The organism is Methylobacterium sp. W2 (assembly GCF_020662345.1).
In the GTDB taxonomy this organism is placed as follows: Bacteria; Pseudomonadota; Alphaproteobacteria; order Rhizobiales; family Beijerinckiaceae; genus Methylobacterium.
In genome coordinates this window covers 113280-168946 of the sequence record NZ_VMOA01000003.1, presented here as the reverse complement: position 1 = coordinate 168946, position 55667 = coordinate 113280, and the positions used below count along the sequence as shown (strand labels likewise).

The following is a 55667-nucleotide window of genomic DNA, read 5'->3' as shown; positions in this document are numbered from 1 at the left end:
GAATGATTTCATCGCGTCGTATTCCTTCGGTCTGGATTCAGCGGATCGGGGCCGGGACCGGCATAAAGAGCAAAAATCGTTACCGAAACCCTAATATGTGCCCGTGGCCCTTAGACCAGATAGAGCGTCGCCGACGCGCGGAATACCTTTGGGCAATGGGCCTCGTTCACGATCCGGAGAGCCTCATCGACCGTAATCTGGCGGTTAAGGGCGAGCTCCTCAAGGGTCATCCATGTCGATGTCATATGTCTTATCCCTTGCTGTCGCTCTCCCAACATGCAGAGGGGCGCATTGGTTCATCGACAAAGCCCACGGCGGCCATTGGACGAGCAGTTTTGCCTGAAGATGACGTGTCATGCTTGTCCGTTGGAAGACGCGATGCGCAGCGCAAAAACGACGAAGGCCACCCGAAGGTGGCCTGTCGCTAAGCATTAGTTTGGTTGGATAAATTGGAGCGGGCGAAGGGATTCGAACCCTCGACCCCAACCTTGGCAAGGTTGTGCTCTACCCCTGAGCTACACCCGCTCACTATGCCGTGCCGCTGGAGAAGAAGACCCGCCGGCGGCCCCGGACGGCGTCTCTAAACAACATTCCTGCGGGCGTGGCAAGGGCTGTTTTGCGGTTCTTTTGCCGGCGGGCAACTTTCTCGCGTCCTCACCACGTGGCCGCCGGGGGGCGCCCATGGACGATCTCGTTGAGCCGCTCGCGGGTGGCCCGCGTAGTCTCCTCAGGTAGGGCATCAAGCGCGAAGAAGTCGCTCTCCGCGATCTCCCGGTCGGGTGCCTTCGGTCCGAGAAGCGTGAAAGCGGGGGCGGCGTAGACGGCGATGTGGTCGCGGCCTGCGGCAGCAGTGCTGCGGAAAAAGCCATGCAGGCGCAGCGTGTCCGCTGCCTCGACCACGACCTCGGCCTCTTCCCGGAACTCGCGAACCATGGCATCGACGGCGTTCTCGCCGATCTCGACGCCACCGCCGGGCAAGTGCCATCCCCGCACATAGGTGTGGCGCACGAGACAGACGCGTCCCCGTGCATCGAGGGCGACCCCACGCACGCCGAGGGTCATCCCGCGGGTGGCGAGGGCGCCGAGCTGAAACAGCCGCTGGATCAGCGGCCGGTCGAAGAGGCTTCCGATCATACGACGTTGAGCCGGATGGCGCCGAAGCCCTCGATGGCCGCCTCCATCACCTGTCCCCGCTCGACCGCGCCGACGCCCGAAGGGGTGCCGGTGAAGATGAGGTCGCCGGGATGGAGCTCGAAATAGGTAGACAGGAGGGCGATCTGGTCGGAGATCGACCAGATCATCTCCGACAGGTCGCCGGTCTGGCGGGGACTATCGTCTACCGAGAGTGCAATGGCGCCGCGCATCGGATGGCCCCAACCTTCGACCCGGCGGAGTGGTCCGATGGGGGCCGAAGCATCCGCCGACTTGGCGAGGTCCCACGGGCGAGCGAGGCGCTTGGCTTCGTCCTGAACATCGCGCCGGGTCATGTCGAGACCAACGGCATAGCCGTAGACGTGATTGAGCGCCTCGGCTGCAAGGATGTCCCGCCCGCCACGCCCGAGGGCCGCGACGAGTTCCACCTCGAAATGGTAATTGGCGGTGCGCGGCGGATAGGGATGATCCACTACCTCCGCGCCCGGGACGATCTGGAGCGCGTCCGCCGGTTTCATGAAGAAGAACGGCGGCTCGTGGTCGGGATCCTTCCCCATTTCACGGGCATGAGCTGCATAGTTGCGTCCCACGCAATAGACGCGGCGCACGGGGAAGAAGTCCTCGCTGCCCACGATGGGTAGGACGATGCGGGGCGGGTTCGGGATCACGGACTGCATCGGTCGGGCAACTCCTCTCGGTTTGAGCAGATCGGTTGCGGGGTAGCTCCGCTCCCTGCAAAGACGGGTCGCGATCTTTATCATAGGAAGCGGGCCAGCCGCCGCCATCGTGTCGGTCCGGCCACAACCACTCCGCCGTTAACCCTTTCATCTCGCGCTTCGAGCTACCCGTGACCGCTTCCACCGATCTCCTCTCTCGTCTCGCCGGACGCTTGGGGGAGAAGCATGTCCTCACGGCGCCCGCGGACATTGCGCCTCATCTCGTGGAATGGCGCGGCCTCTTCCAGGGCCGCGCGCTCGCCGTCGTCCGTCCGGCCGATACCTCCGAGGTCGCTTTCGTCGTTACAGTCTGCGCCGAAGCTGGAATCGCCATCGTCGCCCAGGGCGGTAATACCGGATTGGTGGGGGGCGGAGTGCCACACGGCGGGATCGTCCTGTCCCTCGGCCGCCTCTCGCGCATCCGCGCCATCGATCCCCTAAGCGCCAGCATCACCGTCGAGGCTGGCGCCCTGCTTGCCGAGGTTCAGGCGGCGGCCGATGAGCAGGGGATGCTGTTCCCCCTGTCGCTGCCCTCTGAGGGCTCGTGCACGATCGGCGGCAATCTCGCGACCAATGCCGGCGGGACCGGCGTCCTCGCCTATGGCAACATGCGTGACCTCGTGCTCGGGCTCGAAGTGGTGCTGGCCGACGGCCGGGTCTGGAACGGGCTAAGCGCGCTGCGCAAGGACAATGCGGGCTACGACCTGAAACATCTGTTCGTCGGATCGGAAGGGACGCTCGGAATCATTACGGCAGCGGTGCTGAAGCTCTATCCCAAGCCCTCGTCGCGGGCGGTCGGCTTTGCCGGCCTGTCGTCCCCGCAGGCCGCTCTGGCCTTGTTCGACGCGTTGAAGCGGACGGCTGGACAGGACCTCACGGCATTCGAGTACATTCCGCGCTTCGGCCTCGACATCGTGTTGAAACACAGACCCGCATGTCAGCGCCCCCTCCCCGGCGACCACGCGGCCTACGCGCTCGTCGAGATGTCCACGACGCGCACCGGGGCAGAGGCCCTGGACGGTCTTGAGGCGGCGCTTGCCGCTGCCATCGAGGATGGCCTCGTGGAGGATGCCGTCATCGGATTGAGCGAGACGCAGAACGCGAGCTTGTGGGCGCTCCGCGAAAACCTGTCCGACGTTCAGTCGCTCGAAGGCGCCTCGATCAAGCACGACGTCTCAGTGCCGCTCTCGCGCCTTGCAGATTTCCTGGATACGGCGATCGCGGCATGCGAGGCCGAGATGCCGGGCCTGCGCGTTTGCGCGTTCGGGCATTTCGGCGACGGCAACATCCACTTCAACCTCAGCCAGCCTCTCGGCATGGACAAGCCCGCCTTCCTCGGGGATTGGGCGCGATTCAACAGGATCGTTCACGATATCGTGCATCGCATGGGCGGGTCCATCGCCGCTGAGCACGGAATCGGCCTGATCAAGCGAGACGAACTCGGTCGTTACGGCGATCCGGTCGGCCTGGACCTTATGCGCAGGCTCAAGCTCGCGCTCGATCCCCTCGATCTGCTGAACCCCGGGAAGGTCATTGCTCTGTCGGCAAACCCACCTCCGGCGCTTCCACCTGCTTAAAAGCAGAAACCGTCTGACTTCGCCCCAAGGACGCCGTGGGCGCTTACCGCGTTGTTCACATGCCCCATTGTGCGTCGCACAAGAAAGGGTCACAATCCGTCTCGCGATGCGCCATAAATCGGCTTCGAATCCCGGTCTAAAGCGCTATTACGATGAGATTGCTCCATGGGTGCGCTGCAGCGTCTTACGGGGGCGTTAACGGTCCTGCCCTCTTCATGAGAGGCGGATCGCACCCTCGATGACGGACTGCCCAGCCGGGTGACACCAAGCACCGGCTGCGCCCATGGATTACAGGGACCGAAGGAGACCAGACGATGCCGACGTCGCAGGCGAGAGTTCCCACTGCCGAGGCAAGCCGCTACCTGAAGCAGCTCTGCCGCCATTGGAGCCACAAATTCCCCGTGGAAGCCACGGAAGCGGCTGGTACGGTGCCGTTCGGCGAGGACCGGGTCTGCACGTTCCAGGCAGAGGCCGATGCTTTGCTGATGCGTGTCGCGACTCCCGATCCGGCCGGTCTGACCCGCCTCGAAAACGTGGTGGCCGACCATCTCATGCGTTTCGCCTTCCGCGAAAATCTCGGCGAAATCACCTGGTCGCGCGCGGCCTGACCGCCTCCTGCGAGCCCCGCGCTTGAATCGCCGGAACGAATGCCGATCTTGCTGAGCGCCGTCTGTGCAGTTTATGCGGGGTGGAGCTGAGGAGACAGGGCGATGACGACGAGCACTGGGACTGACACGATCGCCCTCTCCTTTGACGAGCGGATCAGCCGCCTTGCCGAGGTGGCGGTCCGCATTGGGCTCGGGCTCAAGCACGGCCAGGAATTGGTGATGACGGCGCCGCTCGAAGCTGCGCCCCTCGCCCGTGCGATCACCACCGAGGCCTACAAGGCCGGTGCGTCCCTGGTGACGACCTTCTATTCTGACGATGCCGCGACCCTGGCGCGCTTCGCCCATGCGCCCGACGACGCGTTCGATACGGCTACGGGTTGGCTCTATAGCGGCATGGCCGAGGCGTTCCGCAATGGAGCTGCAAGGCTCGCGATCGCCGGAGACGATCCGTCCTTGCTGGCTGGGCAGGATACGCAAAAGGTCGCTCGCGCCAATCGCTCACGCTCGAAGGCCTATGTGCCGGCCCTCGAACTCATCGCGAACTTTGCCACCAACTGGACGATCGTCTCGGCGGCGACCCGCCCGTGGGCAAGGACCGTCTTCCCAGATTGCCCCGAGGACGAAGCCCTGGCACGCCTGTGGGACGCGATTTTCGCCGCGTCGCGCGTCGACGGGGCCGATCCGGTGAGCCAGTGGAAGGCGCATAACGATGCTCTCCACGCCCGCACCAAAATCCTCAATGAGCATCGCTTCGCGGCCCTGCGGTTTCAGGGGCCGGATACCGACCTCACCGTCGGCCTCGCCGACGATCACGAATGGTGCGGTGGTGCCTCCGTCTCGCGCAGCGGCATCCTGTGCAACGCCAACATCCCCACCGAGGAAGTGTTTACCACGCCGCACAAGTCGCGGGTGGACGGCTACGTGGCCAGCACCAAGCCCCTGTCCTACCAAGGCACGCTGATCGATGGCATTCGGGTCCGGTTCGAGGAAGGGCGCATCGTCGAGGCGACGGCTCGCACAGGGAGTGACGTCCTCGCGCGCGTGCTTGATACGGACGAGGGCTCGCGCTGCCTCGGCGAGGTGGCCCTGGTGCCGGCCTCGTCCGCCATCTCGGCTTCCGGGCTCCTGTTCTACAACACTCTCTACGACGAGAACGCCGCGAGCCACATTGCCCTGGGCCAAGCCTACAGCAAATGCTTCCGCAACGGTGGTGAAGGCTTCAGCGAGGACGACCTCGCAGCACGTGGCGCAAACCGCAGCCTGATCCACATAGACTGGATGATCGGCTCGGCCGAGATCGATGTCGATGGCCTCACCGCCGAGGGTCGCGCTGTGCCGGTGATGCGTGCGGGGGAATGGGTCGGCTGAGGCATCTAAAAGGGGTCGAGCGGTCTCAGCTTAGAAGCCCGGCCCCTTCGTAGCGCCGAGAATGCGGGCGGGATGGGCCAGCGTCCCGCTCTGGAGAACGACCACGTAGCCATCGGCATTACCCGAGCGAGCGAGATTGCGCGGGAGTTCGAAATGTGCGGCCTGGCCCATCCAGGCTCCGACCTTGTGCATCCCGCGCACCACGTTGACGTAATCCACCACCTGCCCCTTGTTTTCGCCGTGCGCAACCGCAGTCCTGTGCCTGCGCAGGATTGGCAGCAGCCAGACCTCGCCGGTCCCGCGTCCGGTGCCGATATCGATGGCGATACGGTCCCCCTGGTCCGTTACCTTCACCGGCACAGTGAGAACTCCCGCCTGCCGTGCCGCGCGAAGGCTGCGGTCGAGGAATGCCTTATCCGACCGGACCGGGGACGGCTCGCCGTTAATGATGGCCTGGGGCGTGAAAAGCTGGCGCTCGCCATGGCTGAGAGCATAGGCGCGCTGTCGCTCGGTGAAGGCGGGAATCGCGAACTCGTCCTTCCAGCCGAGATAGTCCCAGTAGGTCACAGGCAGTGTCAGGGCGATGACATCGGGCTGCTGAGCGTAGTCCCCCATCATCCGCGAGGCCTGCTGGCAGGCGCTGCAACCTTGGCTGGTGAAGAGCTCGATCACCGCGCGGGGCGGCTCGGCGCGTGCCGAACCTGCCATATGCGAGAGCAAAGGTGTCAGCGCGAGAAGGTTCAGCGCGGAACGGCGCAGGCGTGCAACGGATCGGCCCATATGCCTATGTGACAGCGCCTTCGCCCGTAACGGAAGTCACGTTGCCTCGATGGTCCCTGGATGGATCTGGCTGTTTCGCCAGGGCCCCCTTGGGTTTTGGCAGCATGTTCGGCCGCCAGCGCCTGTGCATCCACAGCCATTGGCCGGGATTGTCCCGGACCCACTCCTCCACCACGCGGGTCATCGCCTGCATCGCGCCCTGCACGTCGATCTCGCCTTTGGCATCGCGGGGCAGGTCGAGGGGTGGGGTGAGCTCGAGATGGAAGTGGGCATTGTCCTTGCGCACCACGCGGACTCCGTGGACGGGGCATTCGTAATGCTTGGCGAGCTTGGCGAGCAGTGGGTTCACGAGAACGGGCCGGCCGAAGAACTCGACCACCACGCCGCGGGTGAAATGCTGATCGATGAGCTGGCCGAGATGGCCGCCGCGCTCCACGACGCCCTGCATGGAGAACACGGCGCCCTGCCCCGCCGCCGCCAGACCGCCCATGGTCTCGCGGCGCACCTCGGCGACGAGGCGGGCCGAGGCGATATCGTTGGGCGGCCGGAAGATTGCCGTAGCCACGAGCCCGTAGCGAGCAGCGCAGATCGCCGGCAATTCCCAATTGGCGAGGTGGGCGGCGAAGATCAGCCCCGGCTTGCCGTCATCGCGCAAGGCCTCGAAATGCTCTGCGCCGGCAACGGACATGCGCTGGCTCGCCGGATCGGCGGGGTCGACATCGAACAGAGTGGCGAGATGGGCGTATTCCGCCCCCGTCCGGCCGAGATTGTCCCAGGCCTCCCTAGCCAGCGCCTTGATCTTGGCCTCATCCTTCTCGGGGTAGGCAGCGCGCAGGTTCGCTAACGCGATGCGGTTTGCCGGCAGGAAAGGTCCTACCCTCCGCGCGATCGCCCCGCCGGTGCGGCTCGCCCGCTCGGTCCCTAGCACGCGCGCCAGCCAGAACAGGCAGCGGACCAACGGAATCATGGCGATTCCCGCCATCCGAGGCAGGTGGCGGTTCAGGACGAGGGCAAGACGCAGCACGAGACTATCCGGAAGTGGCTATCGTGCTCGTGTAGAACATTTTCCGGGTGAGGGGCAGCCTGAGGTGGAGGCGAGCCCTGCTTGCCGCAACGATAGGTCAGTCGATCGCCACCAGGATCTTCCCGAACACCTTGCGCGATTCCAGGCGTTCCAGCCCCCGTGAAAAATCCTCCAATGGGAGAACCGTATCCACCACCGGCGTGATCCCCTCCGCCATCTTCGCGAGGGACTGTCGGATATTGGCCATGGAGCAGCCGAATGAGCCGGTGATGCGGTATTGCTGCTGGAACAACTGCATGAGGTTCATGGTGGTGGAGACGCCGGAGGTGGATCCGCATGTGACGAGGCGACCGCCTCGCTTGAGGCACAAAAGCGAGCCGTTCCAAGTGTCGGGACCGACATGCTCGAAGACCACATCGACGCCCTTCCGCTTGGTCAGCCGGCGGACCTCGCCCTCGAAGCGCTCGTCACGGTAGTTGATGACGTGATCGGCGCCGAGGGCTTTCGCCATCTCGCCCTTCCTGTCGTCGCCCACTGTCGTGAACACAGTGCAGCCGATAGCCTTGGCCATCTTGATCGCGGCCGTGCCGATGCCCGAGCCGCCAGCATGGACGAGAATGCTCTCGCCGGGTTCCAGCCTGGCATTGTCGAACAGCATGTGCTGAACGGTGCCGAAGGCGATCGGCGCACAGGCCGCGTCGGTGAAGCTTACCCCATCGGGCACCTTCACCACGAGACGGGCCTGTATGGTGACGCGCTCGCGCGCGAACCCGTCGATATGGAAGCCCATGACGCCGGAGACGTCCTCGCACAGGTTGTCGCGACCTTCCCGGCATGCCTTACAGCGGCCGCAAGTCTGTGCGCCGTACATCACCACGCGGTCATTCTCGCGCAGGTCCGTCACGCCCTCGCCGACGCCGACGATCTCGCCCGAGGCTTCGGCTCCCACCGTTAGCGGCATCTTGCGCTTGGCGAAGGCCATGCCGCGAAAGCCCCAGACATCGATGAAGTTCAAGCCCACCGCGCGCACGCGGATCTGAACCTCGCCTGGGCCGGGAGCGGCAGGCGGATCGATCTCGCCGAGGCGCAGGTCGCGGTCGCCGAAGAGTTGGAGGGCTTGCATCGGTCTCGTCTCCGGTCGGGCGTATCGGGCTCGGGATGTCCTTCCCGCGACCTCGTCCTCAGGCCCCCGCGACAGCGGGCTTCGAAGGGGGGCTACGGCCCGTGCACCATCTGGAGCCCTCTCGTCGAGGTCTCCGCGTTGCTCCGGCACCTCGGGTTGAGGGGATCGGAATGGATAGGGGCGCCTTATCGACTGAAAGTCGCTTCGGCTCAATCCGGTGCGAGGTAGCGTCGCCGCGCCCAGCCGAGGATCGGGCCGGCTTTGACCCGGCACCATGTGAGGCCGCTCGGCGTCTCGTTGGTGCAGCCGAAGCCGCGCAGGCGCGCGCCTTCCGGCGCCTGGCCGAGCACGGGGGCCGAGGCGTCCGGGGTCTCGCGGATGCTCAGCGCGTCACCGCGCGGCAGGCCGTCGACGCGAAAGGCGCCGGTTTCGGCAAGCGCAGGAGCCACTGTCAGAAGCAGCGCGGGGATGAGACGGAAGCACAATGGATCGTCCGCCTCAGGTCCGGTGAACGCCCATCATCGCCGTCAGCCCGCCATCGACGGGCAGGACCGCGCCGGTGATGTAGGCCGCGCCGTCTCCCATGAGGAAGGCCACCAGCGCCGCCACTTCCTCGGGCTTGGCGAAGCGTCCGGAGGGAATCTGCTTCTCCATGCCGGCACGGTGCGCGGCGTAGGGGGCCATCATCTCGGTGTCGATGAACCCCGGCGCGATGACGTTGACCGTCACCCCACGCTTGGCCGATTCGATCGCCAGCGTCCGGCAATAGGAGATCAGCGCACCCTTCGTTGCCGCATAGGCGGCATTGCCCGGATTGGCCTGAAGGGCCGCCACCGACCCGATGGCGACGATGCGTCCGGAACGTCCGCGGATCATGCTGCGCACAAGCGCCTTCGCGATGCGGGTCAGCGACCAGAAGTTCACCTGCATCGCCGCCTCGGCCTTGTCCTGTGCCATCATCGCCGCCAGCACGTCGTAGGATTGGCCGGCATTGTGGACGAGGCCGTAGTACGCCTCCCCCTCGTGGGCCTCGCAGAAAGCCTCCAGGGCATCGCAGTCGGCGAGGTCGAGGGGATAGGCCGTGATCGCCTGTTTGGGGTGGGCCTGAGTGAGTTCGGCGACGAGGCGTTCCGCCGCTTCGCCCGATGAGCGATAGGTGAAGGCAACGTCGTAGCCGGCAGATACCAGCGCTCGTACGATGGCCGATCCGAGGCCGGAGGCGCCGCCCGTGACAAGGACGCGGCGGGACACTTCACTGGTCATGAGGGCTCGTCCCCGAGGACGAGGCAGGTGTTCTGCCCGCCGAAACCGAAGGAATTCGACAGGATGCGGCTGACGCGGGCATCGCGGGCCGTGGTTACCACGTCGAGGGAAAGGGCCGGGTCCGGCATCACGTAGTTGATGGTCGGCGGGATGCGGCCATGGGCGATAGTGAGAAGCGAGATTACTGCCTCGATGGCCCCCGCGGCAGTCAGCGTGTGGCCGATCATCGACTTGTTCGACGAGATCGGCAGGGTACGGATGCGGTCACCGAATACGGCGGCGCAGCCCAACGCCTCCATCTTGTCGTTTTCCGGCGTCGACGTGCCGTGGGCATTGATCGTGTCGATGGAATCCGGCTCGGTGCCGGCATCGACCAGGGCCGCGCGGATGGCGGCGATGCCGGGCGCACCGTCCGGGCTGGACCGGGTGCGATGGAAGCCGTCGCCCTTCTCGCCGCAGCCCAAGACGTAGCCGAGGATCGTCGCGCCCCGCGCCCGTGCGGATTCGGCATTCTCCAGGACCAGGGCGGCGGCCCCCTCCCCCATGACGAAACCGTCGCGATTCTTGGAGAAGGGCTTCGAGGCCCCCTCCGGTGGATCGTTCTGGGTCGAGAGAGCGGAGAGCAGCGAGAAACGTATCAGCGATTCCGGGTTCACCGAACCGTCGGTGCCGATGCACAGGGCTGCCTGCATCTCGCCCCGCCGGATCGCCTCGACGCCGAGCTGGATCGCGGTGGCGCCGGAGGAGCAGGCGGTAGACAGCGAGATCGGCGATCCCTTGGTGCCGAACCGGTCGGCGATGTTGTCGGCCACGGTCGCGAAGATGAAGAGGTCGTGCCAGGCGTCGAACGCCCGGCTCGACGCGGCGCGCTGGAGATCAGAATAGGTGATGTCGCCGTTCTGGCCGGAAGCCTGAGCCATGGCTTGGCGCTGTGGCCATTCCATCTCCACCGGCGGTACGGCGATGAACAGCGCACCGGGAAAATCCCCCTTCGTACCGATGCCAGATTGGGTGATCGCCTCCTCGGCCGCCTCCTCGGCGAAGCGCTGCGACAGTGCGGGCGCCACGAGCGGGTCGGTGTCGAGAAAATCCACCGTGCCGGCGATGCACGTGCGCAGACCCTCCGTGTGGAAGCGCGCGATGGTGTGGATGCCGGACCGGCCGGCGGTGAGCGCGGCCCAATTGTCGGCCTGCCCCTGTCCGAGGGACGTGACGATGCCGAGGCCCGTCACGGCGACCAGCGGTCGGCCATGGCTGTCCCGGCATCTTTGTGAATCGCGGGGAGAGGAATTCGTCATCGCGCCGTCTTGCTATCGTTTCGATCGAACGGCCTTGAAGGTGCCCCGCCCCGGACATCAGAGCCGATCGATTACGGTTGCGCCCGTCTTAGATGATTTTCGTTTGACTGACAGCCGCGTCGCGGCCGGTCACGACAGCGCGCTCAGCCGGACAACGCCCTCGCCGCGGCGATGTCCGACCGTGGTAACCGCGATCTCCCGCGCCCTACCCTCCGAAATGAGGGCGGCGCCGAGCGCGGCCCCGAACGGGGCGGTGACTTCGAGGGAATGGCCGCTCAGGTCGCCCAACACCGTGATGGGCACGCCGGGTGCGAGTTCGGCCAGGGCTGCGCCCTCCTCCGCGGTGATGGAGCGGACACCGGTGGCGCCCGAGATCACGGCGTCCGGTTTGGCGCCAGCCGTGTCCCACAAGGTGGACAGGCTGCGCCCCACGCTGCCGGGCTCGCGCCGGGGACGGTCGCTCTGCACCGGAAGCAGACGGGCGAAGATCTTCGCACCACGCGCAGCTGCGCTCTCGGCCGCTTCCAGCATGAGGAAGGCGGCGGCACTTCCCAGGATGAAGCCGGCCTCGCCTTCGTCCCCGCGCTCGAACACTGGGCGGAAATCGCCCTTGCGCAGGTATCCGCCCATCTCGTGGACGACCAGAACGTCTGGGCGTTCTGCGCTGTAGGAGCCGCCCACCAGCATCGTGTCGATCTGGCCCGAAGCGATGCGGCTCTGAGCGTTACGCAAGGCGTCGACGCCCGAGGCCTCCTCGCCCATGAACGTGCGCGAGGCGCCTGTAACGCCGTGGACGATGGCGATATTCCCGGCGAGCAGGTTGGAGAGTTGGGCTAGAAATAGGGTCGGGCGCAGGTCGTTCTGCAGGTGCTCGTTGAGATAGGCGCCCGGATCGGCCGTGTCCCGCAGGCCGGTGAGGATCGCGCCGTCGACGGCCGTATCGCGCTCGCCACCGCCGCAGGCGACGACGAGGTGCATCGCCGACTTGAAGGCCGCGTCCTGTTTCACCCCGGCCGAATCGAGGGCGAGGCCGGCGGCGTAGACGCCGAGACGCTGCCACGCCTCCATCTGCCGCTGGTCGGACTTTTTGGGGATCTGTCCATCGAGAACCAGCGCCGGGGCGGGATGGACCGGATAGGGCGCGAATCGCTCTGTATCCACGGTCTTCGGGCTACCCGCCGCCAAGGCTTCGAGGTGGGCGGCAATCCCCTCGCCGGCACAGGAGACGAGGCCGATGCCGGTGACGACGACGTCGCGCTGGCTCATGCTGGTCTTACTCATGCCGGAACCGCCCCGCCGGGGGGCGCCCCCGATGCTATGGCACGATCCATCAGGCCTATCCGTTGGGCGCGCTCGCGCATGGGCGCGTCGAGCCCTTCCGGGAAGGGCATCGTCCGGAACCGCAACTCCGCGTCGGCCAGCGGCTTGCCCTCGTGGCGGATGGAAGCTTTGGTCACCGCGTAACCGGAACCGTCATGCTCCAGGCTCGCCTGCACGACGAGCGTCGCGCCAGGCCCCACGAAGGAGCGGAACCGTGCCTTGTCCACCGCCATCAGGAACGGCATCTGCACGAAATCGAGATGGGCGAGGAGCAAGTAACCGGACGCCTGCGCCATGGTCTCGGTGAGGAGCACCCCGGGCACCAGGGGATGGCCGGGAAAGTGTCCCTCGAAGACCGGGCTTTCCATCGGCACATGGGCCAGGGCCTCGATCCGGCCGGCGGCCTTGTCGAGACTCGTCACCGTGTCGATCATCTCGAAATATTCGAGGCGCATGGCGTCAAAGGCTCCGCTGGGGACTAGAGGCTCCGCTGGACTCTCAAGGGCTCGGCTCCGCCGGGCTCGCCCTTCAGGCCTTGGCGGCCTTCTCGGCCACCAGCGCGTCGATCCGGGCGCAGAGGTTCTTCAGCACGAAATACTCCTCGGCCGGCACCTTGCCCTCGTTGACCTCCTGGGTCCAACGCTCAAGCGGCAGCTTGATGCCGAAGGCCTTATCCACCGCGAAGGCGATGTCGAGGAAGGCCAGCGAATCGATGCCAAGATCCTCGATGGCGTGGCTCTCGGGCGAGATGGTGTCGCGCGGGATGTCAGCGGTGTCGGCGATGATGTCCGCGACGCGGTCGAACGTAGCGGTGGTCGGCTGGTCAGACATGCGTTCTCGCCGTTTTCTTCTCTATGGCGCGCCCTGGCGGGTCCGATGTCGGATCCTGTTACGGGCGCGGCCGGTCCGAGGCTGGCGCGTGAACCCGGCGCCCCCCGGGTCGCGCAGCATGCCCCCGAAGCGGCGTCGCGCCGCTTCCGATCGAAGGCGGTCCCTTACACGAGGGGGTGATGCCGGGCAACCTTGGCAGAAGCTCCGCTCGGGCTCGCGCCTTCGTGCGGTCACGGGCCGCACCGGACCATACCGCCCGTCGCTGCCTTGACCTACATGCGGACGCGCGCCCGTTCGGCGAAGGGCTGTCCTCGCTCCCGGCCCGAATTCATCGAGCGTGAGCGTGCCACAGGGCGGCAGAGGTGACGAGAATGGAACGACCTACTTCTGTCGATGCGGTGGAGCCGCCGACGGATCATCGCAGCCGTGCCCAAGGAGGCGCGCGCATCGCCCTGGTCCTGGCGCTGTCCGCCCTCGGCCTGTGGGTGCTCCACCCGTTCCTGCCGGCGCTGGCCTGGGCCGTGATCCTCGCCATCGCGCTCTGGCCGCTCTACGCGAAGGCCGAGCGGCGCTGGCCGCCCGGGGGGCATAACATCCTGCTGCCGAGCCTGTTCACCCTGGCGGTGGCGCTGGTCTTCCTGGCGCCCCTGGTGGTCCTTGGGGTGCAGGCGGCGCGGGAGGCGCATGACGCCATGGACTGGGTGAAGGCGGTGGAGCAAAGCGGGATTCCGGCCCCGGAATTCCTGTCCCACCTGCCCTACGGGGCGGCCAGGGCCGGTGCCTGGTGGAACGAGAACCTCAGTCATCCGTCCGCCGGTTCCGAGATTTTGCACAAGCTCGACAACTCGACGACGATCGGCCTGACCAAGAGTCTCGGGGCGCAGGTGGTCCGGCGGGTGGTGCTGTTCGGCTTCACCCTGCTGACGCTGTTCTTCCTGTTTCGCGACGGGCGAATTGTCATCGCTCAGTCGCTGACGGCGAGCGCCCGCCTGTTCGGCCCGCGCGGCGAACGGGTGGCGCGCCAGATGGTCGCCTCCGTCCACGGCACCGTCGACGGGCTCGTCCTGGTCGGTCTCGGCGAAGGCGTACTCCTTGGAATCGTTTACTATTTTGCGGGCGTGCCGCATCCGGTCCTGCTCGGCGCGCTGACGGCGGTGGCGGCGATGATCCCGTTCGGGGCGCCGCTGGTCTTCGGCATCGCCGCGCTGATCCTGCTCGCCGGCGGTGCGGTGGTCCCGGCGGCGGTGGTCGTGGTGGCAGGCTTCGTCGTCACCTTCGTCGCCGACCATTTCGTCCGGCCGGTGCTGATCGGCGGAACCACGCGGCTGCCCTTCCTCTGGGTGCTGCTGGGCATCCTCGGCGGGGTCGAGACGTTCGGCCTGCTCGGCCTTTTTCTCGGTCCGGCGGTGATGGCGGCCCTGGTGCTGCTGTGGCGGGAATTCACCGAAGGGGACGTGCCGCAGGCCGCATCCCGAGGCCTTCGCGAACCGTAATTCGACCCGCCTGCAACCGCCATCGGACGGCCGAAGCAAGCGCCATCGGACGGTGTTTCCGGAATTTACGAAGCCGGCTCGGATTCCGGTGGGATTGCCGGGTCGAAAGGCCCTCCCCTGACCGGGAAGGGCCTTCCTCGCATCGTGGCCTCAGGCTGCCAGCGAGCGCAGGACGTAGGGAAGAATCCCGCCGTTGCGGAAATATTCCAGCTCGTCGAGCGTATCGATCCGGCAGGTGAGCGGCACCTCCGTCTTGGTGCCGTCGGCGGAGGTGATCTCGGCGATCATGGTCTGGCGCGGCTTGATGTCGCCCGAGAGGCCGAGAAGGCTGACGGTCTCGTCGCCCTTGAGGCCGAGCGACGCCCAGGAGGTGTCGCCCTGGAACACCAGCGGCACGATGCCCATGCCCACGAGGTTCGAGCGGTGGATGCGCTCGAAGCTCTCGGCCACCACGGCGCGGACGCCGAGGAGCTTGGTGCCCTTGGCCGCCCAATCGCGCGACGAGCCGGTGCCGTATTCCTTGCCGGCGAAGACCACGAGGGGTGTGCCGGATTCGGCATATTTCTGGGCGGCATCGTAGATGTACATCCGCTCGCCGGAGGGCTGGAACAGGGTCCAGCCGCCCTCGACCACGGTCCCGTTCTCGTCCCGGACCATCTGGTTCTTGATGCGGATGTTGGCGAAGGTGCCGCGCATCATGACCTGATGGTTGCCGCGGCGGGTGCCGTACTGGTTGAAGTCCTGCACCCGAACCTGATGCTCCTGCAGGTAGGCACCGGCCGGCGAGGCCGCCCGGATGTTGCCCGCCGGAGAGATGTGATCGGTGGTGATCGAATCCTGGAACAGGCCGAGGATGCGGGCATCGACGATGTCGGTGATCGGCGTCGGCGTCTTGGTCATGCCCTCGAAATAGGGCGGGTTCTGCACGTAGGTGGAGGTCGAATCCCACTTGAAGGTCTCGGCCTCGTTGACCTCCACGGCCTTCCAGTAATGGTCGCCGCTGAACACGTCGGCGTAGCGCGACTTGAACAGGGTCGAGGTGATGTTGGCCTCGATGAACTCCGCGACTTCCGCCGTCGAGGGCCAGATGTCGGCGAGATAGACCGGCTGGCCGTCGGAGCCGATGCCGAGCGGCTCGGTGGTGATGTCGATCTGCATCGAGCCGGCGAGCGCGTAGGCCACGACCAGCGGCGGCGAGGCGAGGTAGTTGGCGCGCACGTCGGGATTCACGCGGCCCTCGAAGTTGCGGTTGCCCGAGAGCACGGCCGCCGCGACCACGTCGTTGTCGTTGATCGCCTTCGAGATCGGCGCCGGCAGCGGGCCGGAATTGCCGATGCAGGTGGTGCAGCCGAAGCCGACGAGGTTGAAGCCCAGCGCATCGAGGGGAGCCTGCAGCCCGGCACTCTCGAGATATTCGGCGACGACCTGGGAGCCGGGCGCCAGGGAGGTCTTCACCCAGGGCTTGGAACGCAGGCCCTTGGCGACGGCGTTGCGGGCCAGCAGCCCGGCGCCGATCATCACGCTCGGGTTCGAGGTGTTGGTGCAGCTGGTGATCGCCGCGATCACCACGTCACCGTGGCCGATATCGTAATTCGCGCCCTCGACGGGGTAGCGCTTGGCGATGTCGGCGGCCTTCTTGAACTCGGTCTCCATGGACTGGGCGAAGCCCGGCTTGGCGCCGTCCAGCAGCACCCGGTCCTGCGGCCGCTTGGGGCCGGCGAGCGACGGACGCACGTCGCCCATGTCGAGGGCGAGGGAATCGGTGAAGACGGGGTCCGGGGTCTGGGCATCGCGCCACATCCCCTGCGCTTTGGCATAGGCCTCCACCAGGGCGATCCGGTCGTCGGCGCGGCCGGTGACCTTGAGGAAGTCGATGGTCTTCTGGTCGATGGGGAAGAAGCCGCAGGTGGCGCCGTATTCGGGGGCCATGTTCGAGATCGTGGCGCGGTCGGCCACCGCCATGTCGTCGAGGCCGGGGCCGTAGAATTCCACGAACTTGCCGACGACGCCCTTCTTACGCAGCATCTGCGTGACGGTGAGCACGAGGTCGGTGGCGGTGGTGCCCTCGGGCAGCTTGCCCGACAGTTTGAAGCCGACGACTTCCGGGATCAGCATGGAGAGCGGCTGGCCGAGCATGGCCGCCTCGGCCTCGATCCCCCCGACGCCCCAGCCGAGCACGGCGAGGCCGTTGACCATGGTGGTGTGCGAATCGGTGCCGACGAGGCTGTCGGGATAAGCGAGCTCGGTGCCGTCTTCGGTTTTGGTCCACACCGTCTGCGACAGGAACTCGAGGTTGACCTGGTGGCAGATGCCGGTGCCGGGGGGCACGACGGAGAAGTTGTCGAAGGCCGACTGGCCCCATTTCAGGAAGGTGTAGCGCTCGCCGTTGCGCGAATATTCCAGCGCCACGTTGTCGGCCAGGGCCTTCGGGGTGCCGAACTCGTCGACGATGACTGAGTGGTCGATGACGAGATCGACGGGGACCAGCGGATTGATTTTCTGGGGGTCGCCACCGAGCGCCACCATGGCGTCGCGCATGGCGGCGAGATCCACCACCGCCGGCACGCCGGTGAAATCCTGCATCAGCACGCGCGAGGGACGGAACGCGATCTCGGTCTCGACCTTGCCGAGGTTGCCGAGCCACGCCACGGTGGCGGAGATGTCGTCCTTCTTCACCGAGCGGTCGTCCTCGAACCGCAGCAGGTTCTCGAGGATCACCTTCATCGAGAAGGGCAGCGCCGTCGCATCGGCGAGGCCGGCCTGCTCGGCATGGGGGATGGAATAATAGGTATAGGACTTGTCGCCGACGGTGAGGGTCTGGCGGGAGTGAAAGCTGTCGAGTGATGCCACGGCTGGTCTCTTCCTCACGAGCGGTTGTCGAACACGCGCAGGCATGACCTGCGCCACGAAGTCGTGTTCGGCTGGAGCGCTTCTAAAAAAAGCGCGCGCCGCTCCGGGGGTGCCCGGACAGGATGTTGCGCGACGAGCGATTTGGACGCTCGGGACTCGCGCGGCGCAGCCTGTCCTCCGTATAGAACACTTCGAAACTGGCCGCTACGCCCTGCTGTGACACGAGTGCGGGAGTGTCGGGCTTCGCGTGGACGCGGCTCGGTGCGCGAGCTATGCAGACGGCCATGCCGGAGCATTCCATGATCGCCTTTCGCCTGCCCCCGGAGATCGAAGCGCATATGGATGCGCAAGGTCGGCGGACAGGCCAAGGCGCGCGTGAAGACGCCCGCGACGCGATCTTGGATTACCTTGAGGATCGTGCAGACGTTCAAATCGCCGAGCGGCGGCTTGCCGACCTGAAGGCGGGGAAGAGCGACTCCGTTCCCCTCTCGGAACTCCTGGCTCGGTACGCATTGTGATCGCGGCCATCGTGCACGATCCTCTTACCCTTGCGATGCAGGGGTTTGCCCCATCCACGAAACGACCAACGAGTGAGGACTCTCACGTCGGTATGAGGCGCGACATGCGCCCTCTTCTGGCTACGACATTCACCCATCTCGCGGGCCGCTCGGGTCCCCTTTCCTGGAAGGAGGGGGACAGGGTGAGGTGTGTGACCTCTTCGGAGAGGGACCACACCTCATCCCAACCCTCTCCTTCCAGGAGAGGGAGTTCCGCTGCGCCTCATGCGAACCCTCTTGGATCGAGGGGGCGGCTGTCGAGCAGATGTGTGAATCCAGTAGCCTTCCAGGAGAGGAAGCCCGCGCCGCCCCCGCAAGACGTGAAAGCCGTAGATCCCGTGAGCAGTTGGAGGCGTGCCGTCGCCGTCGGCCGGCAGGACGCCCCGTGCGGCTGACCGCCACGAACCTCGCCGCCCGCCGCTCCGGCCGCCGCATCTTCTCGGGTCTGTCCTTCACCCTCGGCCCCGGCGAGGCCTTGATGGTGACGGGGCGCAACGGGGCGGGAAAGTCGACGCTGCTGAGCCTGCTCGCCGGACGGCTGAAACCCGATGCCGGCACGATCGCGGTCGCCGATGTGGGCGAGGCGACGCTGGCCGAATGCCTCCACGTGGTCGGCCATCGCGACGGGCTGAAGAGCCCGCTGACGGCGGAGGAGAATCTCGTCTTCGCCCGCGACCTCCTCGGCGCGCCCACGGCGAGCCCGGCCGAGGCGCTGGAAGAACTCGGCCTCGGGCACGCCCTACGGCTGCCGGTGGCCTATCTCTCCGCCGGCCAGCGCCGGCGCGTGGCCCTGGCCCGGCTCCTCGTCTGCCGCCGGCCCCTCTGGCTCCTCGATGAGCCCACGGCGGCCCTCGACACGGCTTCTCAAGCCGTGCTCGCCGGATTGATGGCCCGGCACCGGGCCGAGGGCGGCCTCATCGTCGCGGCCACCCACCAATCCCTCGGCCTCGACAATGCCCGGGACTTGCGCATCGACGAGGCACTGAAGCCGGTATCTGCCACGGGGGATGCGAACTCGGCCGAGGCGAACTCGGCCGCCTCGGAGGTGTGGTGGTGATCCGCGTGATGCGCGCCCTCATCGCCCGCGACCTGCAGCTCGCCGCCCGCGTCGGCGGCTCGGGCGCCCTGTCGCTGGTCTTCTTCCTGATGATCGTCGCCCTGGTGCCGTTCGCGCTCGGGCCCGACCTCAACCTGCTCTCGCGGATCGGTCCGGCCATCCTCTGGCTCTCGGCGGTCCTCGCCACCCTGATCGGCCTCGACCGCCTGTTCCAGGCCGACGAGGAGGACGGCTCCCTCGACCTGATGACCGGTGCCCCCGCCCCGATGGAGATGGTGGTGCTCGCCAAGGTGGTGGCACATTGGCTCACCACCGGCCTGCCCCTGGCTTTGGCCTCGCCGCTCTTCGGATTGCTGGTGGCGCTGGACGGCACCGCCATGGGCGCCACCGCCCTCACCCTCCTGGTGGGGACGCCGGCCCTCACCTTCATCGGTGCCGTCGGCGCCGCGCTCACCGCCTCGATCCGTCGAGGCGGGCTGATCCTCGCCGTGCTCGTCCTGCCGCTGATGATTCCGACACTGATCTTCGGCGTCTCGGCGACCGATGCGGCCTCCGGCGGTACGGTGCCGTTCACGACGCCGCTCGCGATCCTCGCCGCGCTGAGCTTGATCGCGGCGGTGATCGGGACCTTCGCGGCGGCGGCGGCGCTGCGGTGGTCGGAATGATCAGGGCGTTTCGGCGACGGGAATGACGATCTCGTTGCGTCGCAGGAATGGGATCGCAAAGGGCGGATCGTAGCTCAGCACGCTCGACGGGCCGGTGGGCTCGCGGGCCACCTTCGCCAGGACCTGCCGGAGAACCGCCTCGCGTTTCTCGCGCGCCCTGGCGTCGAGGGTGCCGGAGAAACGGAGCGCGGCGTAGGTCGCGGCGGGCAGCCGGGCGATGCGGACCTTCGGTTCGGTCGGGACCGGAGGACCGGCCTTGGCGACGGCGGCGGGCAGGAAGAAGCGCATGATGCGCTGATCGCCGCCCTGCTCGACCGGCACGGTCATGGCGATGCGGCTTCCCTGTTCCACCGGCACCGTCATCGCGACACGGTCGTCTCCGCCATTGGCGCCGGTGATGTAGCGGAACAGCCGGCGGAACGCCTCAGCATCGCCCGCTCCCGCCATGTCGGTCTCGACCGTGACACGCGGTTCGTAGCGGCGGATCTCGACGTCGCGGGGCAATCGCTCCACCACCTCGTAGCGCGGCTGTTCGTAAGTGGCACGGATGCCGACCACGGACAGGGCCGATTCGGCGAAGGTCAGGGCGTAGTAGAGGGCTTTGTCCAGCATGGCGCGGCGTCAACGCCCCATCGGCAGCCCCGTTTCCAGTCCCGATTCCAGACGCCGCCACTCCGTCGGCGGCAGACCGGCTTAGCCAGGAGAGGCGCGGGTGAAATGGGCGGCGTCGGCACAGGGGAGATCGAGGCCGATGCGGCCGTGCGGGGAAGACGCGAAGAAATGATCGACGCGGCTGGGACTGCGCGTAACGCCCGCATTGATGCTGCACCGCACCTTAGGCTAGTTCCACGAACCATGTGGACACGTCTTGCCCATCCCGGTCACTTCCTGCGCTGGACCGGCCCCGTGATGCCCTGGCTCGCGGGGCTCTCCGCCGTGCTGCTCGCCGTCGGCCTGTACCTGACCTGGTTCGTGGTCCCGCCCGATTATCAGCAGGGCGAGACCGTGCGGATCATGTACATCCACGTGCCGGCGGCCTGGCTCGGGGTGTTCTTCTACGGGTCGATGGCGCTCTCGGCGATCGGCACCCTGGTCTGGCGCCACCCCCTCGCGGATGTGGCGCAGCGCGCCGCCGCGCCGATCGGGGCCGCCTTCACCCTGATCTGCCTCGTCACCGGCTCGCTCTGGGGCAAGCCGATGTGGGGCACCTACTGGGTCTGGGACGCGCGCTTGACCTCGATGCTGATCCTGTTCCTGATCTATTGCGGCATCATCGCCCTGTGGCGCACCATCGAGGATCCGAACCGGGCCGCGCGGGCCATCGCGATCCTGACCCTGGTGGGGGCCGTGAACCTGCCGATCATCAAGTTCTCGGTGAACTGGTGGTCGACGCTGCATCAGCCGGCCTCGATCATGCGCATGGGCGGCTCCAGCATCGATCCCTCGATGCTCTATCCCCTGCTCGAGATGATCCTCGCCTTCACCCTGCTCGGGATCACCCTGCATCTCTATGCCATGCGCACGGAGATCCTGCGGCGCCGGGTCAGGGCGCTCACCATCCGCGAGGCCGAGCGTCTCGATGCCGATCCCCGTCCGGCCCGGCCCCTCGGCCAGGCGATCCGGGGAGTTTGAGCGATGAGTTCCCTTGGGCCGCATGCCGGCTTCATCCTCGGCGCTTACGCCTTCACCGCCCTCGTGATCGGGGCCCTGATCTGGCGCTCGCTCGGCGATCACCGGGCGCAGAAGCGCGCCCTGGCAAGCCTCCAGGGCGATGCGGGAGAACGGGCGTGAGCGCCACGTCCTCGTCGGCCCCGGTGCGCCGGTCGCTCCTCGTCATCGCCCCGTTGGTGATCTTCGCGGCGCTGGCCCTGGTCTTCTTCATCCGCCTGCGATCCGGCGCCGATCCCGCGGCGATCCCCTCGGCGCTGATCGGGCGGCCGGTGCCGGCCTTCGCTCTGGGACCATTGCCCAACCTCGTCGGCGGCGACGGCCAGGCCATTCCCGGCCTGTCGAGCGCCGAGCTCAAGGGCCGGGTGACGGTGGTCAATTTCTGGGCCTCGTGGTGCGCGCCCTGTCAGATCGAGCATCCCCAGCTCATGCGCCTCGCCCGTGAGCCGGGGGTCAACCTCGTCGGGATCGACTACAAGGACGCACCGGAGAACGGCCGCCGCTTCCTGTCGCGCAGCGGCGTTCCGTTCCAGGCGGTGGGCATGGATTCCACCGGCCGCACCGGCATCGATTTCGGCGTCTACGGCGTGCCGGAAACCTTCATCATCGGCCCCGACGGCGTGATCCGCGACAAGCTCGTCGGCATCGTCACGGCGGAGAACTATGCGGCGGTGCTCGACAAGATCCGGGCGGCGGAGCGGACGGCCGCCGCGAAACCCTAGACGTCGGGTTTCGCCTCGGCCTTACGGTCGTAGCGCATGAGGAGCGGGGTCTGCGACAGGGCGAACAGGATGGTCAGGGGCATGATGCCGACCACCTTGAAATTGGCCCAGAACGCGTAAGTCTGCGTCCGCCAGATCACCTCGTTGATCGCGGCCAGCGCCAGGAAGAACAGGCCCCAGCGGAAGGTGAGCTTGCGCCAGCCCTCCTCGGTGAGATCGAAGACCGAATCCAGCACCACCGATAGCAGCGACTTCCCGAACAGCAGCCCGCCGAGGAGGATGGTGCCGAACAGGGCGTTCACGATCGTCGGCTTGATCACGAAGAACGTCTTGTCGTGCAGCGCCAGCGCCATGCCGCCGAAGACGAGGACGACGATGCCGGAGACCAGCGGCATGATCGGCAGCCGCCGCAGCAGCGCGAAGTGGATGGCCAAAGCTACCGCCGTCGCCACCACGAACACCCCGATGGCCAGGAAGGTGCTGCTGTCCTCGCTCAGGCCGAACCGCGTGCCGAAGGAATTGAGCAGGAAGAACAGCACCAGCGGCCCCATTTCCAGGGCGAGCTTCGGCACCGGGTCGAGATGGCGGCGCGGCGGTACGGATTCGACAGGCAGGGTCATGATCTATGAACGGCTCGTGCTTCGACGCGCCGGAACACGACGCGGCGCCGGGTGGGAGGCTGGATGTAGAATAGTCGCCCCGGCTTTCCTAGCTTTGGAGGCTTCTCCGGCCGGCAGACATCGATCCGTTCCTACTCCTCCTCCAACCCCGCGATGGCCCGCGCGAAATCCCGCGCGGCGAAGGGTTCGAGATCCTCGACGCCTTCGCCGACGCCGATGAAGTGCACCGGCAGGCCGAACTTCGCCGCCAGCGCCACGAGGATGCCGCCCCGTGCGGTTCCGTCGAGCTTGGTCATGACGAGGCCGGTGACGTTGGCGGCCTTCGAGAACAGCTCGACCTGGCTCAGGGCGTTCTGGCCCACGGTGGCGTCGAGGACGAGGAGGACGGCATGGGGCGCCTCGGCGTCGATCTTGCGGATGACGCGCAGGATCTTCTCGAGCTCCGCCATCAGCCCCGTCTTGTTCTGGAGCCGGCCGGCGGTGTCGATCAGGAGCACGTCGGTGCCCTCGGTCCTGGCCCGCTGAAAGGCCTCGAAGGCGAGGCCGGCGGCATCCGCCCCTTGGACGCCCGCCACCACCGGAACCCCGGTGCGCGTGCCCCAGACCTTGAGCTGCTCGATGGCCGCGGCGCGGAACGTGTCGCCGGCCGCGAGCATCAGGCTGTGGCCCTCCCCCTTCAGCTTCAGGGCGAGCTTGCCGATGGTAGTGGTCTTGCCCGCGCCGTTGACGCCGATCATCAGGATCACGAACGGCTTCTTCGTCGTGTCGATGGTGAGGGGGATGGCGACGGGGGTCAGCGCCCGCTCCACCTCGGCGGCCAGGATCGCCCGGACCTCGTCGGGGGAGATTCCTTTTTCGTAGCGGCCCTTGCCCACGGCCTCCGAGATCCGCATGGCGGTGTCGATGCCGAAATCGGCCTGGATCAGGGCGTCTTCCAGTTCCTCCAGGGTGTCCGCGTCGAGCTTGCGCTTGGTGAACAGGCCGGTCACCCGCTCGGACAGGGCCGAGGAGGTGCGCTTCATGCCCCCGGTGAGGCGGCTCCACCAGCCGCGCTTTTCGGCAGTCGGCTTCGGCTCCGGCACGGGCTCGGGGACGGGGGCGGGCTTCGGCGCGAAGGCGACCGTCGTGGTGTCGGCCTGCTCCGCGCCGCGCGCGGGATCGTCTCCCGCGGTGCCTGCGGGCGGGCGTTCGTCGGCGCCCTCGATGGGCTGGAGGTCCGCGCCCTCGATCTCGTCGGGCGTCGCGTTCTTATCCGGGTCGGCGGGAGCGGGTTCGCTGGGAGGGAGCGGGATGGCCGAGACGTCGTCGGCGCCCGTGGCGAAATCGGGCTGGCCTTCGGAGGCCGAGGCGGGGGACGCGATGGGAGGCGATGCCGGCGCGATCGGCGTTTCGGGCGTCCGCTCCGGCTTCGGATCAGGCTTGGGATCGGGCGGCTGGACCGGCACCGGCTCGGGCGGCCAGGCCTCCTCCTTCTTTCCGAACATCCGCCGCAGCAACCAGCCCGGCCTCTTGTCTTCGCTCATTCCCACTTGCTCCCCCGACCCCGCATCAGTAGCGCAGGGCGATGCCTTCAGCCGATGTTCCCGTGGATCAGCCCATAACAGACATAGGCGCGCGCCTCCTCTACCGCGATGCCCTTGTCCTCGTCATCGACAAGCCGGCGGGGTTACCCGTCCATCCGGGCCCCAAGGGCGGCGAGACCCTGACCGATCATCTCGATGCCTTGCGCTTCGGCCTGCCGCGTCGTCCCGAGGCCGCCCATCGGCTCGACCGCGACACGTCGGGGTGCCTGGCCCTGGGCCGTCACGCCAAGGCCCTGGCCCGCCTGAACAAGCTGTTCGCCGCGAGCGGTACCGTGGGGAAGACCTACTGGGCCATCGTCGAGGGCGGTCCCGCCGAGGACGAGGGCCGCATCGACCTCCCCCTCGCCCGCCGCTCGGACGACCCGCGCTCGTGGTGGATGAAGGCGGACCCGGCCGGAGACCCGTCGCTGACCACATGGCGCGTCCTTGGCCGTTCGCCGGACCGGAGCCTCGCCTGGCTCGCCCTCAGCCCGATCACCGGCCGCACGCACCAGCTGCGCGTCCATTGCGCGGCCATGGGCTGGCCCATCCTCGGCGATCCGATCTACGGCACCGCGCCGCGTGCGGGTGGGCCGGGGCTGCACCTCCACGCCCGCTCGCTGACCCTGCCGCTCTATCCGAAGAAGCCGCCGATCGTGGTCGAGGCGCCGGCGCCGGGGCATATGCGGGGACGGATGGAGATGTGTGGGTATCGGGGTGGCGTGTGAGACGCGTAGCGTTCCATTTCTCCGGTCTTTTGCAGCAATCTCAACGCTTTTGGGTGAGGTTGCTGCATTAGACCGCGTTTCTCCGATGCGTTTTGACGGCCCAATGCCAAGAGGCGGATGTGAAAGGTCGCTGACGGTGGTGCGCGTTCTCCTCTCCCCGCTTGTGGGGAGAGGATCGCAGGCACCTTGCCGTGCCTGCGATGAGCGGAGCGACGGTGAGGGGGCGCATCCGGAAGAGGCTGTTCCGGACGAGCCCCCTCACCGTCGGCTGCCGCCTCGCCGCGTCGACGACGGGGTCGTCGCGGCCCTCTCCCCGCGTGCGGGGAGAGGGGATGCGCGCCGCTCATCGTTCGGCCTATGCGCCGTCGCGGCCGGATTCCTAGGCCGCGATCAGCACACGGCCGTCATGGCCCGCGATCGTCACGTCGCGCAGCTCGCCCGCCGGCCACTCCGCTCCGAGCCGGACCGGCGTGAACCCTTCGGTGCGCCCCATTCCGCCGCGCTCGGTGAGCACGCGGTGCGTCCGGCCGACCTCTCCCGCGAGGTGTCGCGTCAGCGCCGCCGCGCCCGCCTCACGGAGACGGGCGGCGCGCTCGCGGATCACGTCTCCGGCGACCGGCGGCATGCGCGCGGCCGGCGTGCCGGGGCGGGGCGAATAGGGAAACACGTGGAGATGGGTCAGGCCGCATTCGGCCACGAGATCGAGGGAGCGGGTGAATTGCTCCTCGGTCTCGGTGGGAAAACCGGCGATCAGGTCGGCGCCGAAGACGGCGTCCGGGCGAAGACGCCGCACGGACTCGCAGAACCGGATCGCGTCGTCGCGGCCGTGCCGGCGCTTCATCCGCTTCAGGATCAGGTCGTCGCCGGCCTGGAGCGAGAGGTGGAGATGCGGCATCAGCCGTGGCTCGCCGGCAATCGCCTCCATCAGCGCCGCGTCGGCCTCGATGGAATCGATGGAGGAGAGGCGCAGGCGCGCGAGGTCCGGCACGTGGCGCAGGATGGCCTGGACCAGCCGCCCCAGGCTCGATGGCTCCGAACAATCCCGGCCGTAGGCGGTGAGGTCGACGCCGGTGAGCACGACCTCGCGGCCGCCATGGTCGACGATGCGGCGGACCTGATCGACCGCATCGTCCAGGGCCACCGAACGCGAGTTTCCCCGGCCGAAGGGGATGATGCAGAAGGTGCAGCGATGATCGCAGCCGTTCTGCACCGGGACGAAGGCGCGGGTATGCCCGGCCACCGAGGCGATCCGCGTCGGCGCGGCCTCGCGCACCGCCATGATGTCGTCGATGGCGTCGCGCGCCCTCGGATGCGCGGCGGGCATCCAGGTCTCAGCCCTGGTCTTGGCATCGTTGCCGACGATCCGCGCCACTTCCGGCATCGCCGAATAGGCTCGCGTCTCCACCTGCGCGCCGCAGCCGGTGACGACGATCTCGGCCCCCGGCCGCTCGCGGGCGAGCCGGCGGATCGCCTTGCGGGCCTGCCGCCCGGCCTCCGCCGTGACGGCGCAGGTGTTGATGAGGACGAGGTCGCCGCCGGTCCCCGCCGCCTCGGCATGGCGGCGCATCACTTCGGATTCCACCGTGTTGAGGCGGCAGCCGAAGGTCAGGGTCTCCACCGCCACTCAGTCCACCCGCGCGAAGAGTTCGGCGGGCAGGAACCCCTCCCATTCGAGGGCCACGGGGCCGGTCATCAGCACGTGGTCGTCGGCGCGCCACTCGATAACGAGGTCGCCGCCGGGCAGGCTCACGGTGGCGTGGCGGCCGATCATGCGCAGGCGCGCGGCCGCCACCAGGGTGGCGCAGGCGGCGGTGCCGCAGGCCAGCGTCAGTCCGGCGCCGCGCTCCCAGACCCGGAGCTTGATCGTCTCCGGTCCCGTGACCTGCGCCAGGGAGATGTTGGCGCGCTCGGGAAAGATCGGGTGGTTCTCCAGCATCGGGCCGAAGCGGCCGAGGTCGTAGCCGTCGGGATCGCCATCGATGAAGAACACCGCATGGGGGTTCCCCATATTCACCGCCCCCGGCGAATGCAGGACCGGCGCGTCGATCGGGCCGATCTGGAGTTCGATCCGCCGCGTGTCGGGGAACGGCTCGGCCAGCGGGATCTCGTCCCACTTCAGACGGGGGCGGCCCATATCGACGGTGAAGGAGGCCTGCGCCTCGCGCTTCACGCCGACGAGCCCGGCCTTGGTCTCGAGGGTGAGGCGGCCGCTCTCGGCCGGCCGCGCCATGGCGGGGTCGTCGAGCATGGCGTAGGCGACGCAGCGGGTACCGTTGCCGCAGGCGCCGGATTCCGACCCGTCGGTGTTGTAGATCCGCATGAAGCCGTCCGTGCCGGGCTTGCGCGGATCGTGGATGACCATGAGCTGATCGAAGCCCGAGCGTGGGTGGCCGGCGATGGCGCGGGCCTCTTCCGCGCTCACGACCAGCTCCGTGCCGCGCAGGTCCAGCACCACGATGGCGTTGCCCGCCCCGTGCATCTTCAGGAACCGTCGGTTGGCGAGCCTCGTCATGATCGTCTTTGGTTTCGTGGTCCGAACGGGGCATCCCGCGTGCGCGGCCCCCGCATATAGGACAAAGCGCCGGGCCGCGCACGCGGGGTCCGCTCGGGGGAGCGTTGCACAAGGGACGCGCCCGTCACGTTCCTGCGCGCGATGCAGGTTGGTGCCTCGCAGGCGGGCGGCTTCCTCCCTATTTTAGGGCTTCGCGACTCAGCCGTACGATTCGTCGCGGCGTGCGATCTCCGGAGCGTTGCCTTGACCCGCCATCGTCTATTGCCGCTCGTCAGCCTCGCCGCCGCTTTGGCCGTGTCCTCCGCCCTCGCGCAGGAGCCGTCCTCGCCCGCGACCACCAATCCCCTGCCGACGACGACGGCGCCGGATCCGGCCAAGCCGGCCCCCGACGCACCGTCGCGTCCGGTGCCGACCCAGGCGCTCCCCGCCGCGCCGGCCCTCACGCCGGGACCCTCGCGCCCGACCCTGGTGGAGACCCCCGGCGACGCCAACGACGTGGACGAGGTCTCGCTGCCTCCCAAACCCGCCGCGATCCTGGCGGGGCGGGCGAGCTGGGAGGAGGCGGTGCCGGCGCTGAAGGCCGCCTTCGTGAAGATCGAGGAGGCGCTCGCCAAGGACGGAATCACCCCCGCCGGCCGGCCGCTCGCGGTCTTCGCCAAGACCGACGATGACGGCTTCCAGTTCGAGGCGATGATCCCGATCGCCGCCATGCCGGACCCGAAGCCCGCCGAGACCGGCGGCCTGCGCTTCGGCACGACCCCCAGCGGCAAGGCCCTGCGCTTCCCGCACAAGGGCTCCTACGACGAGATCGACGGCACCTACGAAACCCTCACCGCCTATCTCGACGCCAAGGACGTGGTGGTCCAGGACCGGTTCATCGAGGAATACGTCACCGACCTCAACGACAAGGCGGACGAGAAGCTCGACGTGAACATCTACGCCCTGCCGAAATAGGCGGCAGATCGGTCAAACCTTGCCGCTCAGGCCGTCCGGGGGGCTTCCAGGATCGCGCCGTCCTTCAGGTGGATCACCCGGTCGGCGGCATCGAAATAGCGGTCGTCGTGGCTGATGACGATCAGGGTCCGGCCCTCGCGCTGCAGGGCCGGCAGCAATTCGGTGTAGAACAGGCGCCGGTAGGTCGGATCCTGCTCGGCCGCCCATTCGTCGAGGACGAGGACCGGGCGCCCGTCGAGAGAGGCCTGGATCAGGGCGAGGCGCTTCCTCTGCCCGGCCGAGAGGTCGATTGTGGAGAAGGCCCCGTCCCGGATCGTCACCTTGTGGGCGAGGTCCAGGGTCTCGAGATAGGCGTTCGCCGCCGCCTCCGGATTCGCCCCGACGGGCAGGACGAGATCGTCGAACAGGTAGTAGTCGAAGAACACCGCCGAGAAATGCTGGCGGTAGGCGTCCCGCGTCTCGTCCGTCACCGGTGCGCCGTCGAGGAACAGGGTGCCGGTCTGGGGCGGGTAGAGGCCGAGGATCAGCTTGATGAGGGTGGTCTTGCCCGAGCCGTTCTCGCCGACGATGAACAGGATCTCGCCCCGCCGGACGGTGAGGTCGATGGGACCGAGGGTGAAGCCTGGCTTGCCCTCCGCCGCCGGGAAGGTGTGGCTGACGCCGCGAAGTTCGATGTCCCCGATGGTCCGGGGCAGCTGTGTGTCCTCCGGCGCGAGCAGGTTCGGCTCGGAGACGCTGCGACCGGCCGAGAACTCGGCGATGCGCTGGTAGGCGATCCGGGCCCGGCCGATCTCGGGCAGGACGGCGAGGATGTAGCTGACCGGCAGCTCGATATAGAGCAGCACCAGGACGAAACCGGAGAGGACGGCGTTGTCGATCCCGAGGGTCGCCTTGCAGGTCACGATCGCCGCGATCGTGGCGAACAAAGCCAGCTTCTTCGTCAGATAGGAAAACTCCAGCAGCGTGTCGCTCCGGAACCGGTTGCGGCGGAGCTCCTCGATGGAGGAGGCCAGGGCCCCGTCCCTCATCCGCATCCGGCGCGGCCGGCTGAGCCGCAATTCCCGGCTGCCTTCGGTCAGGCTTTGGAAGTGCTTCTGCATCGTGTCGGCGAGGGCGCGGCGCGTCCGGTAATGCACCATGGCCCGGCGTCGCAGGACGTTCTCCGCGTAGCTGCCGAGGCCGAAGACCAGCAGGGTGATGGCAAAGAGCGGGGCCGACAGGGTGAGCATGTAGACGAGGCATCCCAGGGTCACGCCGCTGTGGATGATCAGCCCGGACAGCATCGAGACCGCCGTCGACAGCGTCGCGGCATCCGTGTTCAGCGAGGCGAGGACCTTGTGGCGGCCGAGTTGCTCGATGCGGTCGATGGGCGCCGTGAGGATCATGTCGGCCAGATCCCGGTTCAGGCCGGCATTGATGCGCCCGCTCGCCAGGGCGCTGCCGAGCCCGGAGAGGAGGGACCCGCCCACGCCGAGGAGGACGAGGCCGAGGAAGACTGGAACGAACGTGTCGGAAAGCCCGCCTTCCGCGTGGATGGCCGTGTTGACCTTGGCCAGGACCGTCGCCGTGGCGAGGCCGCTCAGGGCGCCGATCGCCGAGGAGGCGGCCACGAGCGGCCAGATCGGCCGCAGCAGGCGCATCGCATCCTGGCCCAATCCTCCCAGACGATTGTCCGATCCCGCCATCGATCCCTCCGGCCCGGCCCCGTCGCCGGGCCGCTGGGGAGGCGGATACGTCAAGAACGGGATGGGCCGAAACTCGAAACACGCAGGGCGTGTCTGCGGTCGGGCCGGCTTGTCGTCGCGGTGAGGATGTGGAGAATAGCAACATCCCCACATTGAAAGCATCGCGCCTGGTTCAGAGCAGGCTGAGCTGCGCCGAGACCGTAGGGGCCGTCCCGCGCTCCAGGGCGAGCAGCCACCGTTTCGTGTCGAGGCCGCCGGCAAATCCCGTGAGGCTGCCCGCCGCGCCGATGACGCGATGGCAGGGAACCACGATGGGGAGGGGGTTGGCGCCGTTGGCGGCGCCCACGGCGCGGCTGGCGCTCGGACGGCCGATCCGCCTGGCCAGTTCGCCGTAGCTGATCGTCTCGCCCGGCGGGATGCGGGCGAGTTCCTCCCAGACCGCGAGCTGGAACGGCGTTCCGCGCGGATCGCGTGCGAGGTCGAACCGGGTGAGTCGGCCTTCGAAATAGGCACTCAATTGCCGCCGGGCCTCGGCGAAGGCCGCGTCGTCCCGGTGCCAGTCCGCCCGGGGTGTCACCGCGCCCTTGCCGGCGGGGAAGCCGATGCACCGCAGGCGCTCGTCCGCTCCCGCGAGAAGCAGCGCGCCGATGGGCGTGTCGAGGACCGTGTAGCGGGTGTCGGGCATAGCCTCTTCTCCTCGCCAGACCCTCACGTCCGGTCCCCATGCGGGTGGTCCGCGATGGTTGGAGCAGACGTTGCAGACCACGTCTGCTCCAACCGGATCAAGCGTCCGGCTTGTCCTGGCAGAAGTGGATCCGGTTGTTGAACGGATCGGTGACGGTCATCACGAGGCCATAGGGCTCGTCCTTCAGACCCGGCTTGTTGTGCTTGTAATCCCTGCCCGTCAGTTCCCGCTGAAACGCTTCGACCCCCTGCATCCGCACGAAGGCCGACGAGCCAGGGGTCGCATCCCCATGATGGCCGGAGAGATGCAGGGTCAGCCCGGACCGCGAGACCTGAGCGTAGAGCGGAAAGTTCTCCCCGTAGCGATGCTCCCAATCCAAGTGGAAGCCGAGAAAGTCGAGGTAGAATTCCTTGGCGATCCCCTCATCGAAGATCCGCATGATCGGACAGGTTTGGCTGAAGCGCATACCGTCTCCGACAGGTATGTCGTCTGCGACAGGCGCGCGGTCTTCGGCGGCGAGGACGTTCCAGCTCGCGGCGCCGTGTTGGGCCGCCACGATTTCGAGGGCAGCCCCATGGGTGATGGCGATCTGGCGCTCCTGCAAAGCGGCGCGCAGGGCCTTGGCCATGACTTTGGGCTCAAGATGATGAGAACGCATAGCCTTCCTCGACTTGGGCAAATCGTCGTCAGGGCTCGCGTTGCTGACGCATTCGCCCTCGGGAAGGAGTGCAATGCGGGGGCCGTGGAGCGGCGCTTTCACCATCCCCTCACGGGGGCGAGCAGCAGGCAGCGTCAGCCTGATGGGCACGATAAACCGGCCTGTCGGCGGTGGCAATCACGCCCGATAGGGATGAACCGCCGTGTCCCCGACGGACTGAAGTGCCGAGCCTCGCCCGCTCCCGCCCCGGTCGGGACGGGAGCGACCGAAGCCTCCTACTCCGCCGCCTCGCTATAGGCGTCCACCGGCGGGCAGGAGCAGACGAGGTTGCGGTCGCCGTAGGCGTTGTCGACGCGGTTGATCGGCGGCCAGTACTTGTCCATCCGCAGGCTCCCCGACGGGAAGCACGCCGCCTCGCGGGAATAGGGCCGCTCCCACGGGCCGATCAGGTCCGCCACCGTGTGCGGCGCGTGTTTCAGCGGGTTGTCCACCCGGTCCATCCGCCCCTCCTCGATGGCGCGGATCTCCTCGCGGATCGCCAGCATGGCGTCGCAGAACCGGTCGATCTCGCCCTTGGTCTCGGATTCGGTCGGCTCGATCATCAGGGTGCCGGCCACCGGCCAGGACATGGTCGGCGGGTGGAAGCCGCAATCGATCAAGCGCTTGGCGATGTCCTCGACGCCGATCCCGGCCGATTTCTGGAACGGCCGCACGTCGATGATGCATTCATGCGCCACGCGGCCCTGCGCCCCGGCATAGAGCACCGGATAGGCACCCTTCAGGCGGCTGGCGATGTAATTGGCGTTGAGGATCGCGATGCGGGTGGCCTGGGTGAGGCCGCGCCCGCCCATGAGCAGGCAGTAGCTCCACGAGATCGGCAGGATCGAGGCCGAGCCGTAGGGCGCCGCCGAGACGGCCCCTTCCTCACCGCTGCGCGGGTCGGAGGGCAGGAACGGGATCAGATGCGCCTTGACGCCGATCGGACCCATGCCGGGGCCGCCGCCGCCATGCGGGATGCAGAAGGTCTTGTGCAGGTTGAGGTGGCTGACATCGGCGCCGATGTCGCCGGGGCGGGCGAGGCCCACCATGGCGTTGAGATTGGCCCCGTCGAGATAGACCTGTCCGCCATGGGCATGGACGATGTCGCAGATTTCGCGGACCCGCACCTCGAACACCCCGTGGGTCGACGGATAGGTGATCATGCAGGCCGCGAGGTTTTTCGAATGCAGTTCGGCCTTCCTCGAAAAGTCCTCCACGTCGATGTTGCCGTGCTGGTCGGCGCCGACCACCACGACGCTCATGCCGCACATCTGCGCCGAGGCCGGGTTGGTGCCGTGCGCCGAGGACGGGATCAGGCAGACCTTGCGGTGCCCCTCCCCCCGCGACAGGTGATAGGCGCGGATGGCGAGCAGGCCGGCATATTCCCCCTGCGCGCCGGAATTCGGCTGCATCGAGATCGCGGCGTAGCCGGTGATGGCGCAGAGCTTGTCGGAGAAGTCGCGCAGGAGTTCCCGGTAGCCCTCGGCCTGATCGGCCGGCACGAAGGGGTGGATCTCCGAGAATTCCGGCCAGGAGATCGGCAGCATCTCGGCGGTGGCGTTGAGCTTCATCGTGCACGAGCCGAGCGGGATCATCGCCCGGTCCAGCGCCAGATCGCGGTCCGCGAGGCGGCGCATGTAGCGCGTCATCTCGCTCTCGGCCCGGTTCATGTGGAAGATCGGGTGGGTGAGATAGGCGGAGCTGCGCAGATTCGCCTCCGGCAGGCGCTGCGCCGGCCAGGCCTCGTCGTAGGTGAGATGCTCTCCGCCGAAGGCGCGCCACACCGCCTGGACGATGTCGGGCCGGGTGCGCTCGTCGACGGTGATGCCGATGCGGTCGGCGCCCACCTTCCGCAGGTTGATGCCGTTCTTCACCGCGTTCTGCAGGATCAGCCCCTGGAAGGCGCCGACCTTGACGGTGATCGTGTCGAAGAAGCCTTTCGACTCCACGGCGAATCCGAGGGTTTCAAGGCCTTCGGCGAGGCGCACCGCGTCGCGATGGACCCGCGCGGCGATGGCCTTCAGCCCGCGCGGGCCGTGGAACACCGCGTACATCCCGGCGATGACCGCCAGCAGCACCTGCGCGGTGCAGATGTTCGAGGTCGCCTTCTCGCGGCGGATATGCTGCTCGCGGGTCTGCAGGGCGAGACGATAGGCGCGGTTTCCTCTCGCATCGACGGAGACGCCGACGAGGCGGCCCGGCAGGGTGCGCTTGTGCGCGTCGCGGGTGGAGAGGTAGGCCGCGTGCGGGCCGCCATAGCCCATGGGCACGCCGTAGCGCTGCATCGAGCCGATGGCGATGTCGGCGCCCATCTCGCCCGGCGGCTTCAGCAGGGTCAAAGCCAGGGGGTCGGCGGCCATCACCGCCACGGCTCCGGCCTCGTGCAGGCGGGCGATGACCTCCGAAAAATCGTGGATGGCGCCGCAGGTGCCGGGATACTGGAGAATCGCGCCGAAGACCTGCGCGGGATCGAGGTCGGTGGCGGGATCGCCGACGACGATCTCCCAGCCCAGCGGCGCGGCGCGGGTCTTCAGCACGGCGATGGTCTGGGGCAGGCAGTCACTGTCGACGAAGAAGGCGGACTTGCCGTTGCCGGCGATGCGCGAGGCCATGCCCATGGCCTCCGCCGCCGCCGTGGCCTCGTCGAGGAGCGAGGCATTGGCGATGTCGAGCCCGGTGAGGTCGCAGACCAGGGTCTGGAAGTTCAGCAGCGCCTCGAGCCGGCCCTGGCTGATTTCGGGCTGGTAGGGCGAATAGGCCGTGTACCAGGCCGGGTTCTCGAAGATGTTGCGCTGGATTACCGGCGGCATCGTGGTGCCGTGATAGCCCTGGCCGATGAGCGAGACGAGGAGCCGGTTCTTATCGGCGATGCCGCGCATATGCTCCAGCACCCGGCGCTCGGTAAGGGAGACCCCGAAATCGATGCGCTCCGCCTGGCGGATGTCGGCCGGCAGGGTCTCGTCGACGAGGCCGTGAAGGCTCGGCGCGCCGACCACGGCGAGCATCGCCTCGATCTCCCCGGCGGTCGGGCCGATATGGCGGCGGTTGGCGAAATCGTAGGGATCGTAGCGATCGTTGGGCATGATGGGCCTCGGAGGTGCAATTGACGGCTGTGCGCGTCCCTCTCCCCTCTGCGGGAGAGGGTGGCCCGCGAATGCGGGTCGGGAGAGGGGAGCGCGTTGTCCGGTGAGGTCGCCCCCTCTCCCGCCTGCTCCGCAGGCACCCTCCCCCGCAGAGGGGGGAGGGTGGATTGAGCGCTACTTCGTGAACTCGGCGTAGGCCGCCTCGTCCATCAGCCCGTCCAGGGCCGCGACGTCGTCGAGGCGGAGGCGGTAGAGCCAGCCGCCGCCCTGCGGGTCGGTGCCGACGCTGGCCGGATCGGCGACGGCGGCCTCGTTGACCTCCGTCACCTCGCCCGAGACCGGGGCGAACACGTCGGAGGCGGCCTTCACCGATTCCACCACCGCCGCCGCCTCACCCTTCACCAGCCTGGCGCCGACCTTGGGCAGTTCGACGAAGACGAGGTCTCCGAGCTGCTCCGCCGCGTGGGTGGTGATGCCGATGGTGGCCACATCGCCGTCGATGGCCAGCCACTCGTGCTCGTCCGTGAATTTCAGCATGGTTCGCTCCGTGAAGAGGTGGTGTGAGGGAAGTCGGCCGGAATCCGGGCGTCAGCTGCGCTTGAAGCGCGCCGGCACGAAGGGAAGGGCCACGACCGAGACCGGCAGCCGCCGGCCGCGCACTTCCGCGAAGAGGCGGGTGCCCGGCGCCGCCAGGGCGGCGGGAACGTAGCCCATGGCGATGGGCGCCTTGAGGACGGGGCTGAAGCCGCCGGAGGTGACGCGGCCGATGCTCGCGCCGGCTTCCTCGGCAAAGAGCGCGGCCCCTCCCCGTACCGGGGTCGGGCCTTCGGGCAGCAGCCCGACGCGCCTTACTGCGGGTCCGTCGGCGATCTCGCCGAGGATGCGCGCGGCGCCGGGAAACCCGCCCGCCCGCGCCCCGCTTGTCCGGCGGACCGGCTGGATCGCCCAGGTCAGGCCGGCTTCCACCGGGCTGGTGGCCGGGTCGATATCGGAACCGTGCAGGCACAGGCCGGCTTCCAGGCGCAGGGAATCGCGGGCGCCGAGGCCCACCGGCTCCACGTCCTCGTCCTGCAGCAACGCTTCGGCGACGGCATCCGCCGAATCCTCGGGCAGCGAGATCTCGAACCCGTCCTCGCCGGTATAGCCCGAGCGGCTGACGATGGCGGAAGCCCCGAAGATGTCGACGACCCGAACGTCGAGGAAGCGCATGGCGGCGGTCTCGGGGGCGAGCCGCGCCAGGGCGTTCTCCGCCCGCGGCCCCTGCAGGGCGAGGAGCGCGCGGGGCAGCACCGCGATCTCGCACAGGCCGGTGAGATGGGCGCGGAGATAGGCCTCGTCGGCGAGTTTGTTGGCGGCGTTGACGACGAGGATCAGGCTGTCCTCGAGGCGCGCGACCATGAGGTCGTCGAGGATGCCGCCGGTCTCACCGGTGAGGAAGCCGTAGCGCTGCCGGCCGGGCGCTAGCCCCAGCACGTCGATGGGGAGGAGGGTTTCGAGGGCACGGGCGAGGTCGGCCATGCCGCCCGGACCCGGCCTCAGCCGGATCTGGCCCATATGCGAGACGTCGAACAGCCCCGCCGCCTTGCGGGTATGGAGATGTTCGGCGATCAGGCCGGCCGGATAATGCAGCGGCAGGGCGTAGCCCGCGAAGGGCACCATGCGGGCGCCGTGGCGCAGGTGGAGCACGTGGAGCGGCGTGCTGGAAGCGTCGAGCGGCATCTGGTCATCCCATGACAGAACGCGTCCGGACACTCGATCGAGCGACCCGGCTACCCCCATCTGTCACGGTTACCTGAGAGCTTCTCCCGACCCAGCGAGGGCGGGATTTCTCCTTCGGTGGACGCCCGCGAAGGCGCCTCTCTCCAGATTGTCAAAACGAAGCGGTGATTGTGCCTGAGAGTTTCCGGGGGTGGTTGCTCCGTCGGCGCCATGACAAGTCCAAGTCCTGCAAGTCCAAGACCTATCTGGGCTCTCCCGCATCGTCATTCGCTGACGGGCCGAACCTGTCATGGCGGCAGGCGTGGCGCAAGGCCGCGGGTTTCAAAGGCACGATTCTGTGTCGCACCCGGCAGGGTTCGGGTCCGGCGGAACCGCCGGGACTCGTCGGGGATTCGCCTGTCATGGCCATCGCATCCGGGCACGACCTCGCCGGCCCCCGCCCCCGGCAGACCAGACGCTCCGCTGACCTCGCCGACGCGAGCCTCAGCGACAAGGCGCTGGAGATCCACCGCCGGCTCTGCCCGGTCTATGGCTGCCCGATCCCCTACTTCCACAGCCTCGACCCACTCAGCGAACTCGTCTCCTCGCTGCTCTCCCACCGCACCCGGAACGCCGATTCCGGCCGCGCCTTCAAGGCGCTGCGGGCGCGATACCCGGACTGGGCCGAGGTCGCGGGGGCGCCGGTGGAGGAGATCGAGGCGACGATTTCCGGCGTGACCTGGCCGGAACTGAAGGCGCCCCGCATCCGCGCCATCCTGGCGGCGGTGGCCGAGCGTCACGGCTCCCTCTCCCTCGATTTTCTGAGGGGCATGGAGGTGGAGGCGGCCCGCGCCTGGCTCGAGGCGATTCCCGGAGTGGGGCCGAAGACCAGCGCGGCGGTGCTCTCGTTCAGCCTGCTGCGGATGCCCGCTCTGCCGGTGGACAGCCACCATCATCGGGTGGCCCAGCGCACCGGCCTCATCGGCGCCACGGTCGATGTCGGCCCCTCGCACCCGATTCTGCGGGCCCAGTTGCCGTCGGACTGGAGCGCCCAGGATCTCTACGACAACCACGAGATCCTGATGCTGCACGGGCAGGCCGTGTGCCACCACCGCAATCCGGCTTGCGGGAGGTGCGTGCTGCTGGACATCTGCCCGACCGGGCAGTCGCAGCGGTCTTCCGTGCGTGAACCTTGACCGTCCTTGGTGACCCGTCCAGAACGCGTTCTCGTTTGCGCGTTTGCGTGAATTCAAGCAATCCGCAAACGTTTGCCTGCGCCTGCCGCCTCGCTCCATAGGAACCACGCGCGATGACCGCGTTCACAGAGCTCGTGTTCTCGGGCGTCCAGCCCACGGGCAACCTGCATCTCGGCAATTATCTCGGCGCCATCAAGCGCTTCGTGGAGATGCAGGAGCGCGACGCGCAGTGCCTCTACTGCGTCGTCGACATGCACGCGATCACCCTGTGGCAGGATCCGGCCGCGCTGAAGGGACAGATCCGTGAAGTCACGGCCGCTTTCCTCGCCGCCGGCATCGACCCGAAGCGCAGCATCGTCTTCAACCAGAGCCAGGTCGCGGCCCATGCCGAGCTCGCCTGGATCTTCAACTGCGTCGCCCGCCTCGGCTGGCTCAACCGCATGACCCAGTTCAAGGACAAGGCCGGCAAGGACCGGGAGAACGCCTCGATCGGGCTCTACGCCTATCCGGTGCTGATGGCCGCCGACATCCTGGCCTACCGCGCCACCCACGTTCCGGTGGGCGAGGACCAGAAGCAGCACCTCGAACTCACCCGCGACATCGCTCAGAAGTTCAACAACGATTTTTCCGAGTCGATCTCCGCTCATGGGCACGATTCCGGCGAGGGTTTCTTTCCCCTGACCGAGCCGCTGATCGGCGGGCCGGCCGCCCGCGTCATGAGCCTGCGCGACGGCACCAAGAAGATGTCGAAATCGGATCCGTCCGACAATTCGCGCATCAACCTCACCGACGAGGCGGATGCCATCGCCAACAAGGTACGCAAGGCCAAGACCGATCCGGAGCCCCTGCCCTCCGAGGCGGCGGGCCTCGCCGGCCGGCCCGAGGCCGACAACCTCGTGGGAATCTTCGCGGCGTTGAAGGGGGTGACGCGGGACGAGGTGCTGGCCGATTACGGCGGCGCCCAGTTCTCCGCCTTCAAGGGCGCGCTCGTGGAACTCGCCGTGGAGACCCTGGCGCCGATCGCCTCCGAGATGAAGCGCCTCGTGGCCGACACCGACTACATCGATTCCGTCCTCGCCGACGGCTCCGAGCGGGCCGAGGCCATCGCGGCTCCCACCCTCGACGCGGTCAAGGACATCGTCGGCTTCGTCCGCCGCGGGCCGCGGTTGCGGACGGTATCGTGAGGGACCCCGCGCGCGTCGGCGAGACGCGTGCGGATCGACGATGACTGATAGGACGCCGGGGCGATCATTCGCCGGTCCCCCGCGATAGGGGAAACCCACGATGGCCGATTGGAACCCCGCCCTCTACACCCGCTTCGAGGACGAGCGCACCCGTCCGGCGGCCGAGCTCTTGGCCCGTGTGCCTCTCGAAGCCCCACGCCTTGTCTACGATCTCGGCTGCGGGCCCGGCAATTCCACCGCGCTCATCGCCGCGCGCTTTCCCAAGGCGGAGGTGATCGGCCTCGACACCTCGCCGGCGATGCTGGAGCGTGCGCGCAGTCGCTTGCCCGGCCTTGCCTTCGCGCTGGCCGATGCGGCGACCTGGATCCCCGAGCGGGCGCCTGACCTGATCTACGCCAATGCCGTGCTGCAATGGCTGCCCGACCATCCGGTGCTCCTGCCTCGGCTCCTCGGCCTTCTGGCACCCGGCGGCGTGCTCGCCGTGCAGATGCCCGACAACCTTGCCGAGCCCTCGCACCGCCTGATGCGCGAAGTCGCCGGTGCCGATCCCTGGGCCGGGGCCATCGGCGACCCGGCCGTGGCTGGGCGGCTCGGGCGGATGCTGGATCCGGCCGGCTATTACGACCTGCTGGCGCCGCTCGCCGCCGAGGTGGATGTCTGGCGCACCGCCTACCACCACCCGATGGCGGATGCCGCCGCCATCGTCGAGTGGGTCAGGGCCACCGGGCTCCGGCCCTTCCTCGACCCGCTGGACCCCGAGGACACGGCCGCGTTCCTCGCCGCCTATGCGACGGCGATTGATGCCGCTTATCCGCCCCGTGCCGGGGGGCGACGCCTCCTCGCCTTCCCGCGGGTCTTCATCGTCGCCCGCCGGGTGGACTAAGCAGGTTCGCAAAAGTGGTCGCCGGTTTTGCGTCCTAAACCTGCGATACTTCACGGGCCTAAGCGAGGTGAAGCGTTGGCTTGCCACGCGAACCTGCTTAGTGCACCGCCCCGGATGCGATGGCCGGGACGGTGGTCGGCCGGGCTTCAGCTCTCGCCGCGCGCCACGCGAGCCTCGTATTCCGGCAGGGCGAGCTGGCCTTCCTTCTCGACCCGTGCCTTGTCCTCGTCCGAGATCACGTCGCCGACCATGTCGAGGCGCTTCCACAGGGCGAGCGGCGTCTCCTTGTCGGGGCGCGGCACGTACTTGTTCTGGGACACCTTCTGGTACTTGTGGATGTAGCGCGGGCAGTTGACCCAGGCTTTCGTCACCTCGATCTTCACGAGGTACTTGGCCTCGGTGTATTCGGCCATCAGCGGATCGTCGCGCAGCATCCGGGCGTGGCCCTGGACGCGGACCCGGTGCGGGGTCTCGAAATCGATGAACAGCAGTCCGACCTTGGACTGACCCTCGATGTTGCCCATCGAGTACCACATGCCGTTCCCGTCGAGGCCGGGGAAGACCAGCGTGTTGGCGTCGAGCACCTTCACGAAGCCGGTGCTGCCGCCCTTGTAGGACACGGTGGGCATGCCGTCGGGATCGACCGTGGACAGGAAGAACATGTCGCGGCTGCCGATGAAGGCCGCCTCGTCGGGACCGATCTCGTCATGAACCCAGCCGGTATCGAGACGCTCGGCGAGCTTGACGGTGTTGTACTCTTCCTGAAGCGCGCGATGCTCGTCGTAATAGAGCGAAGCCATGGGTGTCCTCCAACCTTCGGCCGCTCTCAGATGGGCTGCCGTTGCCGGTATGATCGCCGGATTTTCCTGAGAGTACAACAGGGAGGTGCCCGTCTCTCCCCCTTCCATGCCGAACCACCGACTGTCGGGCCGGATCGCTCATGAACACTGATACCATGTGTCGTTGACGTATGGACGGTAATGGCTTAGACGATCGGCATGCCCTCGCCCCTGCATACGGTCGCGGAAACCTCCGAGTTCGTCAGGGATGCGGATGCCGAGCGCATGCCGGCCGCAACTCGGACGGCACTCAAGGACATGCTCGCCGTGAACCCGGAGGCGGGTGATCTCATCGTCGGCTCGGGTGGTATCCGTAAGGTGCGCGTCGCCGGACGGGGCAAGGGCAAGAGCGGCGGCTATCGCGTTCTCGCCGCCTATGTCGGACCCGATGCACCGGTCTACCTCCTGGCGGTTCTGAGCAAGGGAGACCGGGAGAATTTCTCGCCGGCGGAAGTCCAGCAACTGGCCCGGCTGACGGCTTCCATCAAGGCGCATTGGCAGAAGCGCGGACGGTGACGCGCATCCATACGACCATACGACAACCAGGGCATCGCCCTCTCACAGGAGCAAGGTCGACCATGGGCAGGGATATTTTCGAGCGGACCCTCTCCGCTCTGCGGGAAGCCGAGGAACACGCCCAGGGAGGGATGCCGGCCGGTCTCGTCGTTCACGTTCCCGAGACGGTCGATGTCGCTGGGATCCGCAAGCGGACCGGCAAGGCACAGCCGGCCTTCGCCGCGAGCATCGGCGTGCCCGTCGCCACTCTCCGGCAATGGGAGCATCGACGTCGGCAGCCCCAAGGGCCGGCGCGCGTACTCCTGGCCCTCCTCGACAAGAACCCTCGCCTCGTCGAGGAGACGCTCGGTCAGGTGCCATGACGGCAGAAAGATCGCCGCTCTTCCCTACTGGTTCGGGAGACGGCGGCCTTCGTACGATCGAGATGCAGGCAAGGAGAGGCATCTCTCCAGATGTCTCTCCTTGCCTGGTCGCGCACGAAAAAGCCGCCATCGCTCGCACGACGCCGGCTTCATCCGCGATGGGGCAGCCGAGCGAAGCCCGGCCGCCGATCACGAAAAATCAGTTCTTGGACTTGTCCACCAGGGCCTTCTCGGAGATCCACGGCATCATGCCACGGAGCTTGGCGCCGACTTCCTCGATCGGGTGACGGGCGAGCTTGGCGCGGGTGGCCTTGAACGAGGTCTGGCCGACCTTGTTCTCCAGCATCCAGTCGCGGGTGAACTTGCCCGACTGGATGTCGTCCAGCACGCGCTTCATCTCGGCCTTGGTCTCGCTCGTGACGATGCGCGGGCCGGTGACGTATTCACCGTACTCGGCGGTGTTCGAGATCGAGTAGTTCATGTTGGCGATGCCGCCCTCGTAGATGAGGTCGACGATGAGCTTCACCTCGTGGAGACACTCAAAATAGGCCATCTCGGGAGCGTAGCCGCCCTCGACCAGGGTCTCGAAGCCGGCCTTGATCAGCTCGACGAGGCCGCCGCAGAGCACGGCCTGCTCACCGAACAGGTCGGTCTCGCACTCTTCCTTGAAGGTGGTCTCGATGATGCCGGCGCGGCCGCCGCCATTGGCCGAGGCGTAGGACAGGCCGAGGTCGTGGGCGTTGCCGGACGCGTCCTGCGCGATGGCGATCAGGGTCGGCACGCCGCCGCCCTTGAGGTACTCGCCGCGCACGGTGTGGCCGGGGCCCTTGGGGGCGACCATGAGCACGTCGAGATCCTTGCGGGGCTCGATCAGGTTGAAGTGGACGTTGAGGCCGTGGGCGAACAGGAGGGCGGCGCCCTGCTTCATGTTCGGCTCGAGCGACTCCTTGTAGATGTCGCCCTGCAGCTCGTCCGGGGTGAGCATCATAACGACGTCGGCCTGCTTGGCGGCGTCGGCGACGTTCATCACCGTGAAGCCCTCGTGCTCCGCCTTCTTGGCGGTGGCCGAGCCCTCGCGCAGGGCGATGACGATGCCCTTCACGCCGGAATCGCGCAGGTTGAGGGCGTGGGCATGGCCCTGGCTGCCGTAGCCGACGATGACGACCTTCTTGCCCTTGATCAGGTTGAGGTCGGCGTCACGATCGTAATAGACCCGCATGGTTGAATGTCCTCTTTGCGTGGGGTGTCAGGGTCGGGCCTGGCCGTAGAGGGCCAGGAACTGGTCGACGGCGCGGGCCGCGTCGCGTCGGATCTCGGCGGCGTCGAGGTCGAGCGCGTCGCCGAGGAGAAGTCGGATCTGGATGTCGCGCCCGACCAGACCGAAGAAGGTCCGGAAGGCGGTCTCGCTGTCCTCGAAGGCGAGGAGCCCGGCCGTACGGCCCGCCTCCAGCACGGGCTTGACCCGCCCGCCGATGGCGAGGCGCCCGTTGGCCAGCACGATGGCGCCGAGGTTGCCCTTGCGCGAGCCGGCATGCGCGATGGCGATGCGGTTCAGCACCACCGAGGTGCGGCCCGCGATGACGTCGAGCCAGGTCACGGCGAAGTCGAGCAGGCGCTCGCGCAGGGTCGCCGCGTCGAGGGCGCCGACGGCCTCGCGTCCCGCATGGACCCGCGAGGCCTGCCAACGCACCGTGGCGGTGAGGAGACCGTCCCGGTCCCCGAACCATTTGTACAGGGTTTCCTTCGAGCAGCTCGCCCGGCGCGCCACCGCGTCCATGGTGAGCTGGTCGCCCTCCTCGACGAGGAGCGCGAGCACGGCATCGAGCACCGCCTGCTGGCGGGCCGAGGGCGCCTCATGCACCGTCTCGTCGCGTGGGGCCGTCGCGGTCATGCGTCCCAAAAACCAGTACCGTACCGTACGGTACGCGGCCTCGTAGGCCGATTCGGCTCGTCGGACAAGAGGGGGCACCCTGGTCCGAAGCTTATTCGGGCAGGGTCAGTCCCTCGCGGGCGAAGACCGCCCGCACGGCCGGACGCTCTGCCATGGCGCGGGCGTGGCGCGTCCAGGCCGGGAAGCGCTCCGCCATGTCGAAGCCGAGTGCCGGGCCGCGGCCCCAGGTCCAGAACAGCAGTAGGTAGGGATCGGCGACGCTGTAGGCCTCGCCGACGGCCCATCCGCCATTGGACAGCTTGACCTCGGTCATGGTGAAGAGGTCGCCGCAGGTCTCCGCCCCCTTGGCCTGGATGCCTGGATAGGCCGTTTCGTCGCCCGTGTAGCGCTCGGCCCGGCGGATATGCGCGTAGGCGATGTGATGGCCGGTGGAGAGCCAGCCCAGCCATTCGTCGACCCGCGCCTGATCGCGCGGCGCCTCGGGCCAGAGCCGGGCCTGCGGGTGCGTGCGTGCGATGTGGCGCAGGATCGCGGTGTTCTCGGTGAGCACCCACTCGGCCTCGACCAGCGCCGGCACGCGACCGCGCTCGTTGACGGCGAGGTATTCGGCCGCCCGCTGGTCGCCCTTGGCGAGGTCGAGCCGCACGGTCTCGTAGGGCGCGCCCGTCTCCTCGAGGGCGATGTGAGAGGCGAGGGAACAGGCGCCGGGGGCGTAGTAGAGGGTGGTCATGGAGCTGAGCTTTCCTCGGTCGCACTGCCGAATTGCAAGCCGATCAATGCTGCCACCTTCGCGCGGACTTCCGCGAGTATGGGATCGGGGACTGTCCCGAGGGAGCGGAGGATGCGCGCTTTGCGGTCGATCGAGCGGACCTGATCGGAGAGGACTGCCCCGTTGACGCCCAACCCCTCCGGCAAAAAGACTTGCGTCGGCCAGGGATCTCGATTGCGGGTGACCGGGCAGATGATGATCCGCCGGGTCAGTGTGTTCATCTCCAGGGTCGAGATGATGAGGACCAGTCGCTTTCCGCGTTGCTCGGTTCCGAGAACGGGGTCGAGATCGACGAGGATCAGGTCACCCGGCTCATGCGGTCGATCAGTGGGGATCGTCATCGTTGATGATCTCGGAACCGACATCCGGTCCCCAATCGACGGTCGGAGGCTCGAAATCAGGCCCGAGTCTTCTCATCTCCGCAGCCATCTCTGCCATCGTGAAGACGGGGAACCCGTTGACGAAACGGCGGGCGGGCGGAGGCGTGAGGGGAGCAGGCACCGGATCGATGTCCACTTCCTGCCCCTCGACGAGACCGAGCTTCCGCAGGTCCTCTCGGGTCACTGAGAGGACGAAATCCTCCCCACTCCGTTCCAGCCTCGCTCTCATCGCATCATCCCCGGCACATCTCCGGCACTCTACCACCGTCGGCGAAAAAGCTTCACATCGCCTCCGAGCCACGTCCCATGGCCGCGATTCCCGTGCGGGAGATCTCCACGAGGCCGATCACCGTCATCAGGCCGATGAAGCGGTCGATCTCCTCGGTGGTGCCGGTGACCTCGAACACGAAGGAGTTCAGGGTCGCGTCGAGGGTCTTGGCGCCGAAGGCGGCGGCGAGGGTCAGCGATTCGGTGCGGTGCTCGCCGGTACCCGCCACCTTCACCAGGCAGAGCTCACGCTCGAGGGCCTTGCCCTGGAGGGTGAGGTCGACGACCCGGTGGACCGGCACGAGCCGGTCGAGCTGTGCCTTGATCTGCTGGATCACGGCGTCGGTGCCGGTGGTGACGATGGTGATGCGCGAGATGTGGCGCGCCACCTCGGTCTCCGACACCGTCAGGCTCTCGATGTTGTAGCCGCGTCCCGAGAACATCCCGGCGATCCGCGCGAGGACGCCGGGCTCGTTGTCGACGATGACCGCGAGGGTGTGCCGGTTGATGGGCTCGACCCGACCGGCATCGGGGTAGTGCGTGTTCATGGCGTTCATGTCGTCTCTCCTCCGGGCCGGTCAGACCAGCATCTTGCCTTCCTCGGAGATCACGTCGCCGAGGTCCATTCCGGTCTCGCCGAGGTAGTCGGAGAGCAGCATCTCGTTGTGCGCCTTGCCCGACGGAATCATCGGGAAGCAGTTCTCTTTCTTGTCGACGATGCAATCGAAGATGACCGGGCCGTCATGGGCCAGCATCTCGGCGATCGCTCCGTCGAGCTCGCCCGGCTTGTCGCAGCGCATGCCCTTGGCGCCGTAGGCCTCCGCCAGCTTGACGAAGTCCGGCAGGCTTTCCGAGTAGCTCTGCGAATAGCGCGAGCCGTGCAGCAGCTCCTGCCACTGGCGCACCATGCCCATATACTCGTTGTTCAGGATGAAGATCTTGACCGGCAGGCGATACTGCACGGCCGTCGACATCTCCTGGATGTTCATCAGGATCGAGGCCTCGCCGGCGATGTCGATGACGAGACCGTCCGGATTGGCGAGCTGGGTGCCGATGGCCGCGGGCAGGCCGTAGCCCATGGTGCCGAGGCCGCCGGAGGTCATCCAGCGGTTCGGCTCGTCGAACTTGAAGTACTGCGCCGCCCACATCTGGTGCTGGCCGACCTCCGTGGTGACGAAGGTCTTCCGGTCCTTGCAGGCCTCATAGAGCCGCTGCACCGCGTATTGCGGCTTGATGATCGTGCCCGACGGCCAGTAGGCGAGGCAGTCGCGCGCCTTCCAGGTGCGGATCTTGGCCATCCACTCGTCGAACCGGCCCGTGTCGGGGCGCTTGGGCAGGGCCTTCCAGGCCGCGAGCATGTCTTCCAGCACCGAGCCGCAATCGCCGACGATGCCGATATCGACCTTGACCACCTTGTTGATCGAGGAGGCGTCGACGTCGATGTGGATCTTCTTCGAGAACGGCGAGAACGCGTCGAGACGGCCGGTGATGCGGTCGTCGAAGCGCGCGCCGACGCAGATCATCACGTCGCATTCGTGCATGGCGAGGTTGGCCTCGTAGGTCCCGTGCATGCCGAGCATGCCGAGGAACTGCGGGTTGGAGGCCGGGAAGGCGCCGAGACCCATCAGCGTCGAGGTGACCGGGAAGCCGGTGATGTCCGCGAGCTGGCGCAGGAGCGCCGAGGCATGCGGGCCGGAATTGATGACGCCGCCGCCGGTATAGAGGACCGGACGGCGGGCATTCGCCATCAGCTCGACGGCGGACTGGATCGCCTGCGCGTCGCCCTTGAAGGCGGGGCGGTAGGTCTTGTGGCCGTTATGGGTGGGGCGCTCGTAGATCCCGCTCGCGAACTGGATGTCCTTGGGCAGATCGACGACGACGGGACCCGGCCGGCCGTTGGAGGCCACGAAGAAGGCCTCGTGCAGGATGCGCGGCAGGTCGTCGATCGATTTGACCAGGTAATTGTGCTTCGTGCAGTGGCGGGTGATGCCGACCGTGTCGCATTCCTGGAACGCATCGGTGCCGATCAGATGCGTCGGAACCTGGCCGGTGATGCAGACGAGGGGGATCGAATCCAGCATCGCGTCGGTGAGCCCGGTGACGATGTTGGTGGCGCCGGGGCCGGAGGTGACGAGGACGCAGCCGACCTTGCCCGACGAGCGGGCATAGCCCTCGGCCGCATGGACCGCGCCCTGCTCGTGCCGGACGAGGATGTGTTTCAGCTCCTCCTGGTGGAAGAGGGCATCGTAGATCGGCAGCACGGCGCCGCCCGGATACCCGAACAGCGTATCGACACCCTGATCCCGGAACGCCCGGATGACCATTTCGGCCCCGGTCATGACCTCGCCGCTCATCGTCCTGCTCCTCAAAACCTGATTGAACCCAGTGTCAAACGTCTCGTCGCGGCAACAAAAAAGGGCCCCGAAGGACCCTGCATGCGCCACCATCCGGATCACGGCCCCTGTATCAGGGCCGCCCGGTCGGTGGCACTTCCGTTACGATAAGGATGACCCGCATGGGAAAACCGAAACCTCGTCGTTCGTCGATCAGACGAATCGTAAACTCGTGTTGGGTTGTCTAAACAGATCCGAGGGCCCGGTCAACGCCGTTCGAGGCAAGATAATGCCTCGTACGGCCACTGTGACATCGCGCCGGCGATCCGGCGATGATAGTCCACCCGGATCTAAACCCTGAGCGTTTGCTTGCCTACGATGAGCCGACAAGGTGCTGAGGGACCGAGGGTCTGGGGCTCCCGCACGGGACACCGGACCCCTTCGCCATGAACCCCTTCGCCATGAACCCCTTCGACATGAACCTGCTGACCTCTGCCGGCGGGCCGATGCCGCCCTCCATGAGGCCAAGGCCGCCGGCCGGAACCGGACCTGCTGCGCCGCTCCGGAGGATGCGCCGCATCCGCGGGCCGCGCCCTACGGTGTCGAGGGCTGATTCGGCTCGGCAGGAGCGGTGGTGGAGCGAAAACGCCGGTCCCCGAAAACCGAATCCGTTTGCGTGGCTCTCCGGCATCGTCCTATCTGGGGCGAACCTCCCATCATGCCTTCCGGGACCGATGCCCCCGACCGCGACGACGGCCTTCCTGATCCTCGACGTGGCGGGCACCGCCTGCGCCCTGGCCCGGACCTGTGTGAGCGAAGTGCTGCCGCTTCCCCGGCTGCACCGGCAATCCGCCACGGCGGGCATGCTCGCGGGATTCCTCAACCTCGGCGGTGCCGCGGTTCCGGTGATCGACCTCGCGCGGCTCCTCGGGCTGAACGAGACGGCGGCCGATCCCGATGACGTGGATCGCCATCTCGTCCTCGATGCGGCGCGGTCCACCGCCTTCCTGGTCGACCGCGCCGAGGCCCTCGTCGTCGTTCCGGATTCCGAGATTCAGCCGGCAGACGAAAAGCGCAGCCTCAACGGCTGCGTGGTCGCCGGGTTCGAGCGGGGGCGCGGGCGCGTCGACGTGCTGAGCCTGGCCCGCCTCCTCACGCAAGAGGAGCGCATCCGCCTCGATGCCCTCACCCGCGCGGCGGCGGAGCGGTTGTCCGGGCTCGACGCAGCGACGGCTCCGTGAGCGGATCGGCCCCCCGATGATGCGTCCGGCCAAGGCTGGCCCCGAACGCGATCCGACCTTCGCCGCCCTCAAGGCGAAGGTGATCGCCCGGACCGGGCACCATTATTATGCCGACAAGGACGACCTGCTCTTCGACCGGCTGCGCAAGCGCTTCAAGGCGTGCCGGCTCGCCGATTCCGCGGCCTATCTCGCCCATCTCGAGGCCGAGGCCACCGGTCCCGCGGAATGGGCCGCCCTCGAGGCCGAGATCACCATCGGCGAGACCTTCTTCTTCCGCTATGCCGAGCAGTTCGCGGCCCTGCGCGGGACGATCCTGCCCGGTCTGATCGCGGCGCGTGCGGAGACGAAGTCCCTGCGGATCTGGAGCGCCGGATGCTCGACGGGGGCGGAGCCCTATTCCATCGCGATCCTGCTCCACGAACTCCTCGGCGACGACCTGCCCAACTGGCGGATCGCCATCACCGGCACCGACATCAGCCACGAGGCTCTGGCCACGGCCCGCGCGGCGGTGTTCGGGCGCTGGGCCCTGCGCACATTGCCGCCCGAGGAACACGCGCGCTACTTCGTCCTCGGCCCCTCGGTGCCGGGGATCGCCCGCGAAGGCAGTTTCACCCTGCGGCCGGAATTCCGGCGGATGGTCCGGTTCGAGCGCCAGAACCTGATGAGCCTGATCGACGGCTCGGTTCTGCCGCCCGCCGCCGGGTTCGACCTCATCCTCTGCCGCAACGTGCTGATCTACTTCCAGGCCGACGCGGTTATCGGCATCGTGCGCGGGCTCGGCCATCGCCTTGTGCCGGACGGCTGGCTCCTGATCGGCCATGCCGAACCGAACCCGGCCTTCGCGGCCACCCTGCAGCCGGTGAACCTTCCCGGTACGGTGGCCTACCGCCTGCCGACGACCGCGCTTCCCGTCGACCCCCCGCCCCTGCCCGCCACCGTGGCGACCGCCTTCGCGAGGCCGGTTCCCGAGCCTCCGGCGCCCAAGGCCGACCCGACTCCCGTCTTCGCCCCGATCCCGGCTCCCATCGCGGACGCGCCCTCGCCCTCGATCGACGGGGGCGAGCCGGAGGATGTCGAGACGGTACTGGCAGAGATCCGGGCGCTCGCCGATTCCGGGCAGATCGCGGAAGGGTGGCGCAGGGTTCAGGCCGCCCTCCTGGCCACACCCGGCGATGCGCGGCTGCATTATTACGACGGTCTCCTCGCCTACGACCTCGGCCGCGAGGCGGAGGCGGAGCGGGCCCTGCGCGGGGCGCTCTACCTCGACCGCAGCTTCGTGATGGCGCATTACCAGCTCGGCCTGCTGCTCGGCGCCCTCGGACGCGAGGCCGAGGCTCGTCGGGCGTTCGACAACGCCGTCCGCTTCGGCCGCGACCAGCCGCCCGACGCCCTGCTCTGCGAAGGCGACGGGCTGAGCGCCGGACGATTGGTCGAGAGCGTCGAGGCCACCCGCCTGCGCATGAGGACATCCGCATCGTGATCGCACCGGCCGCTGGGGACATGTCCGACGATCCGCGTGTCCGGAGGCTGCTCGACGAGCGCACGGCCGCGCTCGCCCGCCGCGGCATCGACATCGCCCGCCATGCGGTGACCCGCCCGTTCCTGGTCTGCGCCGCCGGGGACGATCGCTACGGCCTGCCCCTGGACTCCGTCGTCCAGGTGGTACCGGCGCGGACCTACACGCCCGTTCCGGGGGCGCCCCCGGAACTCCTCGGCCTCATCGCCCTTTCCGGCCGCGTCGTCAGCGTGCTCAGCCTCGCGGGCGCCCTCTCGCGTCCAGCTTCTTCGCGGACGGATTCTTCGCGGGCCGAGTCTTCTCGGGCCGAGTCTTCGCGGGCCGAGTCTTCGACGGCGACGGGCCACATCCTCGTCCTGCGCGGCGGCATCGCCCCCGTCGCCCTCGCCGTCGACCGGGTTCTCGCCGTCGCGGAGGTGGACGGCGCGCTCACGGCCGAGCCGGTTCCCATGGGCGGCTTGGGTGCGGATGCGGTTTCGGGCTATGCACCGGCTCCCGGCCCGGAGGCCGCCTACCAGGGCGGAGAGGCCGGCTTCGTCGTCATCGATCTGCCGCGTCTCCTGCGGCGATACCTGCCTCAAGGCTGACGGCCAAGGCTCCCCCGCGAGCCTGTGCCGTCGAGCGGTTTCGGAGCGTCGCCCAGCGTGTCGATCTCGATCGGAAAACGGATCCTCTTCGGCTTCGTCGCCATCACCCTGGTGATGGTGGGGCTCGGCGTCTACGCGCTGGGCCAGATCGGAGCCGTCCGCGACAATACCGCGACGATCGTCACGCGCGATCTCACCATCGCGCGCAAGCTCGACGATCTCGGTAACAAGTCGCGCGACCTCGGTAGCCTTCGCCGCAACGGCGTCATCGCGGCCCTGATGCGCAACCGCCCCGATGGCGAGATCGCCGCGATCGTCGATTCGTGGCGCCGCGTGGCGTCCGAGTCGGAAGCGATCCTCGTCGACACCATCCGCACCGCCGACGGCTATGGCGCCACGGCCCCCTCTCCCGAGCGCGCGGCGATCTGGAAGCGGCTCGGCGAGGCCGCCAGCGCCGCCGCCGCGGATTTCCGGAAGCTGCGCACCGCCAGTGAGGTGCAGCTCGCCGCCATCTCGGCCAAGGATGTGGAGGGGGTGGAAGCCCGCAACGACGATCTCAACCGCATCCAGGACGAGTTCCTGCGCGATCTCGACCGCACCCGCGACCTGCTCGACCAGGGGATCGATGCGGGCCAGCGCCGCTCCAACGACATCTATGAGCGTAGCCTCGTCTCCATCGGCCTCATCCTCGCGCTCTGCGTCGTTCTGAGCATCCTGGTCACGGGCCTCATCCGCCGGGGTGTGGTCAAACCCCTCGAAGAGGTCATGGCCTTCGCCGAGCATGTCGGGTCGGGCGACCTGACGCGGACGCTCGCGCGCACCGGCTCCGACGAGATCGGCCGCCTGGCATCGACCCTGAACGCCATGGTCTCCGGTCTCGCCGACCTCGCCCGCACCAACCGGGCGGCCACCTCCGACCTCAATGCCGCCGCCGCCGAGATCCGCGCCTCCGCCCAGGAACAGGCGGCCAGCGTGGAAGAGCAGTTCGCCGCCGTGCAGGAGACCGCCGCCACGGTGGACGAGATCACCCATTCCGGCGCCCAGATCGGCAAGCGGGCGAGCGAGGTGATCGCCACCGCCCAATCCACCGCGCAGATCTCGCGGGCCGGCCTGCGGGCGGTGGCCGATACGGCCAAGGCCATGGACGCCATCCGCGAGCAGGCGGAGGCGGTGGCCGGCAACATCGTCTCGCTCAGCGAGAAGACCCAGGCGATCGGCGAGATCATCACCACCGTCAACGACATCTCGGAACGCACCCATCTGCTGGCGCTCAACGCGGCGATCGAGGCGGCGGCGGCCGGCGAGAGCGGTCGGAGCTTCGCCGTCGTCGCCTCCGAGATGAAGCTGCTCGCCGATCAGGCCAAGGCGGCTACCGCCCAGGTGCGCACCATCCTCTCGGAGATCCAGCGGGGCATCAACACCTCGGTCATGCTCACCGAGGAGGCGGTCAAGCGCACCATGACCGGCAAGGCCCGCTCGGACACGACCCAGCGGACCATCGAGGAGATCACCGCCAAGGTCGAGGAGAGCGTCCAGACCTTCCAGCAGATCGTCGCCTCCACCAATCAGCAGCAGCTCGGCATCGAGCAGGTGATGGGCGCCCTCCAGAACATCCGGCAGGCGAGCCAGCAGACCGCCGCCGGTACCCGCGAGGTCGAGGCGGCCTCCGCCAATCTCACCGAACTCGCCCAGGCGCTCCTGACCCTCGCCGACCGATACCGGCACTGACGGGAGAGACCGGGCGCAACCGACCGATGGATATCCGCCAGCAGCTCCTCGCGGCCTTCGAGGTCGAGCATCGCGAGCATATCGACGCGATCCGCGCCGCCTTGGCCCGTGCGGCCGGGGACGTCCCTCCCGACTGGAACGACGTGTTCCGCCGGGCGCACAGCCTGAAGGGTGCCTCGCGGGCGGTGGACCTGCCCAGGGTCGAGGCCGTGGCGCATCGGCTCGAGACCCTGTTCGAGCGGATCGTCGCCGGCGACGCCGCCCTCGACCGCGAGGCGACGGGAGCCGTCCACCTCGCCCTGGACCGGATCGAGGCCTATGTCGCGGCGCTCAAGGGCGAAGCGGATCCGGCCATGCCGGCCGATGCGCTCGCGTCCCTCGATCGCTGCCTTGCCGGCCCCTCCCCTTCTCCCGCCGAGCCGCCGCCGGTCCGGCCGGATTCGCCAGTGGTCGGTATCCCGGCGCAATCGCCGCCGCAGAAGCCTGTGGCGAGCCCGGTAGAATCCCCCGCCGATACGGGAGCGCTCCTGCGGGTGCCCGCCGACGCGGTGGAGGCGATGACGCGGGCCTCGCATGAGCTGACCAGTGCGCTCGGCGCGGAATCCGTGGTGGCGGAGGGGCTGGCGAGGCTCCAGCGGGATGCCGCCGCCCTCGGTCGCCGGGCCGAGACTCTTCGGGGAGGCGAGGCCCGTAGCGGCCAGGGCCGATCCGAGCCCGGTGCGGATGCGTCCGGTCTCGACGCCTTCGGGGCGGAGTTGCGCGGTTTCGAGACGGCTCTCCTCGCCCTCGCCCGCGATGCCGCGCTGCTCGCCCGGATCCGCACCGGCGCGATCGCCGCGGCGGACGCCGCCTCCGCACGGATCGGACGCGAGGCCGAGCGCTTGGCCCTCGTTCCGGCGGAGACCGTGTTCGGCGCGTTTCCACGGGCGCTCCGCGACATGGCGCGCGAGGCCGGCCGTGAGATCGACGTGGTGACGCGCGGTCTCGACCTCCCCGTCGACCGCGCCATGCTGCAATCGCTGAAGGATCCGGTCCTCCACGCCCTGCGCAACGCCTTGAGCCATGGCGCGGAGCCGCCCGAGCAGCGTGAACGCCGGGGCAAGCCGCCCGAACTCTCGATCACCCTCGACGTCGCCGTGCGCGGCGGCCGCCTCGTCATCGGCATCCATGATGACGGGCGCGGGCCTGACCTGCGCGCCATCGAGGCGACGGCGCGGGCGCGCGGCCTGATCGGTGCCGTCGACGGCGATCCCGATTCCTTCCTCGCCCTGGTGTTCGAACCCGGCTTCTCCACCGCCTCCGCCATCGACACCCTGTCCGGGCGGGGCATCGGCCTGTCCGTCGTCGCCGACACGGTCCGGCGTCTCGGCGGCACCGTCCGGCTCGAACCGCGTGTCCCGGCGGGAACCTCGCTGATCATGCATCTGCCGCTGTCGGCGGCGCGGCGGACCCTGCTGCTGGTGGATGTCGGCGCCTCGATCTTCGCCCTGCCGAGCGCCAGCGTGGAGCGCCTCCTGCGCCTCGACCGGTCGAGCCTCTCCTCGGTCATGGGCCGGACCATGGTGCGTCTGCCGAGGGAGGGCGGCGAGGAGCTCTCCCTGCCCCTGGTGGATCTGGCGAGCCTCATCGGGGTGGCGAGCGTCGACAGCCGCCCGGGCGAGGGCCGTCCGGTGACGGCGGTGCTGATGCGCGCGGGCGGCCGGTCCTGGGCGGTGCGCATCGATGCCTTGCGCGATGTCCGCAATCTTCTCGTCCTGCCGGCACCGCCCATCGGCGCGGATCCGCGCCTGATTTCGGGCACCGTGGTCCTGGGCGGCGATACGCCGGTTCTCGTCCTCGATCCCGACGGCTTGGCCGCCCGGGCGGGCGACGTGGGCCATCCCGGGCCGGAGCCCATCGACGAACCCTCCGGAACAGCTGCGGTCCCGCGACGTTCGACGATCCTGGTGGTCGACGATTCCATCACCACGCGAACCTTGGAGAAGGGCATTTTGGAATCGGCGGGCTACCGCGTCGTCGTCTGCGTCGACGGGCAGGACGCCCTCGACCGCCTCCGGGCTGGCATCGAGCGCGTGGATCTGGTCGTGGCCGATGTGGAGATGCCGCGCCTCGACGGGTTCGGGCTGCTGAAGGCCCTGCGGGCGGACGAGGCCTTTGCCCGCCTTCCCCTGATCCTGATGACCTCGCGGGGGGATGCCGACGATGTCGCACGGGGGCTCGCTCTCGGCGCCGACGCCTATCTGACGAAACAGACGTTCGACCAGCGCCAGCTTCTCGACACGATCGGGCAATTGTTGTGAGTGACGCCGAACAGACACCGATCGAGACCCCTCCGGCGGCTAGGCGGGCTGCACCCGTGCGCGTGATGCTCGTGGAGGATTCCCTCGTGGTCCGCGCGCTCCTGCGCCACATCGTCGGCCGCGACCCGCGCCTCGAAGTGGTGGCCGCCGTCGCGTCCGGCGAGGAGGCCCTCGCGGTGCTGCCCAACGCCCGCCCCGACGTCATCTCGATGGATATCCGCCTTCCCGGCATCGACGGGCTCGAGACGACGCGCCGGATCATGGCCGAGCAGCCGACGCCTATCGTCGTCATCGCCGATTCGGTGGAGGATTCCTCCCTGCGCATCTCCATGAACGCCCTGCGCGCCGGTGCGCTCTCCGTGGTGGAGAAGCCGGTGGCGACCACCCATGCCGGCTACGATGCCGTCTCCGCCGAGATCTGCACGCAGTTGCGGATCATGGCCGAGGTGCCGGTGATCCGGCGCCGGCCGATCGGTTCGGAATGGGCCGGGCGCCGGGGCGCGCCCCTGTCGCCGTCCGACCTCGCCGCGCCCCCGGCCGCGTCGAACGCCGCCAGCGTTCTGGCGATCGCCGCCTCCACCGGCGGGCCGCCGGCCCTCGCCCGCGTCATCGGCGGGTTGCCCGACGGGTTCCCGCTTCCCGTCCTCGTGGTCCAGCATATGGGGCCTGCCTTCATGGAGGGCTTCGCCTCCTGGCTGAACGGCGTCGTCTCCCTGCCGGTCAGGCTCGCCTCCGATGGCGAGCGGGCCGAGGCCGGACATGTCTACGTGGCGCCCGGCGACAGGCACCTCGAATGGGCGCCCGGGGGATTTCTGCGCATCTCCGATGCGGTACCTGTGGGTGGCCAGCGCCCGGCCGCCACCGTCCTGTTCTCCTCGGTGGCTCGCCATGCCGGTGCGCGCGGCATCGGCGTCCTTCTCACCGGCATGGGCGAGGATGGCGCCACGGGCCTCCTCGCCATGCGCCAGGCCGGTGCCCAGACCGTGGCCGAGCACGAGAGCACCGCCATCGTCTTCGGCATGCCGGCCGCTGCGATCCGGCTCTCGGGAGCCTCCGCGATCCTCCCCCTCGACCGGGTCGCCCCCCATCTCGTCCGCCTCGCCCTGCCGGGCCTCGCGGCAGCGGACCCCTTCGCATGAGCGGGATCGGCAGTCCCGACGGCACCCTCCCCCGGCCCCGGATCCTGCTCGTCGAGGATTCGGAGACGCAGGCGCTCGAACTGCGTCTGCTCCTGGAGAGTCACGGTTTCTCGGTGGAACGCTGCCCCACGGCGGAAATGGCCCTCGACCATCTCAACACCCGCCTGCCCGACCTCGTCGTGGCCGATCACCACCTACCGGGCATGAACGGCGACGAATTCACCCGCCAGCTCCGCCTGT

General features: G+C 68.1%; 55 protein-coding genes, 1 tRNA gene and 1 riboswitch (1 of these 57 only partly in view). Of the genes, 24 read left to right on the top strand and 32 right to left on the bottom strand.

What is annotated here, in order from left to right:
* Positions 1-450: 450 nt before the first annotated feature.
* The 3 genes from FPV16_RS02970 to FPV16_RS02960 all read right to left on the bottom strand — a co-directional run bounded on the left by FPV16_RS02970 (position 451) and on the right by FPV16_RS02960 (position 1829).
* Positions 451-525, bottom strand: a tRNA-Gly gene (locus tag FPV16_RS02970).
* A 129-nt stretch (positions 526-654) separates the two neighbouring features.
* Complete coding sequence (locus tag FPV16_RS02965) at positions 655-1134, bottom strand: NUDIX domain-containing protein (protein WP_227435971.1); 480 nt, start codon at positions 1132-1134, stop codon at positions 655-657.
* A complete protein-coding gene (locus FPV16_RS02960; RefSeq protein ID WP_227435969.1) occupies positions 1131-1829 on the bottom strand; it encodes a fumarylacetoacetate hydrolase family protein in 699 nt (232 codons plus the stop codon). Before FPV16_RS02960 ends, FPV16_RS02965 begins: the two co-directional genes overlap by 4 nt.
* A gap of 170 nt (positions 1830-1999) precedes the next feature.
* On the opposite strand from FPV16_RS02960, the gene FPV16_RS02955 reads away from it, so the two are divergent.
* The 3 genes from FPV16_RS02955 to FPV16_RS02945 all read left to right on the top strand — a co-directional run bounded on the left by FPV16_RS02955 (position 2000) and on the right by FPV16_RS02945 (position 5421).
* Positions 2000-3445, top strand: coding sequence for an FAD-binding oxidoreductase (locus FPV16_RS02955; protein WP_227435967.1), 1446 nt, complete (start codon positions 2000-2002; stop codon positions 3443-3445).
* A 314-nt stretch (positions 3446-3759) separates the two neighbouring features.
* Positions 3760-4053, top strand: coding sequence for a DUF2218 domain-containing protein (locus FPV16_RS02950; protein ID WP_227435966.1), 294 nt, complete (start codon positions 3760-3762; stop codon positions 4051-4053).
* Between the two features lie 102 nt (positions 4054-4155).
* A complete protein-coding gene (locus FPV16_RS02945) occupies positions 4156-5421 on the top strand; it encodes an aminopeptidase (RefSeq protein ID WP_227435964.1) in 1266 nt (421 codons plus the stop codon).
* Between the two features lie 30 nt (positions 5422-5451).
* Here FPV16_RS02945 and FPV16_RS02940 read toward each other — a convergent pair whose 3' ends face one another.
* The 9 genes from FPV16_RS02940 to FPV16_RS02900 form a co-directional block, all read right to left on the bottom strand.
* The gene (locus FPV16_RS02940; RefSeq protein ID WP_227435962.1) at positions 5452-6201 is read right to left on the bottom strand and encodes a DUF1223 domain-containing protein; all 750 of its coding nucleotides are present in this window, start codon (positions 6199-6201) and stop codon (positions 5452-5454) included.
* 4 nt (positions 6202-6205) lie between these two features.
* Positions 6206-7225 carry a lipid A biosynthesis lauroyl acyltransferase gene (locus FPV16_RS02935; protein ID WP_227435960.1) on the bottom strand — a complete coding sequence of 340 codons (1020 nt, stop codon included), beginning with the start codon at positions 7223-7225 and terminating at the stop codon, positions 6206-6208.
* 97 nt (positions 7226-7322) lie between these two features.
* The gene (locus tag FPV16_RS02930; RefSeq protein ID WP_227435958.1) at positions 7323-8348 is read right to left on the bottom strand and encodes a zinc-binding dehydrogenase; all 1026 of its coding nucleotides are present in this window, start codon (positions 8346-8348) and stop codon (positions 7323-7325) included.
* A 209-nt stretch (positions 8349-8557) separates the two neighbouring features.
* On the bottom strand, positions 8558-8833 hold the full coding sequence (locus FPV16_RS02925) for an SH3 domain-containing protein (protein WP_413629154.1): 276 nt from the start codon (positions 8831-8833) through the stop codon (positions 8558-8560).
* A 13-nt stretch (positions 8834-8846) separates the two neighbouring features.
* The gene (locus tag FPV16_RS02920) at positions 8847-9611 is read right to left on the bottom strand and encodes an SDR family NAD(P)-dependent oxidoreductase (RefSeq protein ID WP_227435956.1); all 765 of its coding nucleotides are present in this window, start codon (positions 9609-9611) and stop codon (positions 8847-8849) included.
* Entirely contained in the window at positions 9608-10909 is a 1302-nt protein-coding gene (locus FPV16_RS02915; protein ID WP_227435955.1) for a beta-ketoacyl-ACP synthase, read from the bottom strand. Before FPV16_RS02915 ends, FPV16_RS02920 begins: the two co-directional genes overlap by 4 nt.
* A gap of 129 nt (positions 10910-11038) precedes the next feature.
* The gene (locus FPV16_RS02910) at positions 11039-12190 is read right to left on the bottom strand and encodes a beta-ketoacyl-ACP synthase (RefSeq protein WP_227435952.1); all 1152 of its coding nucleotides are present in this window, start codon (positions 12188-12190) and stop codon (positions 11039-11041) included.
* A complete protein-coding gene (locus FPV16_RS02905) occupies positions 12187-12684 on the bottom strand; it encodes a 3-hydroxyacyl-ACP dehydratase FabZ family protein (protein WP_227435950.1) in 498 nt (165 codons plus the stop codon). Before FPV16_RS02905 ends, FPV16_RS02910 begins: the two co-directional genes overlap by 4 nt.
* Positions 12685-12757: 73 nt before the next feature.
* A complete protein-coding gene (locus FPV16_RS02900; RefSeq protein ID WP_018044158.1) occupies positions 12758-13060 on the bottom strand; it encodes an acyl carrier protein in 303 nt (100 codons plus the stop codon).
* 371 nt (positions 13061-13431) lie between these two features.
* Here FPV16_RS02900 and FPV16_RS02895 point away from each other — a divergent pair, with 371 nt between their 5' ends.
* On the top strand, positions 13432-14553 hold the full coding sequence (locus FPV16_RS02895; RefSeq protein ID WP_227435948.1) for an AI-2E family transporter: 1122 nt from the start codon (positions 13432-13434) through the stop codon (positions 14551-14553).
* A gap of 150 nt (positions 14554-14703) precedes the next feature.
* Here FPV16_RS02895 and acnA read toward each other — a convergent pair whose 3' ends face one another.
* Positions 14704-17403: an aconitate hydratase AcnA gene (gene acnA / locus FPV16_RS02890; protein ID WP_319802214.1), complete on the bottom strand. Its 2700-nt coding sequence runs from the start codon at positions 17401-17403 to the stop codon at positions 14704-14706.
* A 299-nt stretch (positions 17404-17702) separates the two neighbouring features.
* Between acnA and FPV16_RS02885 the strand changes: the two genes are divergently transcribed.
* The 3 genes from FPV16_RS02885 (at position 17703) to ccmB (ending at position 19682) form a co-directional block, all read left to right on the top strand.
* Positions 17703-17921: a CopG family transcriptional regulator gene (locus FPV16_RS02885; RefSeq protein WP_227435945.1), complete on the top strand. Its 219-nt coding sequence runs from the start codon at positions 17703-17705 to the stop codon at positions 17919-17921.
* A gap of 424 nt (positions 17922-18345) precedes the next feature.
* Positions 18346-19017: a heme ABC exporter ATP-binding protein CcmA gene (ccmA, locus tag FPV16_RS02880; protein WP_227435944.1), complete on the top strand. Its 672-nt coding sequence runs from the start codon at positions 18346-18348 to the stop codon at positions 19015-19017.
* A gap of 8 nt (positions 19018-19025) precedes the next feature.
* Positions 19026-19682 (top strand): heme exporter protein CcmB, encoded by a 657-nt coding sequence (gene ccmB / locus FPV16_RS02875; RefSeq protein ID WP_264483676.1) that lies wholly within the window; start codon positions 19026-19028, stop codon positions 19680-19682.
* Here the strand turns inward: ccmB and FPV16_RS02870 are convergent, their stop codons facing one another.
* Positions 19683-20294 carry an SOUL family heme-binding protein gene (locus FPV16_RS02870; RefSeq protein ID WP_227435941.1) on the bottom strand — a complete coding sequence of 204 codons (612 nt, stop codon included), beginning with the start codon at positions 20292-20294 and terminating at the stop codon, positions 19683-19685.
* A 243-nt stretch (positions 20295-20537) separates the two neighbouring features.
* Between FPV16_RS02870 and FPV16_RS02865 the strand changes: the two genes are divergently transcribed.
* The 3 genes from FPV16_RS02865 to FPV16_RS02855 are packed head-to-tail and all read left to right on the top strand — an operon-like array spanning position 20538 to position 22072.
* A complete protein-coding gene (locus tag FPV16_RS02865; RefSeq protein WP_227435939.1) occupies positions 20538-21314 on the top strand; it encodes a heme ABC transporter permease in 777 nt (258 codons plus the stop codon).
* A gap of 3 nt (positions 21315-21317) precedes the next feature.
* Complete coding sequence (ccmD, locus tag FPV16_RS02860; protein ID WP_227435936.1) at positions 21318-21473, top strand: heme exporter protein CcmD; 156 nt, start codon at positions 21318-21320, stop codon at positions 21471-21473.
* The gene (locus FPV16_RS02855) at positions 21470-22072 is read left to right on the top strand and encodes a DsbE family thiol:disulfide interchange protein (RefSeq protein WP_227435934.1); all 603 of its coding nucleotides are present in this window, start codon (positions 21470-21472) and stop codon (positions 22070-22072) included. The genes ccmD and FPV16_RS02855 overlap by 4 nt, the downstream gene beginning before the upstream one ends.
* Here the strand turns inward: FPV16_RS02855 and FPV16_RS02850 are convergent.
* Both FPV16_RS02850 and ftsY read right to left on the bottom strand, forming a co-directional pair.
* Positions 22069-22686, bottom strand: a complete 618-nt coding sequence (locus FPV16_RS02850) for a septation protein A (protein WP_227436013.1) — start codon at positions 22684-22686, stop codon at positions 22069-22071. The two genes, FPV16_RS02855 and FPV16_RS02850, sit on opposite strands and share 4 nt — an antisense overlap.
* A gap of 137 nt (positions 22687-22823) precedes the next feature.
* On the bottom strand, positions 22824-24215 hold the full coding sequence (ftsY, locus tag FPV16_RS02845) for a signal recognition particle-docking protein FtsY (RefSeq protein ID WP_227435932.1): 1392 nt from the start codon (positions 24213-24215) through the stop codon (positions 22824-22826).
* A gap of 62 nt (positions 24216-24277) precedes the next feature.
* On the opposite strand from ftsY, the gene FPV16_RS02840 reads away from it, so the two are divergent.
* The gene (locus tag FPV16_RS02840; protein ID WP_227435929.1) at positions 24278-24982 is read left to right on the top strand and encodes an RluA family pseudouridine synthase; all 705 of its coding nucleotides are present in this window, start codon (positions 24278-24280) and stop codon (positions 24980-24982) included.
* A 379-nt stretch (positions 24983-25361) separates the two neighbouring features.
* Here the strand turns inward: FPV16_RS02840 and mtaB are convergent, their stop codons facing one another.
* Both mtaB and dapF read right to left on the bottom strand, forming a co-directional pair.
* A complete protein-coding gene (mtaB, locus tag FPV16_RS02835) occupies positions 25362-26606 on the bottom strand; it encodes a tRNA (N(6)-L-threonylcarbamoyladenosine(37)-C(2))-methylthiotransferase MtaB (protein WP_227435926.1) in 1245 nt (414 codons plus the stop codon).
* Positions 26607-27494 (bottom strand): diaminopimelate epimerase, encoded by an 888-nt coding sequence (dapF, locus tag FPV16_RS02830; protein ID WP_227435924.1) that lies wholly within the window; start codon positions 27492-27494, stop codon positions 26607-26609. It lies immediately after the preceding gene.
* A gap of 243 nt (positions 27495-27737) precedes the next feature.
* On the opposite strand from dapF, the gene FPV16_RS02825 reads away from it, so the two are divergent.
* On the top strand, positions 27738-28448 hold the full coding sequence (locus FPV16_RS02825; RefSeq protein ID WP_413629153.1) for a GyrI-like domain-containing protein: 711 nt from the start codon (positions 27738-27740) through the stop codon (positions 28446-28448).
* 26 nt (positions 28449-28474) lie between these two features.
* Here FPV16_RS02825 and FPV16_RS02820 read toward each other — a convergent pair whose 3' ends face one another.
* The 6 genes from FPV16_RS02820 to gcvT form a co-directional block, all read right to left on the bottom strand.
* A complete protein-coding gene (locus FPV16_RS02820) occupies positions 28475-30133 on the bottom strand; it encodes a cyclic peptide export ABC transporter (RefSeq protein ID WP_227435922.1) in 1659 nt (552 codons plus the stop codon).
* A gap of 172 nt (positions 30134-30305) precedes the next feature.
* Positions 30306-30818, bottom strand: a complete 513-nt coding sequence (locus FPV16_RS02815) for a methylated-DNA--[protein]-cysteine S-methyltransferase (RefSeq protein ID WP_227435921.1) — start codon at positions 30816-30818, stop codon at positions 30306-30308.
* Between the two features lie 97 nt (positions 30819-30915).
* Complete coding sequence (locus tag FPV16_RS02810) at positions 30916-31446, bottom strand: glyoxalase superfamily protein (RefSeq protein ID WP_413629152.1); 531 nt, start codon at positions 31444-31446, stop codon at positions 30916-30918.
* Between the two features lie 305 nt (positions 31447-31751).
* Entirely contained in the window at positions 31752-34598 is a 2847-nt protein-coding gene (gene gcvP, locus FPV16_RS02805; protein ID WP_227435919.1) for an aminomethyl-transferring glycine dehydrogenase, read from the bottom strand.
* A 174-nt stretch (positions 34599-34772) separates the two neighbouring features.
* A complete protein-coding gene (gene gcvH / locus FPV16_RS02800; protein WP_227435918.1) occupies positions 34773-35135 on the bottom strand; it encodes a glycine cleavage system protein GcvH in 363 nt (120 codons plus the stop codon).
* A gap of 51 nt (positions 35136-35186) precedes the next feature.
* Positions 35187-36317, bottom strand: a complete 1131-nt coding sequence (gene gcvT / locus FPV16_RS02795; protein WP_227435917.1) for a glycine cleavage system aminomethyltransferase GcvT — start codon at positions 36315-36317, stop codon at positions 35187-35189.
* A 50-nt stretch (positions 36318-36367) separates the two neighbouring features.
* Positions 36368-36474, bottom strand: a riboswitch (glycine riboswitch).
* A 244-nt stretch (positions 36475-36718) separates the two neighbouring features.
* Between gcvT and FPV16_RS02790 the strand changes: the two genes are divergently transcribed.
* The 3 genes from FPV16_RS02790 to tam all read left to right on the top strand — a co-directional run bounded on the left by FPV16_RS02790 (position 36719) and on the right by tam (position 39559).
* Positions 36719-37492, top strand: a complete 774-nt coding sequence (locus tag FPV16_RS02790; RefSeq protein WP_227435916.1) for an endonuclease III domain-containing protein — start codon at positions 36719-36721, stop codon at positions 37490-37492.
* A gap of 113 nt (positions 37493-37605) precedes the next feature.
* Positions 37606-38676 (top strand): tryptophan--tRNA ligase, encoded by a 1071-nt coding sequence (gene trpS, locus FPV16_RS02785; RefSeq protein WP_227435915.1) that lies wholly within the window; start codon positions 37606-37608, stop codon positions 38674-38676.
* A gap of 100 nt (positions 38677-38776) precedes the next feature.
* The gene (tam, locus tag FPV16_RS02780) at positions 38777-39559 is read left to right on the top strand and encodes a trans-aconitate 2-methyltransferase (protein WP_227435914.1); all 783 of its coding nucleotides are present in this window, start codon (positions 38777-38779) and stop codon (positions 39557-39559) included.
* Positions 39560-39705: 146 nt separating this feature from the next.
* Here the strand turns inward: tam and FPV16_RS02775 are convergent, their stop codons facing one another.
* Positions 39706-40359 carry a pyridoxamine 5'-phosphate oxidase family protein gene (locus FPV16_RS02775; RefSeq protein ID WP_018044186.1) on the bottom strand — a complete coding sequence of 218 codons (654 nt, stop codon included), beginning with the start codon at positions 40357-40359 and terminating at the stop codon, positions 39706-39708.
* A gap of 198 nt (positions 40360-40557) precedes the next feature.
* Here FPV16_RS02775 and FPV16_RS02770 point away from each other — a divergent pair, with 198 nt between their 5' ends.
* Together FPV16_RS02770 and FPV16_RS02765 are read left to right on the top strand one after the other, a co-directional pair.
* Positions 40558-40914, top strand: a complete 357-nt coding sequence (locus FPV16_RS02770; protein WP_227435911.1) for a type II toxin-antitoxin system RelE/ParE family toxin — start codon at positions 40558-40560, stop codon at positions 40912-40914.
* Positions 40915-40976: 62 nt separating this feature from the next.
* Positions 40977-41276, top strand: a complete 300-nt coding sequence (locus FPV16_RS02765; protein ID WP_227435910.1) for a helix-turn-helix domain-containing protein — start codon at positions 40977-40979, stop codon at positions 41274-41276.
* 199 nt (positions 41277-41475) lie between these two features.
* Here the strand turns inward: FPV16_RS02765 and ilvC are convergent, their stop codons facing one another.
* The 7 genes from ilvC to FPV16_RS02730 form a co-directional block, all read right to left on the bottom strand.
* Positions 41476-42495, bottom strand: coding sequence for a ketol-acid reductoisomerase (ilvC, locus tag FPV16_RS02760; protein WP_027172993.1), 1020 nt, complete (start codon positions 42493-42495; stop codon positions 41476-41478).
* A 27-nt stretch (positions 42496-42522) separates the two neighbouring features.
* A complete protein-coding gene (locus FPV16_RS02755) occupies positions 42523-43167 on the bottom strand; it encodes a TetR/AcrR family transcriptional regulator (RefSeq protein ID WP_227435908.1) in 645 nt (214 codons plus the stop codon).
* A gap of 91 nt (positions 43168-43258) precedes the next feature.
* On the bottom strand, positions 43259-43897 hold the full coding sequence (locus tag FPV16_RS02750) for a glutathione S-transferase family protein (protein WP_227435907.1): 639 nt from the start codon (positions 43895-43897) through the stop codon (positions 43259-43261).
* Positions 43894-44277: a type II toxin-antitoxin system PemK/MazF family toxin gene (locus tag FPV16_RS02745; protein WP_227435906.1), complete on the bottom strand. Its 384-nt coding sequence runs from the start codon at positions 44275-44277 to the stop codon at positions 43894-43896. The genes FPV16_RS02750 and FPV16_RS02745 overlap by 4 nt, the downstream gene beginning before the upstream one ends.
* The gene (locus tag FPV16_RS02740) at positions 44261-44500 is read right to left on the bottom strand and encodes a MazF family transcriptional regulator (RefSeq protein WP_227435905.1); all 240 of its coding nucleotides are present in this window, start codon (positions 44498-44500) and stop codon (positions 44261-44263) included. The genes FPV16_RS02745 and FPV16_RS02740 overlap by 17 nt, the downstream gene beginning before the upstream one ends.
* A gap of 97 nt (positions 44501-44597) precedes the next feature.
* Complete coding sequence (gene ilvN, locus FPV16_RS02735; RefSeq protein WP_227435904.1) at positions 44598-45140, bottom strand: acetolactate synthase small subunit; 543 nt, start codon at positions 45138-45140, stop codon at positions 44598-44600.
* A gap of 21 nt (positions 45141-45161) precedes the next feature.
* Positions 45162-46937: an acetolactate synthase 3 large subunit gene (locus tag FPV16_RS02730; protein ID WP_227435903.1), complete on the bottom strand. Its 1776-nt coding sequence runs from the start codon at positions 46935-46937 to the stop codon at positions 45162-45164.
* Between the two features lie 713 nt (positions 46938-47650).
* Between FPV16_RS02730 and FPV16_RS02725 the strand changes: the two genes are divergently transcribed.
* The 7 genes from FPV16_RS02725 to FPV16_RS02695 form a co-directional block, all read left to right on the top strand.
* A complete protein-coding gene (locus FPV16_RS02725) occupies positions 47651-48157 on the top strand; it encodes a chemotaxis protein CheW (RefSeq protein ID WP_227435902.1) in 507 nt (168 codons plus the stop codon).
* Between the two features lie 16 nt (positions 48158-48173).
* Entirely contained in the window at positions 48174-49637 is a 1464-nt protein-coding gene (locus FPV16_RS02720) for a CheR family methyltransferase (protein WP_227435900.1), read from the top strand.
* A complete protein-coding gene (locus FPV16_RS02715; protein WP_227435898.1) occupies positions 49634-50260 on the top strand; it encodes a chemotaxis protein CheW in 627 nt (208 codons plus the stop codon). Before FPV16_RS02720 ends, FPV16_RS02715 begins: the two co-directional genes overlap by 4 nt.
* 57 nt (positions 50261-50317) lie before the next feature.
* On the top strand, positions 50318-51988 hold the full coding sequence (locus FPV16_RS02710) for a methyl-accepting chemotaxis protein (RefSeq protein WP_227435896.1): 1671 nt from the start codon (positions 50318-50320) through the stop codon (positions 51986-51988).
* A gap of 26 nt (positions 51989-52014) precedes the next feature.
* Complete coding sequence (locus FPV16_RS02705; RefSeq protein WP_227435894.1) at positions 52015-54288, top strand: response regulator; 2274 nt, start codon at positions 52015-52017, stop codon at positions 54286-54288.
* A gap of 65 nt (positions 54289-54353) precedes the next feature.
* Positions 54354-55427 (top strand): chemotaxis-specific protein-glutamate methyltransferase CheB, encoded by a 1074-nt coding sequence (gene cheB, locus FPV16_RS02700; RefSeq protein ID WP_227436011.1) that lies wholly within the window; start codon positions 54354-54356, stop codon positions 55425-55427.
* A protein-coding gene (locus FPV16_RS02695) for a response regulator (RefSeq protein WP_227435892.1) crosses the window boundary here: on the top strand, positions 55424-55667 show its beginning. Its footprint extends 1493 nt past the window's final position; only the first 244 of its 1737 coding nucleotides appear in the window; it begins with the start codon at positions 55424-55426; its stop codon lies off the right edge, out of view. Before cheB ends, FPV16_RS02695 begins: the two co-directional genes overlap by 4 nt.

Coding starts and splice junctions, on each gene's coding strand:
- FPV16_RS02965 (WP_227435971.1), bottom strand. CDS start 1,134: ATGATCGGAAGCCTCTTCGACCGGCCGCTGATCCAGCGGCTGTTTCAG.
- FPV16_RS02960 (WP_227435969.1), bottom strand. CDS start 1,829: ATGCAGTCCGTGATCCCGAACCCGCCCCGCATCGTCCTACCCATCGTG.
- FPV16_RS02950 (WP_227435966.1), top strand. CDS start 3,760: ATGCCGACGTCGCAGGCGAGAGTTCCCACTGCCGAGGCAAGCCGCTAC.
- FPV16_RS02945 (WP_227435964.1), top strand. CDS start 4,156: ATGACGACGAGCACTGGGACTGACACGATCGCCCTCTCCTTTGACGAG.
- FPV16_RS02940 (WP_227435962.1), bottom strand. CDS start 6,201: ATGGGCCGATCCGTTGCACGCCTGCGCCGTTCCGCGCTGAACCTTCTC.
- FPV16_RS02930 (WP_227435958.1), bottom strand. CDS start 8,348: ATGCAAGCCCTCCAACTCTTCGGCGACCGCGACCTGCGCCTCGGCGAG.
- FPV16_RS02920 (WP_227435956.1), bottom strand. CDS start 9,611: ATGACCAGTGAAGTGTCCCGCCGCGTCCTTGTCACGGGCGGCGCCTCC.
- FPV16_RS02915 (WP_227435955.1), bottom strand. CDS start 10,909: ATGACGAATTCCTCTCCCCGCGATTCACAAAGATGCCGGGACAGCCAT.
- FPV16_RS02910 (WP_227435952.1), bottom strand. CDS start 12,190: ATGAGTAAGACCAGCATGAGCCAGCGCGACGTCGTCGTCACCGGCATC.
- FPV16_RS02905 (WP_227435950.1), bottom strand. CDS start 12,684: ATGCGCCTCGAATATTTCGAGATGATCGACACGGTGACGAGTCTCGAC.
- FPV16_RS02900 (WP_018044158.1), bottom strand. CDS start 13,060: ATGTCTGACCAGCCGACCACCGCTACGTTCGACCGCGTCGCGGACATC.
- FPV16_RS02895 (WP_227435948.1), top strand. CDS start 13,432: ATGGAACGACCTACTTCTGTCGATGCGGTGGAGCCGCCGACGGATCAT.
- FPV16_RS02885 (WP_227435945.1), top strand. CDS start 17,703: ATGATCGCCTTTCGCCTGCCCCCGGAGATCGAAGCGCATATGGATGCG.
- ccmB (WP_264483676.1), top strand. CDS start 19,026: ATGCGCGCCCTCATCGCCCGCGACCTGCAGCTCGCCGCCCGCGTCGGC.
- FPV16_RS02870 (WP_227435941.1), bottom strand. CDS start 20,294: ATGCTGGACAAAGCCCTCTACTACGCCCTGACCTTCGCCGAATCGGCC.
- FPV16_RS02865 (WP_227435939.1), top strand. CDS start 20,538: ATGTGGACACGTCTTGCCCATCCCGGTCACTTCCTGCGCTGGACCGGC.
- ccmD (WP_227435936.1), top strand. CDS start 21,318: ATGAGTTCCCTTGGGCCGCATGCCGGCTTCATCCTCGGCGCTTACGCC.
- ftsY (WP_227435932.1), bottom strand. CDS start 24,215: ATGAGCGAAGACAAGAGGCCGGGCTGGTTGCTGCGGCGGATGTTCGGA.
- dapF (WP_227435924.1), bottom strand. CDS start 27,494: ATGACGAGGCTCGCCAACCGACGGTTCCTGAAGATGCACGGGGCGGGC.
- FPV16_RS02820 (WP_227435922.1), bottom strand. CDS start 30,133: ATGGCGGGATCGGACAATCGTCTGGGAGGATTGGGCCAGGATGCGATG.
- FPV16_RS02815 (WP_227435921.1), bottom strand. CDS start 30,818: ATGCCCGACACCCGCTACACGGTCCTCGACACGCCCATCGGCGCGCTG.
- FPV16_RS02810 (WP_413629152.1), bottom strand. CDS start 31,446: ATGGCCAAGGCCCTGCGCGCCGCTTTGCAGGAGCGCCAGATCGCCATC.
- gcvP (WP_227435919.1), bottom strand. CDS start 34,598: ATGCCCAACGATCGCTACGATCCCTACGATTTCGCCAACCGCCGCCAT.
- gcvH (WP_227435918.1), bottom strand. CDS start 35,135: ATGCTGAAATTCACGGACGAGCACGAGTGGCTGGCCATCGACGGCGAT.
- gcvT (WP_227435917.1), bottom strand. CDS start 36,317: ATGCCGCTCGACGCTTCCAGCACGCCGCTCCACGTGCTCCACCTGCGC.
- FPV16_RS02790 (WP_227435916.1), top strand. CDS start 36,719: ATGGCCATCGCATCCGGGCACGACCTCGCCGGCCCCCGCCCCCGGCAG.
- trpS (WP_227435915.1), top strand. CDS start 37,606: ATGACCGCGTTCACAGAGCTCGTGTTCTCGGGCGTCCAGCCCACGGGC.
- tam (WP_227435914.1), top strand. CDS start 38,777: ATGGCCGATTGGAACCCCGCCCTCTACACCCGCTTCGAGGACGAGCGC.
- FPV16_RS02775 (WP_018044186.1), bottom strand. CDS start 40,359: ATGGCTTCGCTCTATTACGACGAGCATCGCGCGCTTCAGGAAGAGTAC.
- FPV16_RS02770 (WP_227435911.1), top strand. CDS start 40,558: ATGCCCTCGCCCCTGCATACGGTCGCGGAAACCTCCGAGTTCGTCAGG.
- FPV16_RS02765 (WP_227435910.1), top strand. CDS start 40,977: ATGGGCAGGGATATTTTCGAGCGGACCCTCTCCGCTCTGCGGGAAGCC.
- ilvC (WP_027172993.1), bottom strand. CDS start 42,495: ATGCGGGTCTATTACGATCGTGACGCCGACCTCAACCTGATCAAGGGC.
- FPV16_RS02755 (WP_227435908.1), bottom strand. CDS start 43,167: ATGACCGCGACGGCCCCACGCGACGAGACGGTGCATGAGGCGCCCTCG.
- FPV16_RS02750 (WP_227435907.1), bottom strand. CDS start 43,897: ATGACCACCCTCTACTACGCCCCCGGCGCCTGTTCCCTCGCCTCTCAC.
- FPV16_RS02745 (WP_227435906.1), bottom strand. CDS start 44,277: ATGACGATCCCCACTGATCGACCGCATGAGCCGGGTGACCTGATCCTC.
- ilvN (WP_227435904.1), bottom strand. CDS start 45,140: ATGAACGCCATGAACACGCACTACCCCGATGCCGGTCGGGTCGAGCCC.
- FPV16_RS02730 (WP_227435903.1), bottom strand. CDS start 46,937: ATGAGCGGCGAGGTCATGACCGGGGCCGAAATGGTCATCCGGGCGTTC.
- FPV16_RS02725 (WP_227435902.1), top strand. CDS start 47,651: ATGCCCCCGACCGCGACGACGGCCTTCCTGATCCTCGACGTGGCGGGC.
- FPV16_RS02720 (WP_227435900.1), top strand. CDS start 48,174: ATGATGCGTCCGGCCAAGGCTGGCCCCGAACGCGATCCGACCTTCGCC.
- FPV16_RS02705 (WP_227435894.1), top strand. CDS start 52,015: ATGGATATCCGCCAGCAGCTCCTCGCGGCCTTCGAGGTCGAGCATCGC.
- cheB (WP_227436011.1), top strand. CDS start 54,354: ATGCTCGTGGAGGATTCCCTCGTGGTCCGCGCGCTCCTGCGCCACATC.